Annotated in this window: 55 protein-coding genes and 1 pseudogene (2 of these 56 running past the window's edge); 17 read left to right on the top strand and 39 right to left on the bottom strand. The window is 72.2% G+C overall.

Annotated elements, in window-relative coordinates; translation table 11 throughout:
* Both hsaD and hsaA read right to left on the bottom strand, forming a co-directional pair.
* A protein-coding gene (hsaD, locus tag EV385_RS27950; RefSeq protein ID WP_130512153.1) for a 4,5:9,10-diseco-3-hydroxy-5,9,17-trioxoandrosta-1(10),2-diene-4-oate hydrolase crosses the window boundary here: on the bottom strand, positions 1-239 show its start. The gene continues 619 nt to the left of window position 1, outside the view; only the first 239 of its 858 coding nucleotides appear in the window; its start codon is at positions 237-239; the stop codon falls past the left edge of the window.
* 7 nt (positions 240-246) lie between these two features.
* Complete coding sequence (hsaA, locus tag EV385_RS27945) at positions 247-1,428, bottom strand: 3-hydroxy-9,10-secoandrosta-1,3,5(10)-triene-9,17-dione monooxygenase oxygenase subunit (protein WP_130512152.1); 1,182 nt, start codon at positions 1,426-1,428, stop codon at positions 247-249.
* Positions 1,429-1,570: 142 nt separating this feature from the next.
* Here hsaA and EV385_RS27940 point away from each other — a divergent pair, with 142 nt between their 5' ends.
* From EV385_RS27940 to EV385_RS27930, 3 genes are read left to right on the top strand one after another with little or no spacing between them, the layout of a single operon-like run.
* Positions 1,571-2,710 carry a 3-ketosteroid-9-alpha-monooxygenase, oxygenase component gene (locus EV385_RS27940; protein ID WP_130512151.1) on the top strand — a complete coding sequence of 380 codons (1,140 nt, stop codon included), beginning with the start codon at positions 1,571-1,573 and terminating at the stop codon, positions 2,708-2,710.
* Complete coding sequence (locus EV385_RS27935; protein ID WP_130512150.1) at positions 2,707-3,000, top strand: hypothetical protein; 294 nt, start codon at positions 2,707-2,709, stop codon at positions 2,998-3,000. The genes EV385_RS27940 and EV385_RS27935 overlap by 4 nt, the downstream gene beginning before the upstream one ends.
* Positions 3,000-4,016, top strand: a complete 1,017-nt coding sequence (locus EV385_RS27930) for a ferredoxin--NADP reductase (protein WP_130512149.1) — start codon at positions 3,000-3,002, stop codon at positions 4,014-4,016. Before EV385_RS27935 ends, EV385_RS27930 begins: the two co-directional genes overlap by 1 nt.
* Here the strand turns inward: EV385_RS27930 and dmpG are convergent.
* Genes dmpG through EV385_RS27910 form a run of 4 tightly spaced genes read right to left on the bottom strand, consistent with a single transcriptional unit; the run spans position 4,007 to position 8,416 of the window.
* Positions 4,007-5,041 carry a 4-hydroxy-2-oxovalerate aldolase gene (dmpG, locus tag EV385_RS27925; RefSeq protein ID WP_130512148.1) on the bottom strand — a complete coding sequence of 345 codons (1,035 nt, stop codon included), beginning with the start codon at positions 5,039-5,041 and terminating at the stop codon, positions 4,007-4,009. The genes EV385_RS27930 and dmpG overlap by 10 nt on opposite strands.
* A gap of 15 nt (positions 5,042-5,056) precedes the next feature.
* Positions 5,057-5,953 carry an acetaldehyde dehydrogenase (acetylating) gene (locus EV385_RS27920; RefSeq protein WP_130512147.1) on the bottom strand — a complete coding sequence of 299 codons (897 nt, stop codon included), beginning with the start codon at positions 5,951-5,953 and terminating at the stop codon, positions 5,057-5,059.
* Entirely contained in the window at positions 5,950-6,756 is an 807-nt protein-coding gene (locus tag EV385_RS27915) for a 2-keto-4-pentenoate hydratase (RefSeq protein WP_130512146.1), read from the bottom strand. Before EV385_RS27915 ends, EV385_RS27920 begins: the two co-directional genes overlap by 4 nt.
* The gene (locus EV385_RS27910) at positions 6,740-8,416 is read right to left on the bottom strand and encodes an FAD-binding protein (RefSeq protein WP_130512145.1); all 1,677 of its coding nucleotides are present in this window, start codon (positions 8,414-8,416) and stop codon (positions 6,740-6,742) included. Before EV385_RS27910 ends, EV385_RS27915 begins: the two co-directional genes overlap by 17 nt.
* An 87-nt stretch (positions 8,417-8,503) precedes the next feature.
* Here EV385_RS27910 and kstD (EV385_RS27905) point away from each other — a divergent pair, with 87 nt between their 5' ends.
* Positions 8,504-10,141 carry a 3-oxosteroid 1-dehydrogenase gene (gene kstD, locus EV385_RS27905; protein ID WP_130512144.1) on the top strand — a complete coding sequence of 546 codons (1,638 nt, stop codon included), beginning with the start codon at positions 8,504-8,506 and terminating at the stop codon, positions 10,139-10,141.
* An 8-nt stretch (positions 10,142-10,149) separates the two neighbouring features.
* Here kstD (EV385_RS27905) and EV385_RS27900 read toward each other — a convergent pair whose 3' ends face one another.
* The 5 genes and pseudogenes from EV385_RS27900 to EV385_RS27885 all read right to left on the bottom strand — a co-directional run bounded on the left by EV385_RS27900 (position 10,150) and on the right by EV385_RS27885 (position 14,940).
* Complete coding sequence (locus EV385_RS27900) at positions 10,150-11,325, bottom strand: lipid-transfer protein (RefSeq protein ID WP_130512143.1); 1,176 nt, start codon at positions 11,323-11,325, stop codon at positions 10,150-10,152.
* Positions 11,322-11,720, bottom strand: a complete 399-nt coding sequence (locus tag EV385_RS35380) for a hotdog family protein (protein ID WP_242625363.1) — start codon at positions 11,718-11,720, stop codon at positions 11,322-11,324. The genes EV385_RS27900 and EV385_RS35380 overlap by 4 nt, the downstream gene beginning before the upstream one ends.
* A pseudogene (locus EV385_RS35375) lies at positions 11,706-12,581 on the bottom strand (bifunctional MaoC family dehydratase N-terminal/OB-fold nucleic acid binding domain-containing protein); the annotation flags it as partial. The pseudogene EV385_RS35375 and the gene EV385_RS35380, both read right to left, overlap by 15 nt.
* Positions 12,582-12,743: 162 nt before the next feature.
* Positions 12,744-13,892, bottom strand: a complete 1,149-nt coding sequence (locus EV385_RS27890) for an acyl-CoA dehydrogenase family protein (protein WP_130512141.1) — start codon at positions 13,890-13,892, stop codon at positions 12,744-12,746.
* Positions 13,873-14,940, bottom strand: coding sequence for an acyl-CoA dehydrogenase family protein (locus tag EV385_RS27885; protein ID WP_130512140.1), 1,068 nt, complete (start codon positions 14,938-14,940; stop codon positions 13,873-13,875). Before EV385_RS27885 ends, EV385_RS27890 begins: the two co-directional genes overlap by 20 nt.
* Before the next feature lie 140 nt (positions 14,941-15,080).
* Between EV385_RS27885 and kstR the strand changes: the two genes are divergently transcribed.
* Entirely contained in the window at positions 15,081-15,707 is a 627-nt protein-coding gene (gene kstR / locus EV385_RS27880) for a cholesterol catabolism transcriptional regulator KstR (protein WP_130512139.1), read from the top strand.
* Between the two features lie 48 nt (positions 15,708-15,755).
* Here the strand turns inward: kstR and EV385_RS27875 are convergent, their stop codons facing one another.
* The 6 genes from EV385_RS27875 to EV385_RS27850 all read right to left on the bottom strand — a co-directional run bounded on the left by EV385_RS27875 (position 15,756) and on the right by EV385_RS27850 (position 23,243).
* Positions 15,756-16,187 carry a type II toxin-antitoxin system Rv0910 family toxin gene (locus EV385_RS27875; RefSeq protein WP_130512138.1) on the bottom strand — a complete coding sequence of 144 codons (432 nt, stop codon included), beginning with the start codon at positions 16,185-16,187 and terminating at the stop codon, positions 15,756-15,758.
* A 35-nt stretch (positions 16,188-16,222) separates the two neighbouring features.
* Complete coding sequence (locus EV385_RS27870) at positions 16,223-17,860, bottom strand: GMC oxidoreductase (RefSeq protein ID WP_130512137.1); 1,638 nt, start codon at positions 17,858-17,860, stop codon at positions 16,223-16,225.
* 34 nt (positions 17,861-17,894) lie between these two features.
* Positions 17,895-19,649, bottom strand: coding sequence for a 3-oxosteroid 1-dehydrogenase (kstD, locus tag EV385_RS27865; RefSeq protein ID WP_130512136.1), 1,755 nt, complete (start codon positions 19,647-19,649; stop codon positions 17,895-17,897).
* 137 nt (positions 19,650-19,786) lie between these two features.
* Positions 19,787-20,134 carry a hypothetical protein gene (locus EV385_RS27860; protein ID WP_130512135.1) on the bottom strand — a complete coding sequence of 116 codons (348 nt, stop codon included), beginning with the start codon at positions 20,132-20,134 and terminating at the stop codon, positions 19,787-19,789.
* Between the two features lie 198 nt (positions 20,135-20,332).
* On the bottom strand, positions 20,333-21,520 hold the full coding sequence (locus tag EV385_RS27855; RefSeq protein WP_130512134.1) for a methyl-accepting chemotaxis protein: 1,188 nt from the start codon (positions 21,518-21,520) through the stop codon (positions 20,333-20,335).
* 742 nt (positions 21,521-22,262) lie between these two features.
* Positions 22,263-23,243: a helix-turn-helix transcriptional regulator gene (locus EV385_RS27850; protein WP_165449637.1), complete on the bottom strand. Its 981-nt coding sequence runs from the start codon at positions 23,241-23,243 to the stop codon at positions 22,263-22,265.
* Between the two features lie 336 nt (positions 23,244-23,579).
* On the opposite strand from EV385_RS27850, the gene EV385_RS27845 reads away from it, so the two are divergent.
* A complete protein-coding gene (locus EV385_RS27845) occupies positions 23,580-24,221 on the top strand; it encodes a carbonic anhydrase (RefSeq protein WP_130512132.1) in 642 nt (213 codons plus the stop codon).
* Between the two features lie 26 nt (positions 24,222-24,247).
* On the opposite strand, the gene EV385_RS27840 is transcribed toward EV385_RS27845, so the two are convergent.
* The 3 genes from EV385_RS27840 to EV385_RS27830 form a co-directional block, all read right to left on the bottom strand.
* Positions 24,248-24,919, bottom strand: a complete 672-nt coding sequence (locus EV385_RS27840; RefSeq protein ID WP_130512131.1) for a DUF6766 family protein — start codon at positions 24,917-24,919, stop codon at positions 24,248-24,250.
* A gap of 97 nt (positions 24,920-25,016) precedes the next feature.
* Positions 25,017-25,421, bottom strand: a complete 405-nt coding sequence (locus EV385_RS27835) for a hypothetical protein (RefSeq protein WP_130512130.1) — start codon at positions 25,419-25,421, stop codon at positions 25,017-25,019.
* Positions 25,422-25,618: 197 nt separating this feature from the next.
* The gene (locus tag EV385_RS27830; RefSeq protein ID WP_130512129.1) at positions 25,619-26,005 is read right to left on the bottom strand and encodes a CBS domain-containing protein; all 387 of its coding nucleotides are present in this window, start codon (positions 26,003-26,005) and stop codon (positions 25,619-25,621) included.
* Positions 26,006-26,188: 183 nt separating this feature from the next.
* Between EV385_RS27830 and EV385_RS27825 the strand changes: the two genes are divergently transcribed.
* Positions 26,189-26,638 carry a DUF4383 domain-containing protein gene (locus tag EV385_RS27825; RefSeq protein WP_130512128.1) on the top strand — a complete coding sequence of 150 codons (450 nt, stop codon included), beginning with the start codon at positions 26,189-26,191 and terminating at the stop codon, positions 26,636-26,638.
* 356 nt (positions 26,639-26,994) lie between these two features.
* Here EV385_RS27825 and EV385_RS27820 read toward each other — a convergent pair whose 3' ends face one another.
* Together EV385_RS27820 and EV385_RS27815 are read right to left on the bottom strand one after the other, a co-directional pair.
* Positions 26,995-27,588 carry a hemerythrin domain-containing protein gene (locus tag EV385_RS27820; RefSeq protein WP_130512127.1) on the bottom strand — a complete coding sequence of 198 codons (594 nt, stop codon included), beginning with the start codon at positions 27,586-27,588 and terminating at the stop codon, positions 26,995-26,997.
* Positions 27,581-28,798 carry a hypothetical protein gene (locus EV385_RS27815; protein WP_207229982.1) on the bottom strand — a complete coding sequence of 406 codons (1,218 nt, stop codon included), beginning with the start codon at positions 28,796-28,798 and terminating at the stop codon, positions 27,581-27,583. Before EV385_RS27815 ends, EV385_RS27820 begins: the two co-directional genes overlap by 8 nt.
* 341 nt (positions 28,799-29,139) lie before the next feature.
* On the opposite strand from EV385_RS27815, the gene EV385_RS27810 reads away from it, so the two are divergent.
* Positions 29,140-29,472, top strand: coding sequence for an STAS domain-containing protein (locus EV385_RS27810; protein ID WP_165449636.1), 333 nt, complete (start codon positions 29,140-29,142; stop codon positions 29,470-29,472).
* 12 nt (positions 29,473-29,484) lie between these two features.
* Here EV385_RS27810 and EV385_RS27805 read toward each other — a convergent pair whose 3' ends face one another.
* Positions 29,485-30,294, bottom strand: coding sequence for an STAS domain-containing protein (locus EV385_RS27805; RefSeq protein WP_130512125.1), 810 nt, complete (start codon positions 30,292-30,294; stop codon positions 29,485-29,487).
* Positions 30,295-30,412: 118 nt separating this feature from the next.
* On the opposite strand from EV385_RS27805, the gene EV385_RS27800 reads away from it, so the two are divergent.
* Both EV385_RS27800 and EV385_RS27795 read left to right on the top strand, forming a co-directional pair.
* On the top strand, positions 30,413-30,724 hold the full coding sequence (locus tag EV385_RS27800) for a hypothetical protein (protein ID WP_130512124.1): 312 nt from the start codon (positions 30,413-30,415) through the stop codon (positions 30,722-30,724).
* A 38-nt stretch (positions 30,725-30,762) separates the two neighbouring features.
* Positions 30,763-32,364, top strand: coding sequence for a GGDEF domain-containing protein (locus EV385_RS27795; RefSeq protein WP_242625111.1), 1,602 nt, complete (start codon positions 30,763-30,765; stop codon positions 32,362-32,364).
* A gap of 104 nt (positions 32,365-32,468) precedes the next feature.
* Here the strand turns inward: EV385_RS27795 and EV385_RS27790 are convergent, their stop codons facing one another.
* Both EV385_RS27790 and EV385_RS27785 read right to left on the bottom strand, forming a co-directional pair.
* Positions 32,469-33,029: a hypothetical protein gene (locus EV385_RS27790; RefSeq protein ID WP_130511346.1), complete on the bottom strand. Its 561-nt coding sequence runs from the start codon at positions 33,027-33,029 to the stop codon at positions 32,469-32,471.
* A gap of 251 nt (positions 33,030-33,280) precedes the next feature.
* The gene (locus EV385_RS27785) at positions 33,281-35,380 is read right to left on the bottom strand and encodes a transglycosylase domain-containing protein (protein ID WP_242625110.1); all 2,100 of its coding nucleotides are present in this window, start codon (positions 35,378-35,380) and stop codon (positions 33,281-33,283) included.
* A gap of 154 nt (positions 35,381-35,534) precedes the next feature.
* On the opposite strand from EV385_RS27785, the gene EV385_RS27780 reads away from it, so the two are divergent.
* Entirely contained in the window at positions 35,535-36,128 is a 594-nt protein-coding gene (locus EV385_RS27780; RefSeq protein ID WP_130512123.1) for a TetR/AcrR family transcriptional regulator, read from the top strand.
* A gap of 132 nt (positions 36,129-36,260) precedes the next feature.
* Positions 36,261-37,079: an alpha/beta fold hydrolase gene (locus tag EV385_RS27775; RefSeq protein WP_165449635.1), complete on the top strand. Its 819-nt coding sequence runs from the start codon at positions 36,261-36,263 to the stop codon at positions 37,077-37,079.
* Between the two features lie 284 nt (positions 37,080-37,363).
* On the opposite strand, the gene EV385_RS27765 is transcribed toward EV385_RS27775, so the two are convergent.
* The 7 genes from EV385_RS27765 to EV385_RS27735 all read right to left on the bottom strand — a co-directional run bounded on the left by EV385_RS27765 (position 37,364) and on the right by EV385_RS27735 (position 44,366).
* Positions 37,364-38,110 carry an anti-sigma factor gene (locus EV385_RS27765; protein WP_130512121.1) on the bottom strand — a complete coding sequence of 249 codons (747 nt, stop codon included), beginning with the start codon at positions 38,108-38,110 and terminating at the stop codon, positions 37,364-37,366.
* Entirely contained in the window at positions 38,107-38,724 is a 618-nt protein-coding gene (gene sigK, locus EV385_RS27760; RefSeq protein ID WP_130512120.1) for an ECF RNA polymerase sigma factor SigK, read from the bottom strand. The genes EV385_RS27765 and sigK overlap by 4 nt, the downstream gene beginning before the upstream one ends.
* Positions 38,725-38,836: 112 nt before the next feature.
* Positions 38,837-39,769, bottom strand: a complete 933-nt coding sequence (locus EV385_RS27755; RefSeq protein WP_130512119.1) for a metal ABC transporter permease — start codon at positions 39,767-39,769, stop codon at positions 38,837-38,839.
* Positions 39,770-39,772: 3 nt separating this feature from the next.
* On the bottom strand, positions 39,773-40,513 hold the full coding sequence (locus tag EV385_RS27750; RefSeq protein ID WP_207229981.1) for a metal ABC transporter ATP-binding protein: 741 nt from the start codon (positions 40,511-40,513) through the stop codon (positions 39,773-39,775).
* Positions 40,514-40,548: 35 nt separating this feature from the next.
* A complete protein-coding gene (locus EV385_RS27745; protein ID WP_130512118.1) occupies positions 40,549-41,562 on the bottom strand; it encodes a metal ABC transporter substrate-binding protein in 1,014 nt (337 codons plus the stop codon).
* A gap of 33 nt (positions 41,563-41,595) precedes the next feature.
* Positions 41,596-43,074, bottom strand: a complete 1,479-nt coding sequence (locus EV385_RS27740; protein WP_130512117.1) for a HoxN/HupN/NixA family nickel/cobalt transporter — start codon at positions 43,072-43,074, stop codon at positions 41,596-41,598.
* Positions 43,071-44,366, bottom strand: coding sequence for a tetratricopeptide repeat protein (locus tag EV385_RS27735; RefSeq protein WP_130512116.1), 1,296 nt, complete (start codon positions 44,364-44,366; stop codon positions 43,071-43,073). Before EV385_RS27735 ends, EV385_RS27740 begins: the two co-directional genes overlap by 4 nt.
* Before the next feature lie 261 nt (positions 44,367-44,627).
* On the opposite strand from EV385_RS27735, the gene EV385_RS27730 reads away from it, so the two are divergent.
* On the top strand, positions 44,628-46,013 hold the full coding sequence (locus tag EV385_RS27730) for a DUF4331 domain-containing protein (RefSeq protein ID WP_242625109.1): 1,386 nt from the start codon (positions 44,628-44,630) through the stop codon (positions 46,011-46,013).
* Positions 46,014-46,088: 75 nt separating this feature from the next.
* Entirely contained in the window at positions 46,089-46,508 is a 420-nt protein-coding gene (locus EV385_RS27725) for a hypothetical protein (protein ID WP_130512114.1), read from the top strand.
* 97 nt (positions 46,509-46,605) lie between these two features.
* Here the strand turns inward: EV385_RS27725 and EV385_RS27720 are convergent, their stop codons facing one another.
* The 7 genes from EV385_RS27720 to EV385_RS27690 are packed head-to-tail and all read right to left on the bottom strand — an operon-like array spanning position 46,606 to position 52,163.
* The gene (locus EV385_RS27720; protein WP_423203136.1) at positions 46,606-47,613 is read right to left on the bottom strand and encodes a sensor histidine kinase; all 1,008 of its coding nucleotides are present in this window, start codon (positions 47,611-47,613) and stop codon (positions 46,606-46,608) included.
* Positions 47,614-47,618: 5 nt separating this feature from the next.
* Entirely contained in the window at positions 47,619-48,350 is a 732-nt protein-coding gene (locus tag EV385_RS27715) for a response regulator transcription factor (protein ID WP_130512112.1), read from the bottom strand.
* Entirely contained in the window at positions 48,343-48,807 is a 465-nt protein-coding gene (locus EV385_RS27710; protein WP_130512111.1) for a hypothetical protein, read from the bottom strand. The genes EV385_RS27715 and EV385_RS27710 overlap by 8 nt, the downstream gene beginning before the upstream one ends.
* Positions 48,804-50,129 (bottom strand): molybdopterin-dependent oxidoreductase, encoded by a 1,326-nt coding sequence (locus tag EV385_RS27705; RefSeq protein WP_130512110.1) that lies wholly within the window; start codon positions 50,127-50,129, stop codon positions 48,804-48,806. The genes EV385_RS27710 and EV385_RS27705 overlap by 4 nt, the downstream gene beginning before the upstream one ends.
* Positions 50,102-50,737, bottom strand: a complete 636-nt coding sequence (locus tag EV385_RS27700; RefSeq protein WP_130512109.1) for a class I SAM-dependent methyltransferase — start codon at positions 50,735-50,737, stop codon at positions 50,102-50,104. Before EV385_RS27700 ends, EV385_RS27705 begins: the two co-directional genes overlap by 28 nt.
* Entirely contained in the window at positions 50,734-51,507 is a 774-nt protein-coding gene (locus tag EV385_RS27695; protein ID WP_130512108.1) for a TIGR04282 family arsenosugar biosynthesis glycosyltransferase, read from the bottom strand. Before EV385_RS27695 ends, EV385_RS27700 begins: the two co-directional genes overlap by 4 nt.
* Entirely contained in the window at positions 51,504-52,163 is a 660-nt protein-coding gene (locus tag EV385_RS27690; protein ID WP_130512107.1) for a glycosyltransferase family 2 protein, read from the bottom strand. Before EV385_RS27690 ends, EV385_RS27695 begins: the two co-directional genes overlap by 4 nt.
* A 153-nt stretch (positions 52,164-52,316) precedes the next feature.
* On the opposite strand from EV385_RS27690, the gene EV385_RS27685 reads away from it, so the two are divergent.
* The 3 genes from EV385_RS27685 to EV385_RS27675 form a co-directional block, all read left to right on the top strand.
* Positions 52,317-53,366: an NAD-dependent epimerase/dehydratase family protein gene (locus EV385_RS27685; protein ID WP_207229980.1), complete on the top strand. Its 1,050-nt coding sequence runs from the start codon at positions 52,317-52,319 to the stop codon at positions 53,364-53,366.
* Entirely contained in the window at positions 53,363-54,763 is a 1,401-nt protein-coding gene (locus EV385_RS27680) for a hypothetical protein (RefSeq protein ID WP_130512106.1), read from the top strand. The genes EV385_RS27685 and EV385_RS27680 overlap by 4 nt, the downstream gene beginning before the upstream one ends.
* Positions 54,764-54,905: 142 nt before the next feature.
* Positions 54,906-55,064, top strand: partial view of a DUF1996 domain-containing protein gene (locus tag EV385_RS27675; protein ID WP_242625108.1) — the 5' end (the start) only. 1,599 nt of this gene lie beyond the right edge of the window; 159 of the gene's 1,758 nt are visible here — the first part of the coding sequence; the start codon lies at positions 54,906-54,908; its stop codon lies off the right edge, out of view.

The following is a 55,064-nucleotide window of genomic DNA, read 5'->3' as shown; positions in this document are numbered from 1 at the left end:
GTGAAGTACTGCCCGGCGATCGGCCCGGTGGCGGAGCCGCCGTAGCCGGGCTGGTCGACGGCGATCGTGTCGAATGCCCGCGCGAAGACCGGCACGGTACGCCCGAAGTTGCTCCACGCGGAGGCGCCGGGACCGCCGCCGTGCAGGAGCACCACCGGGTGCCCTCCGTCCGGTCCGGCGCGGTGGTAATGCAGGCCGGCGGCGTATGAGCCCGGAGCGGGAATGCTGGTCGTGGTCATCTCGTCCTCACACCATCGCGTCGCTGATCGGCAGGCCGAACTCGCCGCGGCCGAACATGGACAGTGCCCGCTCGGGGTCGTTGATCGCGTGTACGCGGCCCGCGTGCGCGTCGCGCCAGAACCGCTGGATGGGGGTCCCGGTCTGCAGCGCCCGTCCCCCGGAGTTCTCGAACAACCGGTCGACCGCACCGATCGCCAGCTCGGTGCCGCGCACCTGGTCGCGGCGGACCCGCAGGCGCAGCCGCATCGGCAGGCGCTGGCCCGCGGCGGCCAGCTCCATCAGCTCGCCCATGTCGGATTCCAGGGCCAGCCATGCCGCGTCCAGGTCACCGGCCGCGGTGGCGGCGCGCACCTGCGAGTGCGGGTCCTCGGCCGCGCGCACCCCGACGTACGAGGCGCGGACCCGTTCCTTCAGGTAGCTCACGTGTGCCTCGTAGGCGCCCATGGCCATGCCGATGATCGGCGTGGTGATCGCCCAGGAGAAGATCGACGCGTACGGGATCCGGTAGAGCGGCGCGGTGTTGAGCTCCTGCCCGGGGCAGACGCAGCGCGCCGTGTCGTTGAAGCTCAGTGACCGGTGCACCGGGACGAACGCGTCGGACACGACGATGTCGTTGCTGCCGGTGCCGCGCAGCCCGACGGTGTGCCACACGTCCTCGATGGTGTAGTCGGCGGCGGGCAGCAGGAACGTACGGAAGTCGGCCGGGGTGCCGTCGTCGCCGGGCGGGACGATCCCGCCGAGCAGCACCCAGTCGGCGTGGTCGCAGCCGGAGGAGAAGCTCCACCTGCCGTCGACCCGGTATCCCCCGTCGACGGCCCGGATGGTGCCGGTGGGCGCGTAGGACGACGACATCCGGGTGCCCGGGTCGTCGGCCCACACGTCCTGCTGCGCCTGGTCGGGAAAGAGTGCGAGCTGCCAGTTGTGCACCCCGATCACCGAGGCCACCCAGCCGGTGGAGCCGCATGCGCTGGCCAGTTCCCGCACGCCGCGCAGGAAGGTCAGCGGATGGGCCTCGAATCCGCCGAACCGGGCGGGCTGCAGCAGCCGGAAGAAGCCGGTCTCGGCCAGTGACTTGACGGTCTCGGCGGACAGTGCCCGGCGGTCCTCGGTCTCCTGCGCACGCTCCCGCAGGACCGGTAGCAGGTCGCGCACTCCGGTCAGGACCGCGACGCCACCGCTTGCCTCCATGAGATCCCCCCAACCAGGTTGGCCGGTGAACTCGACGGCCCTATACTAGAACACGTTCTACTCTATGGGCCACACGGGATCGGGCGGCGCCCTAATCGCGGGAGCGGGGGCGTGGAACGCGTTCCATGGGACTGGGGGCGACATGAGCAACGGCGAGGCGGCACGGACGATCGACACCGGCGATCCGCCCGCGCGGTTCGCCCGGGGCTGGCACTGCCTGGGACTGGCCGATTCGTTCCGCGACGGCCGCCCGCATGCCGTCGAGGCGTTCGGGACCAAGCTGGTGGTGTTCGCCGACACCGGCGGCGCGCTGCACGTGCTCGACGGATACTGCCGGCACATGGGCGGAGACCTCACCATGGGTACGGTCAAGGGCGACACCGTCGCCTGCCCGTTCCACGACTGGCGCTGGCGCGGTGACGGCCGGTGCGTTTCGGTGCCGTACGCGCACCGGGTGCCGATGCGGGCCCGCACCCGCTCGTGGATCACGTGTGAGCAGAACCGCCAGCTCTTCGTCTGGCACGACCCGCAGGGCAACCCGCCCCCGCCGGAGATCACCATCCCGCGCATCGAGGGTGCCTTCTCCCCCGAGTGGAGCTCCTGGACCTGGGACTCGATCCGGATCGACGGCGCCAACTGCCGCGAAGTCATCGACAACGTGGTCGACATGGCCCACTTCTTCTACATCCACTTCGCCTTCCCCACGTTCTTCAAGAACGTGCTCGAAGGCCACGTGGCCGCGCAGTTCCTGCACACCCGGCCACGGCCGGACGTGCCGCTGACCGCGAGCCAGTCCGGCGACGCCACCCTGCGCTCCGAGGCCGCCTACTACGGACCCTCGTACATGATCGACTACCTGCACCACGACTATCACGGCACCGACGTGGAATCCGTACTGATCAACTGCCACTATCCGGTCACGCCCGACTCGTTCGTGCTCCAATGGGGTGTGATCGTCAAGCGGTTGCCCGGCCTCACCGCCGCGCAGGCGGACAAGGCGGCGGCCCGGTTCGCCAGAAGCATCGGCGTGGGTTTTCAGCAGGACGTGGAGATCTGGAAACACAAGAGCCGCATCGACAATCCGCTGCTGTGCGCCGAGGACGGCCCGGTCTACCAGCTCCGCCGCTGGTACGAGCAGTTCTATGTGGACGTCGCGGACATCACCGAGGACATGGTGGCGCGCTACGAGTTCGAGGTCGACACCACCCGCGCCAACCAGACCTGGGAGGCCGAGGTCGCCGACAACCTCCAGCGCCAGGCGCCCGCGGCACCGCCGTCATGACCCGGGCGGACACGCTGGCCGAGCGGCATGCGTACCTGGAGGGCGGGCTCGCCGAGGTCCGCTGCGGCCGCTGCGGCGCCGACGTCCGGGCGCGGAAACTGAGCCCGAGACACACCAGCGTGCAGTGGAGCACCCGGGCCGAACGCGCCTGCGCCGTGCTCGCCGCGGCGGCCGCCGCCGGTGGCGTCACCGCGCTGGTGCCGACCTGCCCGGACCTGCGCGACAGCATCGATCGCGCGGTCTGCGAGGGCCGTCTCGCGGTGTCCGAGGGCCACCTCGGGGCGGCCTGATGGCCGGCACCCGGATCACCGGCGCCATCGCCCCGTATCACCGGCTCCGCGTAGCCGACGTCATCGCCGAGACGGCCGACGCGCACTCGCTGGTGCTTCCGGTGCCACCGGCGCTGACCGCCGCGTTCACCTACCGGCCCGGGCAGTACCTGACGGTCCGGACGCCGGACGGCACCCTCGCCCGGTGCTACTCGCTGTCCAGTTCACCGCACACCGACACGGACCTGAAGATCACGGTGAAGCGGGTGCCCGGCGGGCGGGCGTCGAACTGGATCTGCGACCACGTCCGGGCCGGCACCACACTGGAGTTCACGCCGCCGGCCGGTACGTTCACCCCGGCCTCGCTCGACGACGACCTGCTGCTGCTCGCCGGTGGCAGCGGCATCACCCCGGTGATCGCCATCGTCAAGTCCGTGCTCGCCCGCGGATCCGGGCGCCTCGCCCTCGTGTACGCGAACCGCGACGCCCGGTCGGTCATCTTCGCCACGGAGCTGGCCGCGCTGGGCGAGCGCCACGGCGGGCGGCTCTCGGTGACGCACTGGCTGGACAGCGAGCGCGGGGCGCCCACCGGGGACGCCCTGGCACCGCTGCTGTGCGCGTACGCAAATCGCGAAGCGTTCGTCTGTGGGCCCGACCCGTTCGTCGGGGTCGCCCGGCAGGCGCTGCAGCGCACCGGCGTCCCGGCGGACCGGGTGCGCGTGGAGAGCTTCGACTCCGACACGACAGTGCCCGCAGTGGCCCGGGACGCGACAGCCGAGGTCACGCTGGACGGGCAGACCCACCACCTGCCGTGGCCCGCCGGTTCGCGCCTGCTAGATGTGATCATCTCGGCGGGGCTGAATCCACCGTTCTCCTGCCGGCAGGGCAACTGCGGCACGTGCGCCTGCCGGTTGGTCAGCGGCCAGGTCGAGCTCGTACGCAACGAGGTGCTGGAGGAGGAGGACTTCGCCGAGGGGTACATCCTCGCCTGCCAGGCGGTCGCCCGCAGCGACACGGTCGCGGTCACCTACGAGTGAGCCTCCTCGCGGAGTTGCACGGCGATGTCGATGAGCTGATCCTCCTGGCCGCCGACCAGGCGCCGCTGCCCGGCCCGGACCAGGATCTCGGCGCCGGACACGTCGTAGCGGCGGGCCAGCGTGTACGCGTGGGTGAGGAAGCTGGAGTACACCCCCGCGTACCCCATGATCAGGGCGAGCCGGTCCAGCCGGCACTCGTCCGGCATGGCCGGGCGGACCACCTCCTCGGCCGCGTCCACGATGGCGAAGAAGTCGACACCGGTACGGATGCCGAGCCTGTCGCAGACCCCCACGAACGCCTCGACCGGCGTGTTCCCGGCGCCCGCCCCGAACCGCCGGGTGCTGCCGTCGATCTGGGTGGCGCCCGCCCGCACCGCCAGCACGGAGTTCGCCACGCCCAGGGCCAGGTTCTCGTGCCCGTGGAAGCCCACCTGCGCGTCGTCGCCCAGCTCCGCCACGAGCGCGGCGACCCGCTCGCCCGTCTGGTCGAGGACCAGCGCACCGGCCGAATCCACCACGTACACGCACTGGCAGCCCGCGTCGGCCATGATGCGGGCCTGCCGGGCCAGCGCCTCGGGCGGCTGGGAGTGGGCCATCATCAGGAAGCCGACCGTCTCCAGCCCGCGTTCGCGGGCCAGCCCGAAGTGCTGCACCGCGATGTCCGCCTCGGTGCAGTGGGTGGCGATCCGGCAGACGCTCGCGCCGTTGTCCGCCGCGGCCCGGATGTCGTCGATCACGCCGACCCCGGGCAGCATCAGGAACGCGATCCGCGCCCGGGTCGCGGTGCGCACCGCCACCGTGATGAGTTCCTGCTCCGGCGTGCGGCTCAGCCCGTACGTGAAGGATGAGCCGCCCAGGCCGTCGCCGTGCGTCACCTCGATCACCGGAACGCCCGCCGCGTCCAGCGCGGCGACCACCGCGGCCACCTCGGCGGCGGTGAACTGGTGGCGCTTGGCGTGCGAGCCGTCGCGCAGCGAGGAGTCGGTGATGCGCACGTCGAGGTCGGCGGAGAAGCGGTTCGGCATGCGGTCCTCCCACGGTCAGGCGGGCACCGTGGAGCGGGCGAGTTCCTCGCCCACCCGCGTCGCCGCGGCGGTCATGATGTCCAGGTTTCCGGCGTAGTGGGGCAGGAAGTCACCGGCACCGGCGATCTCCACGAAGATCGCCACCCGGGCACGCCCGCCGGTCGCCGCCGACGGCGGGTCGAACTGCGGCTCGTTGAGCAGCCGGTAGCCGGGCACGTACCGGGCGACCTCGGCGGCCATCGCCGCGATGGACGCGGTCACTGCGGCGGGGTCGGCCTCGGGGTCGATCGCGCAGAACACCGTGTCCCGCATGACCAGCGGCGGCTCGGCCGGGTTCAGCACGATGATCGCCTTGCCCCGTGCCGCTCCGCCGACCAGTTCGAGCGCCCGGCTGGTGGTACGGGTGAACTCGTCGATGTTGGCCCGGGTGCCCGGCCCGGCCGAGCGGGACGCCACGGTCGCCACGATCTCGGCGTAGCTCACCGGGGTCACCCGGGACACCGCGTACACCATCGGGATGGTGGCCTGCCCGCCGCAGGTGATCAGGTTGAGGTTCGGCGCGTCCAGGTGTGCGCGCAGATTGACCTCCGGCACCACCAGCGGCCCGACCGCCGCCGGGGTGAGGTCGACCGCGCGGATGCCGGCCTGCGCGTAGCGGGGCGCGTTGGTCCGGTGCACGGCCGCCGACGTGGCCTCGAAAACCACGTCTGGCAACGGATCCTGGGCCAGCAGCCAGTCGGCGCCGCCCGCGCTGGTGGACACGCCCAGCTCGGCGGCACGGCGCAGGCCCGGGCTGTCCGGATCGACACCGGCCACCCAGCGCGGCTCGATCAGCGGCGAACGAAGCAGCTTGCAGAGCAGATCCGTGCCGATGTTGCCGGACCCGACGATCGCGGCGGTCAGTCTCGTCATCGGCGGCACTCCCCCGTGTCTGATGCGGGCTGGAAGGACAGGCCGACCTCGCCGAGGCCGGTGAACACCGCCCGGAACGTCTCGCCCGGGTGGACGTCGACCGCCCGGGCGCACGCGCCCGGCAGCACCAGGTGCCCCGCGCGCAGCCGCACCCCGAAGCCGGCGACCGTACGGGCCAGCCACGCCACCGCGGTCGCCGGGTTGCCGAGTACCGCATCGGAGCGGCCTTGGGCCACCGGCTCGTCGCCCCGGTACAGCACCGCGTCGATGGCGCGCGGGTCCAGCTTGTCCGGCGCCACCCGGGCCGCGCCGACCACGAAGCCCGCCGAGGAGGCGTTGTCGGCGATCGTGTCGGCCAGGCTGATCCGCCAGTCCACGATGCGGCTGTCGATGAGCTCGATGGCCGGGGCCAGCGCCTCGGTGGCGGCCAGCACGTCGGACTCGGTGCAACCGTGGCCGGGCAGGTCCGCACCGAGCAGGAACGCGACCTCGATCTCGACGCGCGGGAAGCAGTAGCGTGCGGCGTCCGCCGGTGCCGTCTCGGACAGGCGCATGTCGGCCAGCAGGTGACCGTAGTCCGGCTCGTCGACGCCCATCATCTGCTGCATCGCGGCCGACGACAGCCCGACCTTGTGGCCCACCACCGCCTGCCCGCGGCGGCGCACATTGTGGAGCTGGATTTCGTACGCGTCGGCCGCGCTCAGGTCCGGGTGTCGCAGCACCAGGGGTGGGACCGGCGCACGGTCGCGCTCCGCGACGTACAGCCGGTCGGCCAGTGTCCGGCGCTCAGCATCGGTCAGCATGGGTCCCTCCCCGCTCTGCATCTGACGGGCTGGGATCCAACCCGCCGGGATCCGGCGCGCCGGGCAGCGCTGGCCCGATCCCGATCGCGGCGCTGCGGCCCGCACGCCGGCCGGAGAAGACGCAGTCGGCCAACGACAGACCGCTGACGTAGCTGCGCGAGCAGATGCCGACCGCGGTGCGGCCCGCCGCGTACAGGCCCGGCACCCCGCGACCGTCCGCGCGAAGCACCTGCCCGGTCTCCTCGTCGACCCGCAGGCCGCCGAGCGTGAGCACGGGCGCCGGCGCGGCGGGCCGCGCCCGTACCGAAAAGTCGATCAACGAGTACGGCGGCCGGGTCAGCGGCCGCACCAGTCCGGCGGGCTTTCCCGCCGGATCCGGCCGGCCGGCCGCGGCCGCATCGTGGTACGCCGCCACGGTGGCGGCCAGGCCCACCGGATCCACCCCGGCCCGCCGCGCGACCCGCCGCAGCGTCGGCGCACCGACCCGGTCGATGTGCAGCAGCCACCGCGCCTGGATCCGCTGGAACCACAGCGTCTGATCGCGGAGCTGGCGGCGTGCCTCGGCGAGCACGGCCGCGTCGACGAGCAGCCACGCCCGCCGCTGCGGGCGGCGCAGGACAGCGTCGCCGATCGCCGCGCCGTAGCGGGACTCGTCGCAGACGCGCCGCCCGTCGCGGTCCACCAGCAGCCCGCCGAGCAGCGCGGACGGCGGGGCGAGGAAGCGCCACACGCTGACCCGGTCCAGGTGAGAAGTCGCGGCGCCGGCGTCGGTGCCCATCCGGATGCCCGAGCCGTCGTCGCCCGCCGTGCCCAGAGGCAGCGTGCCCCGGCAGTCGGGGGCGTGGCGGCGCAGCATCTCGGCGTCGAGGACGAACCCACCGGCGGCGAGGACGACGCCGCTGCGGGCACCGATCCGCACCGGGCGGGAGTACCGGCGCTCCAGCCAGGCCACGGGCCGGTGCAGTGCGCGACCGAGCGCGGGAAGGTACATGCCGGGCTTGACCGACCACCGGTGCAGGACGCGGTGGCCGAACCGGACCCAGGCCGGTGCGCCGCGCAGGGTCCGGCAGGCGACGCCGGTCACCCGGCCGTCCGCTGCGGTGATGAGCTGGTGGGCGCGGGTCTGGAGCAGGATGCCGGCGCCGGCCGCGCGGGCGGCCCCGGCAAGCGGGGCGTACAGCGCCCGGCCGGAGGTCCCGCGAGCGTACGCCCGGTGCCCGCGCGGCGCGGGCGCGGCGACGTGGGCGAAGCTGCGCTCGCTGCCGGAGTAGTACAGGTAGTGCCGGTTCGTGGGGTAGCTCGTCTCGTACGGGCACAGCCGCGCGTCGAACGGCACCCCGCGCCCCTCCAGCCAGGTCAGCATGTCGGCGCTCTGCGCGCAGAAGCGGCGCAGGGTCTGCGGCGTCACGGCGTCGCCCACCTCCTGGCTCAGGTAGTCGACCATCGCCTGTGTGCTGTCCTCGACGCCGGCCTCGCGTTGCTGCCGGGTGCCGCCGCCCGCGTAGACGACGCCGCCCGAGACCGCGGTGGCGCCGCCGCCGGCGAAGCGGTCCAGCACGAGCACGCGGGCGCTGGGGGCCGCCTCGAGCGCCGCGCAGGCGCCGGCCGCGCCGAAACCCACCACCACGACGTCGGCTGACTCGTCCCACGCCTCGGTCACGATGCCTCCGAATCTGCAACACGTAGCAGAACGGTTTCCGGGACCACGATGGCGCCGGAACGGCACTAACTATAACCTGTTCTAGTGATGACGGACGATGGCGAGTTCGACATCGTCGTGGTCGGCAGCGGCGCCGCCGGGATGACCGCGGCGCTCACCGCGGCGCACCACGGCCTGCGCGCCGTGCTGGTGGAGAAGGCAGACGTGTACGGCGGCTCCACCGCCCGTTCCGGCGGCGGCCTCTGGCTGCCCGGCAACGACGTGCTCCGGCAGGCCGGGGTCACCGACGACACCGCGTCCGCCCGCACCTACCTGGCCCACGTCGCCGGATCCGAGGTCCCGGCGGCACGCCGGGAGGCGTTCCTCGCGGCCGGTCCGGCCATGCTCGCGTTCGTCCGGGCGCACACGCCGCTCGACTTCGCGTGGGTGCCCGGGTACCCGGACTACCACCCGGAGGCACCCGGCGGGCTGCCCGGCGGCCGCAGCGTCGAGCCGCGACCGCTCGGCGCCCGCCTGATCGGGCCGGACCTGGGCACCCTCGCCCCGCCGTACCGGGCCGCGCCGGACGGCGTCGCGGTGACCGCGGCGGACTACCGGTGGCTGTCGCTGGGCATCCGCCACCCCCGGGCGCTGGCCACCGCGGCCCGGCTCGTTGCGAGCGGGCTGGCCGCCCGGCTGCGGCACCGGCGACGGCTCACCATGGGGCAGGCGCTCGCCGCCGGGCTGCGCGCCGGGCTGCGCGCGGCCGGGGTCGAGGTCCGGCTGGGCACACCCATGGCCGGTCTGCTCGTCGAGGGCGACCGGGTCACCGGGATCCGCGCCGGAACCGGCGGGCGGCTGCGCGCCCGCCACGGTGTTCTGCTGGCCAGCGGCGGATTCGAGCACAACGAGCAGATGCGGCGCCGGTACCAGCCGGTCGGTGCCGCGTGGACGGTCGGCGCGCCCGGCAACACCGGCGACGGCATCGAGGCGGGCCGGCGTCTGGGCGCCGCGCTGGATCTGATGGACGAGGCGTGGTGGGGCCCGGTGCTCCCGCTCACCGGCGGGCCGTACTTCTGCCTCGCCGAACGCAACCTGCCCGGCTGCCTGATCGTGGACGCGGCGGGCCGGCGCTTCGTCAACGAGTCGGCGCCGTACGTCGAGGCCGTGCACGCCATGCTCGCCGTGCCGGGGCGGGTGCCGGCCTGGCTGGTGACCGACCAGCGGTACCGGGACCGCTACCTGTTCGCCGGGCACGCCCCGCGCACGCGGCTGCCGCGCCGCTGGTTCGACGCCGGGGTGGCATGCCGCGCGGACACCCTGGACGGGCTGGCCGGGCAGATCGGCGTCGCCGCCGAACGGTTGCGGGCGAGTGTCGAACGGTTCAACGCGTTCGCCGCACACGGCCACGACGACGACCTGTTGCGCGGCGACTCCGTTTACGACCGCTACTACGGCGACCCGCGCAACCGGCCGAACCCGTGCCTGGGCCCGGTCACCAAGCCACCGTTCTACGCGTTCCAGGTGGTCCCCGGCGACCTGGGCACCAAGGGTGGGCTGCGCACCGACGAACGGGCCCGGGTGCTGCGCGGCGACGGCACACCCATCCCCGGCCTGTACGCGGCGGGCAACGCCAGCGCCTCGGTGATGGGACGCGGCTACGCCGGGGCCGGCGCGACGCTGGGCCCCGCCATGACGTTCGGTCATCTCGCCGCGCTGGACCTGGCCGGGGTCGCAACGGGCTGACGCGGCCGTCACCCTGCGCTGACCGGCGGGCCGAGGATCAACCCGCTGGTCGGTACGCCGGTGCCCGCCGTGACCAGCACCGGGCCGTCCCCGGGCACCTGGTTGACCGCGGTGCCGCGCACCTGACGGACCGCCTCGGCGATGCCGTTCATGCCGTGGATGTACGCCTCCCCGAGCTGCCCACCGTGCGGGTTGACCGGCAGCCGCCCGCCGAGTTCGATGCCGCCGTCGGCGATCAGGTGCCGCGCCTCCCCCCGGCCGCAGAAGCCCAGCTCCTCGAGCTGCATCAACACGTACGGGGTGAAGTGGTCGTACAGCACCGCGGTACGCACGTCGGACGGCGTGTACCCGGACTGCCGCCAGAGCTGGCGGGCCACCACACCCATCTCCGGCAACGCGCCCATCCGCGGGCGGTAGTAGCTGGTCATCACGTACTGGTCGGGGCCGCTGCCCTGGGCGGTCGCGCACACCACCGCGGGTGGCTGCCGCAGGTCACGGGCCCGGCGCGCCGACGTCACCACCAGCGCGACCGCCCCGTCGCTCTCCTGGCAGCAGTCCAGCAGCCGCAACGGCTCCGCGATCGGTTTCGACGTACGGTGATCGTCGAGGGTGATCGGGCGGCCGTGGAACCAGGCGTGCGGGTTGGTGGCGGCGTGCCGGCGCGCCGCCACCGCGACCCGGCCGAAGTCGTCGGTGGTGGCGCCGGTGTCGTGCAGGTAGCGCCGGGCCACCATGGCGACCATCGCGGCCGGGGTGGCCAGCCCCATCGGATGGTGCCAGCTCGCGTCGACGCCCGCCGAGGTGGGCGCCAGCAGTTCGGCCGTCACCTGCCCGAAGCGGCGGCCGGAGCGTTCGTTGAGGGCCCGGTAGCAGACCACCACCTCGGCCAGCCCGGCCGCCACGGCGAGCACGGCCTGCTGCACGACCGCGCACGCCGCTCCCCCGCCGTATGCGATCCGGCTGAGGAACGACAGCTCGCCGATCCCCAGCTCCCGGGCCAGCGCGACCTCGGCGGTGTGGTCCATCGTGAACGTCGCCAGGCCCTGGACGTCGGAGGGGGCCAGGCCGGCGTCGTCGAGCGCCGCGCGGACCGCCTCGACCGCGAGCCGCAGTTCGCTGCGGCCGGAGTTCTTGGAGAACTCGGTGGCTCCGATCCCGGCGACGGCCGCGGTCCCCGCGATCATGACGTCACCCGGACCGTGGCGGCGACGTGCTCGCCCCGCGCGGTGCGGCCGCTCACGGTCACCACCCGTTCGCCGCCGGTGTCCGGCGCCGCCCGCCCGGTGAAGGTGAGTGTGTCGTTGGCGTAGCACGGTGTGCCGAGGCGGACCGCGACGCCGCGAACGAGCGCCCCGGGACCGGCCCAGTCGGTGACGTAGCGCTGCACCAGGCCCGTGGTGGCGAGGATGTTGAGGAAGATGTCCCGGCCGCCGCGCCGGACGGCGGCGTCGCGGTCGTGGTGGACGTCCTGGAAGTCGCGGGTGGCGAGGGCGGTGCTGATCACCACGGTGGGGGTCACCTCCAGCTCCCACGGCGGCAGGACGTTCCCGGGCCGGTCGGCGGGGCGCCACGCCGGCAGGGTCAGCTCGTCGTCGACGCGGACGAACTCGACCCGCACCGGCATGCCGATGTGTACGTCGTCCGGGTCCACGTCGCGTAGCTCGCCGGTCATGCGTACCCCCTCGTCCAGGTCGATGAGCGCCACGACGACGGGCAGCCGGCGGCCCGGTAGCGGCGGGTGGCGGTGCACGACGAAACTGTGGACGCGGCCGGTGCCGGTGGCGAGCACGTACCCGGGCCTGGTGGCGCCGCAGGATGGGCAGGCCGGGCCGGGCGGGTGGCGCAGCGCGCCACACTCGCCGCAGCGCTGGATCCGCAGCTCGCCCGCGACGGTCCCGGCCCAGAAGTACGCGGTGTCCGCGCTGATCACCGGCCGCAGCGCGGCGGCCGCCCCTGCTTCCGGGGCGGGTGCGGTGCCGGGCTGGAACTTCAGGACGCGGAACCGCATGGTCGCGACCGGTTCGGCGCCCACGCACCAGGTGCTCTCGGTCGTGATGAACCAGCCCTCCCCGAGCGCGGTCCGTTTCGGCCCGGTCACCTCGGTGAGGCGGCTGCGCACGGACACCTGCTCCCCGACGCGCAGGTACCGGAGGTACGTCTGGATGCTGTCCGTCGCCACCACGGAGGTGAACCCGGCCTCGTCGAGCACCGCCGACATGGCCCGCAGCGGGTCGGCCACCTCCGGTGCGGCCGGGCGAAGCCCCGGCATCGTCCACACCTGCGCCATCGCGGGCGGGGCCAGCCCGTCGCGCTCGTAGACCGGACTGCTGTCGCCCACCGCCCCCAGCCAGTCGCGGATCGCCGGGAGGTTGACCGGGTCCCGGGCCGGTCGGGCCGGTGACTCCCCCGCCGCGCGGATACGCCGCGCGGCCGCCGTGATCGCCTCACCCGCCGTGGCGCCGCCCCCTACCGCCGGCGTCGCGGTACCCCGGGCGGCGGCCTCGGCGGCCTCCGTGCTCGGCTTGTCCATTCGGCACGCTCCTGTCCTGCCGTTGCGCGGTCGCGCGGCACGCTCCGGCTGACCTGCCGGCTGTGGCCGCTGCTATCTGGGCACGCGGGGCAGGCCCAGGCCCGCGGACGCGATCAGTTCCCGCTGGATCTCGTTGACGCCGCCGCCGAACGTCAGCACCAGGTTGCGTTTGGCCTGCAGGTCCAGCCAGGACAGCAGGTCGGCGGTCGCGGGGTCGGTGGGATCGCCGTACCGGCCGACGAGCTCCTCGAGGTCCTGGCCGAGCCGCAGCAGCCGTTCCGAGGCGAAGACCTTGGTCGCCGACGCGTCCGCCACCGAGGGCGGGTCGGTGCCGGCCACCTGCCAGTTGAGCAGCTCGTTGACGCGCAGGCAGGCGTGGGTGCGGGCGAGCGTGCGGCGCACGTCGGGGTGCTCCGGCAGCGGCGGGTTCGCGGACACCCAGGTCCGCACCCGGTCGTACAGGGCGCCGAGACGCCCGGCCGGTCCCAGCATCACCCGCTCGTGGTTGAGCTGGGTGGTCAGCAGCCGCCAGCCGCCGTTCTCCGGGCCGACCCGCATCGACACCGGTACGCGCACGCCGGTGAGGTAGACCGCGTTGACGTGGTGCGCGCCGTCGCAGGTGATGATCGGGGTCCACGCGTACCCGGGGTCTCGGGTGTCCACGATGAGAATGGACAGGCCGTGGTGGCGGGAGGCGTCCGGGTCGGTCCGGGCGGCGAGCCACAGGTAGTCGGCGTCGTGCGCGCCGGTGGTGAACGTCTTCTGGCCGTCGACCACGTACGTGTCGCCGTCGCGCACGGCACGGGTGCGCAGCGCGGCAAGGTCCGTGCCGGCCTCAGGCTCGGTGTAGCCGATGGCGAAGTGGAGAACGCCTGCCAGGATGCGTGGGAGGAAGAAGTCCCGCTGTTGCGGGGTGCCGTGCGCGAGCAGGGTCGGCGCCACGGTCTGCAGGGTGACCGACGGCAGCGGGACGTCGGCGCGGGCCGCCTCGTTCACGAAGATCTGCTGTTCCATGGGGCCGAGCCCGCCGCCGCCGTACCGGGTGGGGAAGCCGAGGCCGAGCCAGCCGTCGCGGCCCAGCCGCGCGACCACCTCGCGGTGGGCCGGGCCGTGCCGCTCGTGCCGCAGCGCGGCCCGCTGCTGCGGCGAGATCAGATCGCTCAGGTACGCCCGCAGCCGCTGCCGCAGCGCGTGCTGCTCGTCAGTCAGGTCGATGAGCAAGGCAACCTCCCAGCCGGTGCAGGCAGTACTCGCTGCCGCCGAGGTGGCGGACCAGGTCGCGCAGCTGCGCGCCGTACCGGTGAAGTGGATAGTCGGCGGCCAGGCCGAGCCCGCCGTGCAGGTGGTGGCAGGTGCGCAGGGCCGGTGGTGCCTCGCTGGTCAGCCAGTGCGCGGCCACCCACAGGTCGTCGTCCGCCGGCCGGCCGGCGCCCAGCCGCCAGAGCGCGGCGAGCGCGGACAGGCGCAGCGTGCGCGCGGTGACGTAGATGTCGGCGATCTGCTGGGCGACGGCCTGGAACGCGGCGAGCGGGCGGCCGAACTGGTGCCGGGTACGGACGTGGTCGGCGGTCAGCCGCAGCGCCCCGGCCAGCAGCCCGTCGGCGAGCGCGCACGCACCGGCGACCGCGAACCGGTGCAGGTCGGCGACGCAGCGGCCGTCGGTGTCGTCGCCGAGCGGCTCCGCGACCACCCCGTCCAGCATGACGGTGTACTCCGGGGTGCCCGCCGACGTGGGCGTGCGCCGCAGCGAGACGCCGGGGGCTGCCGGGTCGACGACGGTGACCGCGACCCCACCGCCCGGCACGCTCACCGGGACGAGGATCCGGTACGCCTGCTCGGCGTCGAGCACGCCGGTCGCCGTGCCGTCGAGCGTCCAGCCGGCGGTGGCCGTGGTACGCGGCCGGTCCGGGAACGGTTCGCCCGGCTCGCCCAGCGCCGCGGTGAGGCCCCTGCCCTGCCGCACCGCGTCCAGCAGGTCGCGTTGCTGTCCCGGGCCGCCCCACCGGGTCACCGGCAGCACGCCGAGGGCCAGGGTGGACAGCGCGGGGACTCCGGCCGCCCGGCGTCCGATCTCGGTGAGCACCAGCGCGGTTTCCAGTACGCCCAGCCCGGCGCCGCCGAGCCGGGCAGGGACCGCGAGGGTGAGCAGGCCCGCCTGCCCGAGCGCCTTCCACGCTCGCTCCGGGGCGTCCGCGTTGTCGTCCAGCACATCACCGGCGAGGCGGACGATGGCCCGCTGCGCCTCGTCCAGTTCGAAGTCCATCGCCACCCTCCGAACGAAATGAGAACACGTTTCAGTTTACTGGGGCGTTCGGCGGCTGTCACGGGCGCGCCATGCGACGTTGCTACCCTTGAGGAGAGCGAATGACCTGGTCGCCGACCGTGGTCGAACCGTCGCGAGGGGCAACGATGGCAGCGAGAACGAATACCAGAATTGGCACCGGGCGCCGGGTGCTCGCCGGCACGGACGCCGAGCACGGCTCCGCCGCCCAGCGGGACCGGCACCGCCGGATCCTGGAGGCCACGCTGCGCCTGGCCGCGAAGGGTGGCTACGAGGCGGTACAGATGCGCGCCGTCGCCGAACTGGCCGAGGTCGCGCTGGGCACGCTGTACCGGTACTTCCCCTCCAAGATCCATCTCCTGGTGTCGGCACTGGCGCTGGAGCTGGAGCGGATCCAGGAGAAGCTGAACCGCAGGCCCGTGCCCGGCGACACCCCGTACGAGCGGGTGCAGTTCGTGCTCGACCGGGTGACCCGGGCGATGCAGCGCGAGCCGCTGGTCACCGAGGCCATGACCCGTGCGTTCATGTTCGCCGACCCGTCCGCCAGCGCCGAGGTCAACGCGGTGGCGCGGCTGATGGAGGAGATCTTCACGCACGCGATGCACGACGGCGAGCCGGACGCCGACGACCGGGCAAAGGCCAGGGTGATCGGGGACGTGTGGCTGTCCAATCTGGTGGCATGGGTGACGCGCCGCGCCTCGGCCGACGACGTGATCAACCACCTGGAGCTGGCCAGCCGCCTGCTGCTGCGCTGACTACGCGGCGACGCCACCGTGCCACCGGCGGCGCCGCCGCGTACGGGTTCAGCCGAGCAGCGCCGCCAGCCTGGTGAGTGACTCCTGAGTCGCCGCGCCCGCCTGCTTCTCCAGCATCCCGGCCATCGGGCCGGCCAGCGCCGGGCCGGTGAACTCCATCTCGTACGTGATCTGTGAGCCGTCGCCGGACGGCTCGATCACGAGACGGCTCTTGGCCTTGACGCCCATCGGACCGTCACCGGACTGTTCGAGACGCTGCGCCGCTACCGCGTCGGTCACCCGCCAGGCCATCTCCGCGGGCATCCCCATCAGCTTCACCCGCTGCCGGTACGTCGCACCGGCGCCGAGGCTCGCCGGTACCTCACCGGTGAAGCCCTCGTGCATCGTGTTCCACTCGGCGACTCGGGACAGGTCCACGACCAGCTGCCAGACCCGCTGCGGTTCGGCCGTAGCATCCGTCGAGACGCTGACCTTTGGCATCGCGTTCCTCCTTGGGCTGAACGGTCCGACCTGACCTACGGCAGATCGGTGCTGATGATCTTTTCGATGTTGCGTTCCGCCAGGGCGGTGATCGTGACGAACGGGTTGACACCGGTGCTGCCGGGAATCAACGAACCGTCCATGACGTACAGGCCGGGATGCCCGGGCAGCCGGCCGTAGTTGTCGGTCGCCTGGTCGAGGACGCAGCCGCCGAGCGGGTGGTACGTGAGGTCGTCGCCCCAGACCTTGCACACGCCGAACAGGTCGCTGCGGTAGATGGTGGCCTGTCGCCGGTTGATGGTGTCGAAGACCCGGCTGGCCGCGTCGATCGACGGCTGGTTCTGTTCCGTACGCCAGGTCAGATCGACCGCACCGGTACCGGCGTTGTAGACGAACCTGGCGCGGTGGGGGTTCTTGGTGATCGCCAGGTACAGGCTGATCCACGTCTCGTTGCCGGAGGGGAACGGCGCGATCTCCGCGAACACCGGCCCGGCCGGATCGGCCCAGTTGTCGATGCCCACGGCCGGCATGGCCGACTGCAGCGAGCCGGTCGGCTGCCAGACGTGGTTGGCGCGGGCGACCATGACGTTGCCGTTGTTGCCCCATCCGTGCCCCACCGCGTCGCCCAGGCCGGGCAGCTTACCCGTTGCCTTCATCGCGACGAGCAGCTTGCTGGTGCCGACGCTGCCGGCCGCGAGGAAGACCCGGTCGGCCCGCACGGTCTTCGTGTTCACCGCGTCGCCCGTGGTACCGAGCTGGGTCAGGGTCACGACGTACCCGCCGCCGTTGGCCGGCGCCACGGCCGTGACGACGTGCTGGGTCGTGACGGTCAGCCGGCCGGTCGCCGCGGCGGCTGCCAGGTACGTCTTGTCCAGTGACCGCTTGCCGTGGTTGTTGCCGTAGATGACCTCGCTGCCCAGCGCGGAACGCGCAACGGCGTTCGCCTGCTCCTGCGCCATGTACGCGAAGTCGTACACGCTGGGGATGAACGTGGTCCGGTAGCCGGAGGCATGGGCCTCGTCGCGGCTGAGGCGGGCGTACCGGTAACACGCCGCGGACTCGAACCAGGCCGGGTCGACATTGTTCACACCGAGCGCGGCCATGGCGCGCGGGAAATACGTACGGTACATCGCATCCGCGTCGACCGACGGCAGGATCTCCTCGAAGTACTCACGCTTGGGCAGCACGGCCATGGCGCCGTTGACGAGCGATCCGCCGCCGAGACCCCGGCCCTGGTAGACGCGGATGCCGGAGAAGGCCTCGGAGTCCAGCACGCCCGTGTACCGGCCGATCGGCTTGTTGACCGGGATGCCGAGGAAGTAGCCGAGCGGCTGGTCGGTCCTGGTCCGCAGCCAGAACGAGCGCTGGTCCGGCTTGATCATGTCGCAGAAGACGTTGCCGTCCGGGCCGGGGGTGTTCCAGGCCATCCCCATCTCGACGACGCTGGTCGCGATCCCGGCCTGGGTCAGCCGCAGCGCGGTGACCGCGCCGCCGTAGCCGCTGCCGACGACGAGGGCGGGCACGTGGTCGCCGTCGGACAGCACGGCGCTCGCCGCGGACGCCCGGGCCAGCAGGGCGCCCGCCGACGCGCCGAACGCGGCCGCGGCGGCGCCCGCGCGGAGCAGCCCTCGGCGGGAGATTTCCGGTGACGGGGGTCGGGGATGACTGGGCATGGGGCGGCCCTTCGAGCGTCTCGGGCAGGTGCGGTCAGGGGTGATCGGCGATGTCGTTGGCGGCGATGTATCCGAACGTCATCGCCGGGCCGATGGTGGCGCCCGCACCGGCGTAGCTGTGCCCCATCACGGCGGCACTCGAATTGCCTGCCGCGTAGAGGCCGGCAACGACCGTGCCGTCGGTGCGCAGTACCCGGGAGCGGGCGTCGGTACGCAACCCGCCCTTGGTGCCGAGGTCACCCGGCACGATCTTGCAGGCGTAGAAGGGCGGCAGCCAGAGCGGGGCCAGGCACGAGTTCGGGCGGACCGCGGGGTCCGTGTAGTAGTGGTCGTACGCGCTGTCGCCGCGGTGGAAGTCGGGATCGGAGCCGGCCAGTGCGTACCGGTTGAACCGGGCGACCGTCGCGCACAACGCGTCCGCGGGGACACCGATCTCGCGGGCGAGGCCACCGAGGGTCGGGTTCCGGAACACGGCCCCGGCGTCGTACCAGGAGTCGGGGAACGGCAGCAGCGGCGGGACGTCCCGGAACAGGTAGCGGTTGCGGTAGTTCTGGTCGAACACGAGCCAGGCCGGGATGTCCGGTGTGGCACCGTTCTTGTCGTACATGACGTGCACGACGTCGCCGTACGGCGCCGCCTCGTTGACGAACCGCGATCCGGCGCTGTTGACCAGGATGCAGCCGGGCAGCGTGCGCTCGGCCAGGCAGAAGTACGGCTCGCCGGGCAGTGGGATGGCCGGTCCCCACCACGCGTCGTCCAGGAAGTCCGTGGCCGCGCCCGCGCGCAGTCCGGCCTGGATACCGTCGCCCGTGTTCGCGGCGGCGCCCACGGTCCAGTCGGTGCCGATCGGCTTGCGCTGATACGCCAGCCGCATCGCGAGGTTGTGTTCGAAACCGCCCGCGGCCACGATGACGCCGCGCCTGGCCTGGATGACGGTCGGCGATCCGTCGCGGCTGACGACGACACCGGTGACCCGTCCCTGCGCGTCGAACTGGAAGTCCTGGAACGGTGTGTTCAGCCAGACCGGGACACCGGCCGTGGCCAGCCCCGCGCGCAGCGCGCCCGCCAGTGCCTGCCCCATGGTCAACGGGGTCTGTCCGCGCAGGACAGCGGCGGCGTACCGGGCGGCGCACTCCGCCGCGACGGCCGTGCCGTGCAGATTGACCAGAGCGAGGGTCAGCCACTTGTAGTCGGTGGTGAACACCGTCAGTCCCGGAGGGGTCGGCATGTACGCCGGGTTCAGGTTGGCCAGCTCCGGGCCGAGCAGTTTGCCGTCGAACAGGTCCGGCTCGATCGAGCGGCCCTGCGGCATGCCGCCGGGCAGTTCCGGGTAGTAGTCGGGATAGTCCGCCATGTACCTGAAGCGAAGCGGGCTGTTCGCCTGCACGAACGAGATCATCCGCGGGCCGTTGTCCAGGAACGCCTGCTGCTTGGCGGTGGGCACGTCGCCGTCGACCACCGCGGCCAGGTAGGCCGCCGCCGACGCCGGAGTGTCGGGCACCCCTGCGGCGAGGATGACGTCGTTGTTCGGAATCCAGATCCCGGCACCGGAGCGGGCCGCGGAACCGCCGAACGTCGGCGCCTTCTCCACCACGAGGACGCTGACACCGCGCCTGGCCAGGCGCAGGGCCGCGGTCATCCCGGCGGCGCCGCACCCGATGACGACCGCGTCGAACTGCTGCTCGGCGGCGAGAGCCGCGCGACCGGGCGAGGCCGACCCGACCGCCAGGCCCGCGCCGATGGCTGCGGCACCCGCGAGGACCGTACGTCGGCTGAGGGTTGGGGGCATCGGAGCTCCTTAGGGCAGGGAGCGGTACGTGCCTGGGGGGTCGCTGCGGGCGCCTTCGCAACGACTGTAACGTGTTCTACTATTGGCGAGATGAGCCCGGCTGTCAAAGGTGCGGCTTGCAGCGGGACCGTCCATCCCTACGGAGTGATGTTCAGTGAAACCGTGGTGGGGCCGTTGTTGGTGTTGGCCCTGCCGCACAGCGTGTAGCGGCCGGCGCCGTTGTAGAAGGTCCGGCTGATGCCGAAGCTGCTGGGCGCGTCGAAGATCAGTCCACCCTGGAAGTAGACCCGGAACCGGGCCGGATTAGGGCTGGCCCACGTGGTGACACTGGCGTAGTAGGACTGGTTCTGACTGACGCAGACCTCCTGCCCCGGGCTGAGGTTCTGGGTGATGCCGACCGCGGCGTGCGCGGCCGCCGGTGCGGCCAGCAGTGCGGTACCCACGGCGGCGGCGACGACCGTTCCGCGGCTGATCAGCTTGTGCATGGCTCCTCCTGGTGACTTCGCTGTGCCCGAGGACGAGCCGCTGGTTCGGACGGCTTCCTCGGTTCGGACGTCGTCACCGTAGGCGTGCCGGCTGGCCAGAATGAAGCCCATTCGGTGCTCACATTCCGCCCATTTGCCGCTCACCCTGAGGCGCTCACCGGATCCGCCGCCGTGGCCACCGGACGTTTCGCGATCGCTTCAGTTCCGGAAGACCGAGGCCATCTCGCTGAGGCGGCTGGCGGTACGGCTCAGGCCCTCGACGGCCTCGCGGCTGTCGACCGCCGCCCCACGGACCTCGTAGGCCGCAGAGCCGACGGCGTCGATCGCCCGGCTGATCTGCTCGGCGCTGACACTCACCGTGCCGGCGCCGGCCACCATCGCGGCCGTCGTCGCGGTCTGCTCCTCGACCGCCGAGGCGATCGTGATCTGCCGCTCGGCGATCGAGCTGATCACCTCGGAGAAGCCGGTGACCACGGTGACCGCCTCGTCGGTGTCGCGCTGGATGCCCTCCACCCGCCGGGCGATCTCCTCGGTCGCGGTGGCGGTCGCCTGCGCCAGTTCCTTGACCTCGCCGGCCACGATCGCGAAGCCGCGGCCGGCCTCGCCGGCCCGGGCCGCCTCGATGGTGGCATTGAGGGCGAGCAGGTTGGTCTGGGCCGCGATGGCGTTGATCGTCCGAACCACGTCGCCGATCAGCTGGCTCGACTCGTGCAGCCGGGTCACGTTCGCGGTGGCCTGATCGATGCCGGCCACGGCGGTGTCGGCGGCGCGGGAGGCGGCCGACGTGTTGCTGCTGATCTCCTCGATCGCCACCCGCATCTGCTCGGTCCCCGTGGCGATCGACTCGACCTCGTCGCTGGTGCGGCGCGCCTCGCCGGCGACCGACTCCAACTCGGTGGCGGTGGCCCCGGCGGCCTCGGTCATCGTGGCGCTCGCCCGTTCCAGCGTGCCGGAGTGGGCGGCGAGCTCCTCGACCGCCTGGCGGATGCCCACGACGGTGGTGCCGAGCTGGCCCATCATCGTGTTGAAGCTCGTTGCCAACAGGGCCAGCTCGTCCTTGCCGAAGACGATCATCCGTGGGCTGAGGTCGCCGCTCGCCGCTGTCGTGATCATCTGAGCGCAGTGCTTGAGCGCCCGGACCAGGGTCATCCAGGACGACATCTGCAACAGCACACCGAGCGGCGCGAGCACGAGTGGCAGCCACAGGGCGAGGCTTGCCACCGACTCCAGTTCCGCCCGGCCGGCCGAGCCGGCCGGCAGCCGCTCGGCGACCGCGCCGACGGTGAAATGCGTGTACAGGCCGAGGCCGAGCGAGCCTCCCACCAGGCAGAGCAGTGCGGCGGTCGTGCGCGGCTTCACCGGCACCTGGTCAAGCAGTCGGAACATGGATTTCCCCTCGCCTTCCGGAGAGCCATCGGCCGGTAGGCCCGGTCAGTTGAGGAAACGCGCCGAATCGAGCCTCAGGCGTTGGCGCCGGATGTTGCCGCTGTCCCCGGGAAACGGCAGCATCTCGTATGCGGCGACGGAGCGGTCCGCGCGGCGTCGACGACCGGCCGGCGCGTCTCTCTCTTTCCCCGGCCCCACCGTGTCGAACACGCCGGGTCAAGATCTTGGCGGGATGGGCGGCGGCCCGGCTGGTCGATCACCCGATACGTCCGGTCCTACATCGGGCACCAGAGGATCGTTGCCTCGATCTTCAAGAGCCGGGCCGACGCCGCCGCTGGGGAGTACCCGCTGGAAAGGCAGATCCCACCCGGTGAAGAGCTCACATGGATGGGACACCCATGCCCGTCACGAGCGTGACGGGCGCGTCGCATTGCTCCCGGCTGGACGCCGGTTCGTGGGCCTGCGCCCGTTCGGCGCGCGGTCCACCCCGTGCAGCCATTGATGGCCGTAATGAGCGGCGCTACCCCGGAGGCAGTTGAGAGGGGCGGCTCGTAACGGTCCATCCTGCGGCTATCAGCAGCGGCTGACACCACCAACAATCGCCGGCCGAGCTCAACCCCACCTCAAGCCGGCCTCTGGCTTCAGTACCGATCGCGGTATTGCGCGGAAGCCGGACGTCGGTGGCCAACCGGATCCGCTCGGCGGCTGCGATCGCCGGGTGAGGCTGGTGGGACCACGCCGCCTACCCGCCCCCGGCCAGGTGGCCGGTGTGCGGAGCCTGGCCCGGCGGCCGGCCGTACGTCTGCCGGTAGTAGACGGCGAAGCGGCGCGGGCTCAGGAAACCCCAGCGGGCCGCGACGTCGGCGACGGTGGTCGCGTCGTCGAGCCGGGCGGCGCGCAACTGATCGTGGGCGCGGGCCAGCCGCACCTGGCGCAGATACGTCGCGGGACTGGTGTCGCGGTGGCGGCGGAACGCCTGATGCAGGGTGCGGGGCACGACGCCGGCCGCGGCGGCGATGTCGGTCAGCGTGATCGGTTCCTCGGCGTGCGCGTCGACGAACGCCATCGCCCGGCGTACCACGGCCGGGGTGGCCGGGTCACGGGGCCGGCGCTGCGCGGCGATCGTGGCGGTGTTCGGGAACGTGGCGAGCAGGCTGGCCGCGACTGCCTGCTCGGCCGCGGCAAGGAGCAAGGGTGGCTCCAGGGCGCGGCTGTAGATGCCGCGTCGCACGAAGTCGACCGTGGACAGCCAATGCCGCTGCGCGTCGGCCGAGACCGGCAGCAGCCCGGTGAAGCGGAGGCGGTCCGGCGCCAGCCCGGTCGTCTCCTCGGCCACCCGCCGCACCACACCCAGCGGCATCAGCAGGCCGGCGTACTCGGCGGTGTCGAGCAGCATGGAGAAGTTGTCGGGCGGGATCAGCACGGCGCCTCGTGCGGGCACCCGCACCTCCCGTCCCTTCCAGTTCAGCAGGCAACGGCCCGAGTACACATGCGGGGCCAGGACGTAGGCCACGGGTGGCCACTCGGCGTACGCGGTCGCCGCCAGGTAGCGGGAGCGGATGAAACTCAGGGCACCCAGCGCGCCGGTCTCGGAGAGGAATTCGAACCCGCGGGCCTGCGCCCGGATCCGGCGGTGATGGTCGGCGTACCGGGAGGCCAGCCACGCATAGTGCTCGTCCGGGCTGTCGGTGTGGATCCGGGAGATGTGAGGCGGTAGCGGCATACTGCCACGTACCTCCGCATCGCCGCTCCCGGCTCGCTGACACCAGCCGGCGTCCTGGTCCGACATGGCAACTCCCAACCCGCACGCCCCGCCAACACGGCGACACATGTCAATGCAAAAGCGCGACTTTGTCCACCGTGCCACGCCACGCCCGAACACGACAGGGGTCCGGCCAGCGCGGTACCCGATGGTGCGAGGCGAGCGGGTCCGTCGATGCCGCACGGCTTCCGGCGACGACGTCAGACTGAGAACGGGGAGATCACGCGGAGTAACGACGCTGGGAGCACACGTCCGAGCGCCTCAGCGAGACCGCGGGCCGGCGGCTAGGCTGCGGCCATGGCGGAGATCAAGTCCCCGACGCCCAGGGAAGCCTTCGAGCTGCTGCTCGCCGGTAACCGGCGCTTCGTCGCGGGCACCCCAGAGCACCCGAACCAGGACGCGGCTCGCCGCGCCGAGATCGCACCGGGGCAGCGGCCGTTCGCCGTCCTGTTCGGGTGCTCCGACTCCCGGCTGGCGGCGGAGATCATCTTCGATCGCGGCCTGGGTGACCTGTTCGTGGTGCGCACCGCGGGCCACGTCACGGGCGCTGAGGTGATAGGCACCATCGAGTACGGGGTGGACGTGCTGGACTGCCCGCTGGTGGTGGTTCTCGGCCATGACTCGTGCGGGGCGGTGAACGCCGCGTGCGCCGCGCTGGAGGACGGGATGGCGCCGGCCGGGTACGTCCGCGACGTCATCGAGCGGGTGACGCCCAGCCTGCTCGCGGCTCGGGCCGCCGGTCGCGTGGAGGCCGACGAGATCCTGGCGGAGCACATCAGGCACACGGTTGACCTGCTGTTGGACCGCTCCCGGGTACTCGCTGAACGGGTCGGCGCCGGCCGGGCCGCCGTCGTGGGTCTGAGCTACCGACTGGCCGACGGCAGCGCCGAGATGATCGCCGCCCGAGGCCTCGACATCACCACCGACACCGCATCGTGAACCGGCGAAGGGGTGCTATGCCCTTGTTACCCTTCGACGCCGGTCACGCCGTGTGCCGTGCCGACCGGTTTCGACTCCGGTGAGCCACGCTGGCGCAGGTAGATCGACAGGATGACCATGGATGCCACGGCCAGCAGCTCCGACTGCCAGTTCTGCAACGTCCGGTTCCAGAAGTCCGGCTCGAGCAGGTACGCCGCCCACGACACCGGATCCTGCAGCTGACTGAGCTGCCGCTCGTTGTACGCCGCGACACCCGCCACCGACTGCGCGAGCCAGGCCAGCACGAAGACCACTCCCATGACGATGCCCAGGGAGTTCGAATAGACGCCGAGGCGCCAACCCGGCGCCTTCGCCCAGGCGGGGGACGCCGCCGAGGCGTGCTGCCCGACGTGCTGGTCCCGGTCGGACTCCAGCCCGGCCTTGTCCAGCGGCTTCGACTCAGGTGACCCCTTCTGCACCAGCCACACCGTCAGGATGATGAACAGGAAGAACTGCAGGTACTCGGACTGCCAGTTCTCAGCGACGTCGACGGCGAAGCTGGCCGAGGTCAGGTACCGGCCCAGCGAGACTGGCGGCAGCCCGTTGGTGAGCTGCTGAGCGTTGAAGTCGGCGTGCCCGGCGAATGCCTGACCGACCAGGGCCAGCAGGAACAACAGCCCGAACACCGAGCCGAGCGAGTGGTCGCGTAACCGCCGCATCAGTAGCCGCCTCACCGCTGCAACACGCCGATGACGACGAAGTACGCCAGGCCCACCGCGATGGCCACCAGGCAGGACACGAACAGCGTACGCATGATCAACCCCCCTGGACGCGGCAGTCGTACGGGCGCTCGCCCTGGGATCGGCAGCCCGCGGCCACGACCTTCCAGCCCGAGCCGAAGGCCGCCAGGAACACGGTGTCGTGATCCGTGACCACGCGCGCCCACTGCCCGTACACGGCGACGCTGTGCACGGCGCCCAGCGGCGTCAGACCCGCATCGATGATCGCCTCCGGGCAGCTCACACCGGCGGACTCCGTGACGGCGGCCCGGGTCTCGGGAGCGAGGACCTCGCACGCGGCGGCGCCGTCGCCGGCGGTCACCGCCGCGCTCAGATACTGCACGGCGGTTGCGGCACCGTCACGCTCGGCGCAACCGGCACAGCCGACCATCGCGGCGGCGGCCAATGTCGCGCCCGCGAGCGTCCGGTGGAAAGCCAGCATGGCTCCGTGTTGCCCCGTCTCGGCTTTCCTTACGCTTGTCCTCGGCGGTGAGCTGGCGGTGGACGCCCAGCCAGATGTTGGGCCGGTCGAAGCCACCGATCACCCGGGCCGGCTCGCGCATGAGCGGCTCACCGTGCTCTTCGACGCGGAGGGCTACCGGACGCTCTCACTGCCGGCCGTACGTGACAAGGATCTGCTCAGGCCGCAGCCGGGTGACGCGGGTCCGGACTGAGGTCACTTAACGCCACGACCCCCACCACCCGGTCGCCGTCGACGACCGGCAGTCGCCAGACCGCTGTTTCGCGCATGAGCTGCGCTGCCCGCTCCACCGGAGCGTCCGGCCCGACGGTGGCGAGGTCGTTGGTGCAGATGTCACCGACGGTGGTGGCGTCCGGGGACCGGTGATCGGCGATGCCATGGATCACGATGTCCCGGTCGGTCACGATGCCGTGTGGCCGTCCGCCGTCGGCGATGACCAGGTTGCCGATGTCGGCGTCGCGCATCAGCTCGGCCGCCTCGCTCAGCGTGGTGTCGGCCGGAACGGTGATTGGCACGGCCATCAGCTCACGTACCTGCTCTGGCATGGCCTACCTCCGGTGTGGGGTGGGTGCTGACCCTCACGGGCTTCCCGGAGGGCAGGCACCGAAACTCCCGCCAATGAGGTTTATCGGCGTCGATGAGGGAATCCCGGGGTCAGGCACTACGCCGCCGCAGGGGCCGGGAACGGCGCCTTCGACACCCGATCTTCGACAGGAGACCAAGCAATCATGGTGACTTCACGAACCAGGGCCACCTCCGGTGCCCTTGTCAGCCGGCTCGCGTTGATCGTCGGCGTGGTGTTCCTGGTGGTGGGCATCGCCGGGTTCATCCCCGGACTCACCAGCAACTACGACCAGATGACCTTCGCCGGTCACCACTCCGACGCTCTACTACTGGGTGTCTTCCAGGTGTCGGTGCTGCACAACATCGTGCACCTGCTGTTCGGTATCGCGGGCATCGCGATGGCCCGCCGGGTCGACACCGCGCGGCTCTACCTCATCGGAGGCGGTGCCATCTACCTGCTCCTGTGGCTGTACGGGCTGATCATCAATGAGAGCAGCGGCGCCAACTTCCTCCCGATCAACAACGCCGACGACTGGCTGCATTTCGTCCTCGGCCTCGGCATGATCGGGCTCGGCCTGCTCGCCAGCCGACGTGCTGACACAGCCCGGCAGTGAATGACCGGCGCAACCGCTGGTCTGCCGCAAGCCGGGACACTGCGGGCTGCACGGCCGGGACCCGACCTCGATCGGGGCGACGACCTGGCCGAAGGGCATCTGAGCAAAGACGCCGACCGGTGCGGCCGGGCCGTCTGGATCGCATGGCCGAGGGCCCGGCTCGCGGAGCACACCAAACCGCGACGGACGCCTGCGACGCGGCGCCCCTTGCGCCACCGTGTGTCCCTGGGCGGGATTCTGCTCCGTCGTCTGCGCAGACCGAAGCTGGGCCCAAATGCGTTGCTTGGCGATGCGGTCTTATCGGTCCTGGGCGAGGGAGCTCGCGTGGAAGTCGGGAGCCGGGGGTGCCGGCCGGCTCACGACCCGGGCCTGGTGGCGCTGCGGATGGCGTCGCGGACGCGGTCGATGATCGCGAGGGGTGGCCCCAGTACGAGGTTGGCCGTGGCCGACTCCGTGCCAGGGTGCGGGCGGGTCGGGGCGAGCGCCTCGGCGGCCCGGACGGCGGTGGCCAGGGCGCGCAACTGGTCGGCGGGCACTTTCGCGCGCAGTGCGGGGAACTCGTAGCGTTCCTCGTGGCGGGCGTGCGACAACACGGCGTGGCGCAGCAGCAGGAGTGCGTCGTCGAAGCCGGCGTCGTCGGCTCCGGCGTCGAGCATTTGTTTGAGCATGTCTTTGGCCTGGTGTTCCTCGGCGAGGCGGTCGTCGATGAGCGGGTCGCCGTCGTCGAGGAGGCTGCGGCTGAGCGGGTGGACGACTTCCTCCTCGGCGGTTTCATGCACCGCGAGGAGCCGGACGAGGTCGTCGAATGTTTCCTGTCTGGCGTCGCCGGTGGCGGCGGCGACCAGCAGGAACTGCTCCTCGATCCGGGCGTGCTGGGTCAGCAGCAGGTCCACGACATCGACGTCGGGACCGGTCGGGACCGCCGTGTCGGCAGTCGTCGGCTCAGGCACGACGGTCCCCCTCCCTGGCGCGCAGCGACTCGACCGGGTGCGGGCCTTCGGTTTCGATCCGGTACTCGTCGCCGAACCGTTCCCGATGCAGGTCGATGACCTGCTCGCTGGGCGGCTGCTGCCCGCCGTGGATCTGTTCCTGCATCTGTTCGAACCGCTCGTGGGCCTCGCGGACGTACCCGGCGCCCAGCGTGGTCAGGTCGATCTGGGTGGCCAGCAGATGGCGCAGGTAGTCCTTGTTCGGCTCGAACGACAACGGCTCCGGTAGCCCGGAGGTGCCGACGATCTGTTCCGGTTCCCGGCCGTCGAAGCGGCGTAGCAGTTCACACGCCTGCTGCAGGTGGGCCAGTTCCATCTGCAGGTGCAGCTCCCAGATCGCCTTGATGCGGCGGTCGCTCTCCTGGCGGTGGAACGAGTAGTACAGCCAGCATTCGTTGTACTCGTGCAGCACCAGCCGTTCCCACCACGTCTCCCGCGGGTCGAGCAGCGACTCGTAGTGGGTGACGTGTTCCTGCTCGATCAGGCTGATCTCCTGATAGAGCTGCCGGGCGATCGGCTCCATGTACTGCGGCCCGACGTTCATGTAGTAGATCATCACCTGTTGCTCAGCCGACAGGATCGTCAACGCGTGCAGCTTCGAGCGGGGGTCGGCTGCGTCCTTCTGGTACGGGTCGCGGACGTTGTCGTACGGGTGCCGGAACTCGGCCACGGTCGGGCGTCCGGGCATCACCTCGGTCAGCTCGTCGACGATCTTCTCGGCCTTGCGCCGCTCCACCATCTCGTACAGGTTCGCGTACCGGTACAGGTGATCGAAGTCCTCCAGCACCCCGAACTCGTACGCCTGCTTCAGGTACGGATCGGATTCGTGCCGGGCCACCCACGCGGTCAGGTCCACCGCCACCTGCTCGTACCCGAGCGTGGTCTCCAGCACCGACGCGAGACCGGGCAGCAGCCAGTTCACTACCCGCTGCTGCTGACTCTCCACGAACCGGGTGTACGCGAGCTGGCGGCGCACCTCGTCGTCGGGACAGTTACGGGCGAACTGGTGCTGGAACAGGATCGCCTCCACCTCGATCCCGTTCATCGTGATGATCCGGCACCGGGTGTACGGGTCCACCGCTTCCGGGTCGATCGGTTCCACATTGAGCTCACGCCAGTTGCGGATCTGCTGATCAAGGGGGATGCCCTTGTGATCCAGCGGGTTGAACATGATCGCTCCCGGAAGCCGCCTGAACATGTCCGCTTCGGATACCCGCACCCCTCACTCCAAACCGGCGGGAATTGCGTGTAGTGCACGTTCCGGCATCCGTTCGGCGAGCCCGCAGCGTCGATCCGGCGGGCCGGATGCTCGGGAATCCGGCCCGTAGGCTCGGCCCGCACGCGGTGCACACCACCGCCACCGCACGGGGATCGACGCCCACGCCGCATTGACAAGATCGTACGGGCCACCCTGACCGCCCGCCCGCGGCCGTCCGCAGACCCACCGGTTGACTCCCGCCGGTGTTTGATAGGGGGTGAATGTGGCACGGGGCCGGCCGAGGCGGGTACGTGATGACGGAGCAGTGTTCCTGGGAAACACACCACGAGGATCCGGGAGGGGCGATCCGGATCGTGGTGCGTGGGGACGTGGACGCCAGCGTGGACGAGGCGCTGGCCGCCGTCATCGTCGCTACGGTTGAGCAGTGCCAGGTGGCCGTGCTGGTCATCGACTTGGCGCAGGTGTCGTTCCTGGGCGCGGCCGGGATTCGGGCGCTGTTGCGGGGCCGGGACGCGGCGGCGGAGCGCGGATACCGGTACCGGGTAGTCGGCGCGCACGGCATCGCGCAGTACGTGCTGCGCGTGTCCGGGGTGGCGGAGCTGCTGGCCAGCCTGGCTGGCGACTGACCTCGCCCCCGGCTACGCGGGTCCCCCGTTCGGCCGGTCGTCTGGGACAGGTCGCGTGCGCAGGGTGGCCCACACGACCTTGCCGCCCTCCACGGGGAGGCTCCCCCATCGGTGCGCGGTGGCGTCGACCAGCAGCATGCCCCGCCCGGTTTCAGCGTCGGACAGCGGCGCCCAGCTCGGAGACGGTACGTCCGTCGAGCCGTCCCGTACGCTGATCATGAGGTATCGGTGGCCGACCGTGAATCGGATATCGACCAGGGTGCGGGCGTGCTCGACGGCGTTGGCGACCAGTTCGCTGGCGATCAAGCCGGCGAAGCCGATCAGATGCGGCAGCCGCCAGCGGGTACACGCCTCGGCGGCCAGTTCCCGGGCGTGGTGCGCCGCGCTGGGCACGGGCAGCAGCGTGTCGGCGAGCATGGTCAGCCGGGGCTGCGGTGCGGTGGCCAGCGCCTGCTGCGCCGTCGGGAACACCGGCAGCCGCAGGGCGCGCAGCAGCTTGGTGGTGGGCGGGTCGGCGGTGCACAGCAGCAGTGGGATACCGGGCCAGCGGGCGGCCTGCCGGGCCGCCGCCTTGAACACCGTCACCGCCGCGGACTGCCGCACGACGAGCCCGGCAAGGTCCACCACCACCGCGTCGGGGTGATCGGCCAGCGCTTTCACCAGTACGGCCCGCACCCGGGGGGCGCTGGCCGTCGACAACTCACCGGACAGGCGCACCAGCAGCCGCGTGTCCACCTGCTCCACCACCCAGCGCAGTGGGGGCGGCCCGTAGCCGTCGTGCGGGTCCGGGCCGGTAGGGGGCCGATCCTGTGCCGGGTCCATACCGTCCATGGTGCCTCAGTACGGAACCCCGCCCGGCGCAGCTTACTTTCGGTTGCGGGACCGTGCGCCGGCCCCGCGGCTATCCGTCCCGCTTCCAGCGGTCCTGTTCGCGGCGTTCATGGGCGACGAACTGCTCCGCGTCGACCGACGAGGCGGCGTACGTCCTGGACCGGATCGTGCCGTTGTTCGCGATAGTGCCGGCCCGGTGTCGGGGCTACTCGCCTTGGGCACCGTCCGGCTGTACCGCCGCGGAGCGCCGGAAGGCGGTCTGGTCGGGGCCGCGATCGACGGATTGCGTCGGGTGCTGACCGATGCCGTCGCGTTCGCCAACGCATGGCCCGTTTCGGGCGCCACCAACTCGCCCGCAGCACCGCGTGCGTGGGACAACGTATCGTTAATCCTCGTGATTGGGTCGATTACCGGACAATAGGCTGGCGACCGATCGGCGACGGTGGAGGCCGGGTGGTGATGGACGATCATGCGATGGGCGTCGAGGAGCTGTCGGCCGCCCTGCTCGAAATCGAGGAACAGGTCATCACTGACTCCGAGGCCGGCTACTCCACCGCGGCCGGCCTCGAACAGCGGGCCGCGGCACTGGGCGACGAGGGCCTTCTCATGCGCGCCCGGTTGTGCCGGACCGCTCTCGCCCTGGCGACCGGCAGGCTCGCCGGGATCGCCTGGCAACTTCAGGACATTCAGGCGTGGGCGCAACGCCACGAGGACCGGCTGCTGCAGGCCCGCACCCACCTCATCAGCTCGATGATCGAGCGCATGGCCGGTGACGGGGCCAAGGCCCTGGAGCACGCGCTGAGCGCGGTGGAACTGCTCGACGACACCGCCACCACCTTCACCCAGATCAAACACCGGACCAAGCTGGCCGACGCGCTGGCCCAGATCGGCGCGATGGACGCGGCACGCGTGCGCTACCGCCAGGCCGAGGAGCTGGCGCAGGCCGCGCACCAGTGGCAGCGGCTGATCATCCTGCTCAACAACTGGGCCTTCCTCGAGCATGAGGCTGGTGAGTTCTCCCGCGCCCAGCACGTCGCAGCCCGGATGGTCGAGTACGCCGAGGCCCACGCCGTCGACCTCGACCAGTCGGCCCTGCACACGCTCGCCGACATCCAGGTCGCGAACGGCGAGTACCAGCAGGCCGCGACGACGATGCGTACGTGCATCGCCCAACATGAGGCCGGACATGTCGACCAGGCCGACGATCTGGCCTATTTCCTGCTCACTCTGGCCCGCGCCCAGCGCGGGCTCGGCGACACTACCGCGGCCCAGCACAGCCTGGACGCCTGTCGCGCGCTATGCGACGAGAGCGGGCTGAACGGGCCGCTGGTTCAGGCGTACGGGGAGCAGGCCGAACTGCACGCGGCGCGCGGCGACTACGCGGCGGCGTTCACCGCGCAGAAGGAGTTCGTCGCCGCCCAGGAGCGACTGCGCTCAAAGGAACGGGAAGCCGAGGCGCAGATCCGGCACGCGATCTTCGAAACCACCGAGGCCCGGGAGGACGCCAGGCGCTTCCGCGAGCAGGCCCTGCGTGACCCCCTGACCGGCCTGCACAACCGTCGTTTCGTCGACGAGGAACTCTCCGCCCTGATCGCGGTGGATCCCGCTCTCAGCGTGGCGCTGGTCGACATCGACCACTTCAAGCGCATCAACGACACGCTGTCGCACGACACCGGCGACCAGGTGCTCGTACAGGTCGCGAAGCTGCTGGAAACCGGCCTGGCCGCCGTCACCCCCGACGGTTTCGTCGCCCGCATTGGCGGCGAGGAGTTCCTTGCCGTGCTGCCGGCGACTCCCGTCGCCGAGGCGGCCGCCAAGCTCGACACCATCCGGCAGGCCATCGCCGACCACGTCTGCGACGGGCTCCCCGACGGCTGGTCGGTCACGGTCAGCATCGGCGTCGCCGCGGCCGACGAGACCTCGCCACCAGCCCAGTCCAGCGCCCTGGCCGACGCCGACCGCAACCTGTACGCCGCCAAGCACCAGGGCCGCAATCGGGTGGTCACCGGGACGCCCCGGGATCGCCGCGTGCGCGCCTACCGCGACCGCGAGGGCACCTGACGCGCAAGGACGTGTCGCAACGTCGACGGTGGGTCGCGAGAATCACGGCGTGTGGGAGCAGTTGCCGTCAGCGATTGTCACTATCGGACGGCCAGTGGTCATGGTCAGCTCGCCGCCTGCCAGTTGAACGTCGCGCTCGCGGTGGCGCCCTGCTGGGCGTCGGGCGTGGTGGCGTTCAGGGTGTACGTGATGCGGTAGGTGCGGACCTGCCCGGCGCCGGTGGGGGCGAAGGTGCCCACGCCCGAGGTGAAGTCGGTCTTGGTGCTGCCGAAGTTCGCGAGCGTGCCGGTGTAGGTGGGCCCGCCTGCGGGGGTGAAGCCGGTGCAGCTGCTGAAGTCGCCGCCGGTGCCCTCTTCGACCTGCAGGTCCAGGTAAGGGCCGAGGGCGCCGGACACGGCGGAGCTGTACAGCTTGACGGTGCCGGAGAGGCTGCCGTTGTAGGTCAGCTTGATGCACTTCTGGGCCGTCGAGCCGGGCCGCAGGCCGCTGGCGGTGAACATCGCGGAGCTGCTGTCGTCGTCGTTGAGGGCGACGGTGCCGGCGTTCCAGGAGTTGGCGGCGTTGTTGGTCGACGCCGTGAAAGCGGCGCTGGACGCCTGCCACATCACGCCGGTGCTGAGCGCGATGCCACCAACGACCGTCGCGGCCGCCGCGATCATGCTCATTCCGCCACGCTGCATCAGAAGTTCCTTCCCTCGACCGGGAGCTCTGAGTGCCAACCGGTGCTGTCGACATCCAAGGTCGGCGACCAGGGTCAACTCAGCCTCAATCGGGCTTCAAGGAACCGGCAAGGATCAGCGGTACCCCCCAAAGCGCGCGACGCACGTACGCACAGCGCCGAGCTCTTGATCGCGACCGAAAGCTACTTCTGTGACGATTTGGGCGGATTACCCGAAAGTTCGCTTGGCAAGCACGATTACTGTGCAGTTCGCGGTTGCTTCGTGACTCCCGCGTCCTGTCTTCCGAGATCCGCCTTCCGGCGGGCGTCCGGCACCAACTGCTCCGGACGGGGTCGGGTCTCCTTCGGAGGAACCTCACCGGGCACGGTTTCGGCTGTGGGCGGCTTGATGTCGAAGGGGGCGGGCCGGCCGACATTCGCCGGTCCCGGCAGCGGCGTCACCGGGCGGCCGCGCAGTGCCTCCCGGATGAAGGCGGTCCAGAGCTGAGCCGGCAGGGTCTCCCCCTCGATGGCCTTGCCTCGTTTGTCGCGGATCGGCCCGGGGTCCGCCTTACCGATCCACACCGCGCAGGCCAGTTCGGGTGTGTAGCCGGCCATCCAGGCGTCCTGGTTGTCGGAGGTGTTGGCCCACTGCTGGGTACCGGTCTTGCCGGCGGCCGGCCGGTCAGGTGTCATGGCGTGCTTGTCCACGACCGCGGCGAGCACGGAGGTGACGTCGGCGGCGGCGGCTTGATCCAGCACATGCCGGGTCCGCGGCCGGGTTTCCCAGATGCGGCGCCCACCGGGGCTGGTGACCGATTCCACGAAATGCCGGTCGTGCCTGACACCGGCGCCGGCGAAGGTGCCGTAGACGGTGGCAAGGTCGGCGGGCGTGACCGCGTAGCGGCCGATCGCGATGTCAGGGCGGGTCCGGCCGGGCTTCGGGTCGCCCTTTCCGTCCACCAGTGCGGGGGTGCCCCCGTAGGCGGTGGGAATGCCCAGACTGTGGGCCATCTTGCGGACGCTGTCCGCGCCCAGCTTCTCCGTCACCGCGTAGAAGGGAGTGTTCAGTGACCCGATCATTGACTCTTCCAGCGTGCAGACCGGGCACTGCAGGTCGTCGTGGTTGTACAACGGCACGCCGAGCCGGCCCGGGAACAGCCGGGGCGAACTGCCGTCCCACAGAGACTGCGCGCTGATCCCGGCCTCCAGCGCGGTGGCCAGCACGATCGGTTTGAACGTCGAGGCGGCCGGGTGAGCGGCCGAGGCGTCGTCGAAATAGCCGCGCTGCTTGCCACCGTAGTAGGCGAGGACCCCGCCGCTGCGCGGATCCACCGCGACCAGCGCCACCCGCAGATCCTTCGGCTGCCCGGCCAGGTGCTTGGCGACCTGGGCGATGCCGGCCGCCTGCGCCTTCGCGTCCAGTGTGGTGACGATGGACAGGCCCTGCGTGTGCAACATCCTCGAGGTCACGCCGTGGGCGGCCAGTTCCTGCTCCACCCGGTCGATCACGATGCCGCTCGGCCCGGCAGCCGCCGCCGACGGCTGGGACACCTTCGGATACTCCAGAACGCCGCCGAGCCAGCCCTTCTCTTGCGCCGCGTCGACGACCCATGCCCAGCGTTGCTGGGCCGCGGCCGCATCGTTGGCCGGGTCGTACCGGAACGGATCCTTGATCACGGCTGCGAGCACGGCGCCCTGCGCCGCGGTCAGCCGGTCGGTGGTGACGCCGAAGTAGGCGTGCGCCGCCGCGGCGATCCCGTACGCGTTCCGGCCGTAATAGATCGTGTTGAGGTAGCGTTCCAGGATCTCGTCCTTGGTCAGCTTGCGCTCGAGCTTGATGGCGAGCGCAAGCTCCTTGGCCTTGCGGTCCAGGGACACGTCCTGGGTCAGGAACGCATTGCGCACATACTGCTGGGTGACCGTGGACGCGCCCTGGCGCTTACCGCGGAGGTTCGCCACCACGGCGCGCAGTATGCCGCGCACCGAATACCCTGAGTGGTCGTAGAAATCGCGGTCCTCGGCGGCCAGGACCGCCCTCTGTACTTCCTCGGGCACCGCGGACAGCGCGACATCACTGTGGTTCTGCGTACCGACCCGAGCCAGGATCGTCCTGCCGTCGCGGTAGTAGAGCGTCGACGCCTGCACCTCGACCGGGTCAGCTGGTAGCTGCACGGAATGTACGTAGCCCACCACTGTGATGCCGGCTCCGACCGTCAAGACGGTGGCCACCACAGTGGCACGCTTCAGGAGCCGACGCATCCGGCTCGGACGCCGGTGACGCGGCCCCGGCTCTTTGTGCTCGCTTGATAGATCCGCCACAACCCCCAGACGATGCAGCGACCCGGAGGGTGGCAATTCCGCTGAACTACTTTGCGTCAGGATCGGTTAACGCCCTCCCGACACGGCGTGACCTGCGTGTTTGCAGAGGTTCAAGGAATTCGAGTGGAGTTTGTCTCTATCACTCATCCGGCGCCTTGCATTTCCCGCACGGTCGTGCTTTTGTTGGCGGGTGAGTAAGGGCGAGGAAACCAGGGCGGCGGTGCTCGACCAGGCCGTGGACGTCGCGCGCCGGGTCGGGTTGAGCGGCCTGACCATCGGCTCGCTGGCCGAGCAGGCCGCGCTGTCCAAGAGCGGCCTGTTCGGGCACTTCCGGTCCAAGGAGGCGTTGCAGCTCCAGGTGCTGGAGCATGCCCGGGCGGGTTTCGAGGAGGCCGTGGCCCGGCCGGCGCTGCGCGCGCCGCGCGGCGAACCCCGGCTCCGTGAGCTGTTCGACCGGTGGCTGAACTGGGACGCGTTGCCCGGTGGCTGCCCGTTCGTGGCCGCCGCGACGGAGTTCGACGACCGACCCGGCGCGGTGCGCGACCGGCTGGTCCGCGACGAGCGCGACATGTTCGAGACGATCGGCACGGTGTTCCGGTCCGGCATCGCCGAGGGGCAGTTCCGGGGCGACGCCGACCCCGACCAGTTCGCCCAGGACTTCTACGGCGTGATCCTCGCCCGCCACCACACGATGCGGCTGCTCGGCGACGAGCGCGCCGACAGCCGCGCCCGCCGCGCCTTCGAGGCGCTGCTCGCCGCCGCCCGCACCACCCCGTCCGACTGACGCCACCGCTTCAACGGGGACTGGAAGCACCTCCCCGTTTCGACCGAGAGAAGGACAACCGCAATGACCGCCGTCGCCGATTCGCGCGTACAAAAAAGCACGACCGTTCGTTTCTTTACGGTTCCAGCCCCGATGCGGGCGGCGTTCGCGGTGCTGAACCGCGCCGCCCCCGCGCTCGCCGCCCGCTGGGCCGAACACATCTGGTTCACCCTGCCGGGATCCGCCACCCAGGCCCGGCCGATTCCGGTGCCGGGTGGTCAGCCCTTCACCGTCCGCGCCGAGGGGCACGACGTCGCCGGCCAGGTGTGGGGCAACGGTCCGACTGTGTTCCTGATGCACGGCTGGGGTGGCTACGCCGGCCAGCTCGCCTCGTTCGTCACGCCGCTGGTGGACCGCGGACAGCGCGTTGTGGCGTTCGACGCGCCCAGCCACGGCCGGTCCGCCCCCGGCGCGTACGGGCCTCGGTCGTCGTCCATCCCCGAGTTCGCGGCCGCCCTCACGGCGGTCGTCGCCGAGTTCGGCCCGGCCCGCGCCGTGATCGCCCACTCGATGGGCGGCACCGCCACCGCGGTGGCCCTGTGCGACGGCCTGCCCGCGGGCCGGATCGCGCTGCTGGCCCCGATGGCCAGCCCGGCGTCGCACGCCCGCCAGCTCACGGACGTGCTCGGCTTCGGTGAGCCCACCTACCAGCGGCTGATCGCGCGCGTCGAACGCCGCGTCGGCGTCCCGATGCACCACTTCGACGTGCCGGAACTCGGTCGCGCGGTCGCGATGCCGCCCACCCTGGTCGTGCACGACCGCGACGACAGGCACACCCCGGTCGGCGGCGGCGCGGCGATCGCGGCGGCCTGGCCCGCGGCGCGGCTGCATGTCACCGAGGGGCTCGGGCACCGGCGGCTGTTGCACGACCCGGACGTCGTGGCCAAGGTCGTCGATTTCGTCACCGCCTGATGCGTGCCGTTCCGGGATCGGTCCGCGGTGGCGGTCGCGCCATCGCGGACTCCTGGGCGGTCCATTCCTCATCCCAGTCCCGCGGCCCGGGCCGAACATGTTCCGCCCATCACATACGCGCCCCGTGGGCGCATCAGCCACTCGTTCGCGACCTTGTCGGCATCGTTGGCTCGCGGGTCGCCGCGGTGCCAGCCGTGCAGCTGCCGCCCCCGCTTGCCCAGCGGGTCCGCACGGCTCTGATCCGGCCCGGCACGGGCCATGCGCTTGTCCGGCAAGGAGGGAGGTCAAGCCATGGAAACCACGGCGAGGATCGGCTCGGTGGGGGTGGTCGAGCCACCGGCAGGCTCCAGGGACACGCCGAGCGCGTCGTACCCGACCAGGCCATCCACCACCCGAAGGGACGCCGCCTGTCCCGGCGGCAGGACGCCCGCGTTGGTCGGGGTCGCGCCCTTGATCAGCCACAGCTGCAGCGCCTGGTTCGGCGCCGGCGCTGTACTCGCCGTCAACACCACGACACCCGCGTTGTAGCTGGCCGACGCCGCCACCACGACCCGGCCGCCACCGCGCACGGCCGACGTGCGGATCTGCACGTCCGGGGCAGCCAGGATCGCCTGCACCCGGGCCGCCCCGGCCCGCGCCGCGTCCGCCACGGCCTGCTGCTCGCGGACCCGCTGCTCCTGAACAGCCCAGGTTGCCGCGCCCGCGCCGGCGGCCAGGATGCCCGCCGCGGCGGCGGCCACCGTGTACCGGCGCCACCGGGACAGCGCGGCACCCGCACCGCGTTCCCGCCGCGCCGGTCCGGGCGGTAGCTGCCGCGTGCGACCGACGGCGGCCAGCACCTCGTCGCGCAGCCCGGGCGGCGGCACGGACCAGGTGCCCTCGGCCAGCCGGGCGGTCGCCTCCCGGAACCCGGCGACTTCGGCCGCGCACGACGCGCAGCCGGCCAGGTGCCGTTCGAACGCGGCCCGTTCGATGTCGTCCACCGCGTCCAGCGCGTACGCACCGGCCAGGGCGTGGATGTCGGTGCTCACGACGCCACCTCCACACCCAGGCAGTCCCGCAGGCGGATCAGCCCGTCCCGCATCCGCGTCTTGATCGTCGGCAACGCGCTGCCAAGCAGTTCGGCGACCTGCCGGTACGAATGGCCACCGTAGTAGGCCAGCGTGATGGCCTCGCGCTGCACGTCGGTCAGGCTCTGCAGGCAACGGCGAACCTGCTGGCGTTCCAGCCGGCCGGTGACCGCGTCCACGACCTCGTCGTACGGTGTCTGGCCGGTGCCGGCCGCGTACCGGCTCGCCCGTTCCGCGCTGGCCTGCTCGGCGCGGACCCGGTCGACGGCGCGGCGGTGCGCGATGGTGAACACCCAGCCGGTGGCCGAGCCGCGCGAGGCGTCGAACCGAGCCGCCGTGCGCCACACCTCGATCAGCACTTCCTGGGTTACCTCCTCCGCCTGCGCCGGATCCCGCAGCACCCGCCGTACCAGGCCGAACACCCGCGGCGCGACCAGGTCGTACAGGCGGGCGAACGCCGCGTCGTCGCCGCGGGCGACGGACCGCAGCAACGCCTCGGCGTCCTGCACCGGTGCGTGGCCGGTCACCGCCGCCGGAGGCTCCGGCCGGTTCACACCCTCACCAGCGTCGCTCATGGCCCTCCCTCTTCCCAGCAGCGCGGTCAGCGGGTCCGACGCGGCACCCGGGATTCGTAGCACGGCGGCGAGCGGATTGGACCCGGAATGATTTCGGATCATCTCCCGGTAGCTACCACCGCGACGGTGACGAATGCGGCCTCGACGGCGAACGAGTCGGTGGGTTCGCGAACCGCCCCGCCTGGCGGCGGGTCCTGGTGGGCGCGGCCCCGACCGGGCGGGGTCGCCTTCGTCGGGTCGCGGCCGCGACGAGGAAACCCGCGGCTCCGACAAGGACGATCATGGTGCCGGAGGGCACCCCGGCGTGATAGCTCAGGTACATGCCGACCAGGCCGTACGCCGCCCCCGCCAGCGTGGAGAGCAACAGGATCCGGGCGAACGAGTCGCTGAGCATGCGCGCGGTGACCGGTGGGATGACGAGCATCGCCGCGACCAGCGTGACCCCGACAACGGTGAGTGTGGTGAGCAGGCTCAACGACAGCGTGGTCAGCAGCAGAACATCCGTTGCCACGACGTTCACGCCGCTGACCTGCGCAACGTCCGGGTCGAAGGTGGCGAACAGCAACGCCCGGTAGCGGAGGAAGACGACAGCCACGGTCAGCGCGGCGACCAGGCACAGGGCGATGAGCTGCCCGCGTGAGATGCCCAGGATGCTGCCGAAGAGCGCGTTCTCGAAGCTGGGCCCGGTGGTGCCGAAGCGGGTGAGCAGAGCGACCCCCAAGGCGAACGACGCCGTCGTGACCACACCGATGGCGGCGTCGGCGCCGATGCGGCGGCGACGGGTGACGGCCAGGATGCTGACGGCGGACAGGACGCCCCAGACCCCGGCCCCCCACAGGTAGTACCTGGCGCTGATGAGCTGGCTCGCCGCGAAGCCGCCGAAGATCGAGTGCGACAGCCCGTGCCCGATGTAGCTCATGCCGCGCAGGGTGATGTACACGCCGATGAAACCCAGCAGAGCGCCGGACAGTACGGCCACGCCCAGCCCCTTCTGGAAGAAGGCGTACCGCAGCGGATCGATGACCGCCTCGACGATCGGGTTCATGCGTCAGCCCGCCTTCCGGAGGGTCGCCCACCGCGCCGGGGACTCCACCACCTGGGGGAGCCCGAGGTGGCGCAGCACCTCCATCCGCGCGCCGTACGTCTGCTCCAGCACCAACGGCATGATGACCTCGTCGGGGTCGCCCGCCGCGATGATCCGTCGATTGACGCAGACCAGTCGGGGCAGATGCGCCGCCATCCCGTTCAAGTCGTGCGTGCTGAGCACGATCGCGATACCCCCGGCGTGCAGGTCGGCGAGCAGGTGCAGGATCTCGTGCCGGGTGGTCGCGTCCACCCCGGACGTCGGCTCGTCCAGGACGAGCAGCTCCGGGTCCTGCATGAGCGCGCGGGCCAGGAACATGCGCTGCTGCTGTCCGCCGGACAGTTCGCGGATGTGCCGCCGGTGCAGCGAGCCGATCCCCAGCCGGTCGAGCAGAGCACCGACGGCGGCGCGCTCCGCCCGGCTCGGCCACGGCACCACGCGGTGGCGTGTGATGCCGGTGAGGACGCACTCGGACACGGTCAGTGGAAAGTCCCAGTTGACCGTCTCCAACTGCGGGACATAGGACGTCCGCAGGGCGGGCCGGCGCTCGACGCGGCCGGCGACCGGACGCAGCGTGCCCAGCAGCACCCGCAGCAGGGTCGTCTTGCCGCCGCCGGACGGACCGACGATCGCCGTGAAGTCGGTCCGGCACACGTCGACCGTGATGTCGGACAGCACGAGCGGACCGTCGTAGCCGACTGCCACGTCATGCAACCCGATGAGGAGGTCCCGGCGCGGTTTCACTGCGGATACACCGCCTCGTCGACGACATCGGTCTGGGCCGTCGCCACCGCGTCCACGTTCGTCGCTGTTCCGCCCAGACCGCGGATCATGGTGCCGAGGTTGTACCGCATCAGGCCCAGCCAGGAATGCTCCGGCTGACCGGGCGACCCGGGCAGATCATCGTCGCGCAGGGTGTCCTCGTACCGGGCGCCGGTGGCCCGCCCGATCTCCGCCAGTACCTTCGAGGGGAACACCTCGGACCCGAAGATGGTCGGCACCCTCGCCGCCCGGATCTGGTCGATCAGATCGGCCAACTCGCGGGGCGTGGGATCCGAGAAGTCGCGTGGTTGCACGGCGCCGACGATCGTCCATTGGAACGACCTTCCGAAGTAGGCGTAGGCGTCGTGGTACGTCAGCAGCCTGCGCCGGTCCACCGGGACGGTTTCCTGGTCGGTGCGCAGGGCCACGATCAGCCGGTCGACCGATGCGACGAAACGGTCCGCGTTGCTCCGGAAGTAGGTCGCGTCGGCGGGGCTTCGCGCGCCGAGCGTGTCGGCGATGAACCGGGCGTACCTGATGACGTAGGTCGGGTCGGTCCAGAGATGGGGATTGGGCTTGCCGTCCTCTTTCGGGAACGAGGAGTCGAAGATCCATTGATCCTCGGGCAGGACGCCGGTGCCCAGCTCCACGATCTTCGCCGCGGGCTTCCTGTTCTTCTCGGCGAGTCGCGCCGTCGGCTCCTCCAGGCCCAGCCCGTTCAGGAACACGACGTCGGCCTGGCTGAGCAGCTTGGCGACGCTCGGCGCGGGTTCGAACGTGTGACTGTTCGTGCCTTCCGGCACGATGCCCTCGACCCGGCCGCGATCGCCGACGACGGCGGACACGATGCTGGTCAACGGGGCGACCGTCACCGCGATCACCAGCCGGCCCGTACCGTCGGCCGCGGACACGGCAGCGCAGCCGGCCGTCGGTAGGAGCGACAGGGCGAGTACGCCGCCGAGGAGTCTGGCGCCTATCGATGATCGGCTCATGTCCCGGTCCCTTCAGTCGAACGGTGATCAAGGTCAGAGTGCGAACAGCGACCGGAGCGCCATCCCGCAGCCGAGCACGACGATCAGCGTCGAGGTCAGCGACGGCAGGACACGCCCGAGGCGGGCCATCCGGGCCCCGCGGCCGAGACGGCGGGACAGCACCGCACTCCAGCGGCTGAGCGCGAGTCCGATGCCGACCAGGGCGGCCGCCATGCCGATGCCGTACGCGAGCACCAGCAGGACGCCGTACCAGGGTCGGCCGAACGCCACCGCGCCCAGCAGGACGACAACGGCTGACGGAGTCGGCACGAGGCCGCCCGCGAAGCCCATCGCGATCAGCCCGCGCAGGCTCATTCCGCCGCCCATCGGGCCGTGGCTGTGGCTGTGCGGGTGGTGGCTGTGCGGGTGGTGGCCGTGCGCGTGTCCGTGGTCGTGCCCATCGTCGTGGCTGTGGGCGGGATCGGCCGACTGTCGGCGGCGCTGGACGGCCCGGCGTAGCAGGCCGGTGCCGACCGCGGCGATCAGCAACCCGCTGACGACCCCCAGCCAGCCGTAGAGCCGTTCCGGCGCGAACGTCAGCGAGGTGGCGAGGACGACGCCGAGCACGAGCACGCTCGTCGTGTGAGTCGCGGTGACCGTGAGGGCCACGACACCGGCCTGGCGTACGGTCCCGCGTTCGCCGATGAGCATCGCGGCCATCACCGTCTTGCCGTGGCCGGGGGCGAGCGCGTGGCCCGCGCCCAGCATGGCGGCCAGGGCCAAGGCGAGGACGGCCAGCCCGACACCGAGGTGCCGCCGCCCGATGAGCCCGGTGAACGCGGCGGTGAGCCGGTCGACGTCCGGGCCAGCCGCCCGCGTCCCCCCGGCGTCCGGCGTCGAGAAACCGGGGTCGGCGCCGGGGCGTGCCCGCATCGACGCCGTCCGCTCGTCCAACGCGGCGGCGCCCTCGGGATAGGCGCGCAACCGGTCGCTGCGACTGGCGGCCGGGACACTGGAGTCGAGCAGTTGCACCCCCTGGCCGACAGCGGTCACCTCCCGCCATCCCGGCCGGTCCGCAAAGGCGTCATTGCGGTACGCGATCTCCGCCTCCCGTTCCACCACCACCGCCGCCCGCAGGACGCACTCCAGCCGCAGCGTGGCCAGCCCGGCAGCGCCGGGCGGGAAGTCGATCCGGGTCGTGACGACGGACAGCGGTGCGCGCCGGCCGGCCACCTCCAGCCGGGCGTCGGCGGCCCGCGCGGCGCACGCGGCGACGGCGTACCGTTCGCCCTCGACGGTGGAGACCGCGCCGTTACGGTCGGCGTCCACCTGCTCCGTACGGGTCTGGTAGGCGGGCAGTTCGGCCAGGTCCACGACGTAGTCGACGGTGACCGCGTCCCGGCTGACGGTCAGGCCGGCGTACTGGTTGACGGTGAAGTTGCCCAGCGGGTGCGCCGCGGCCGGTGCGGCCGGCAGCACCGCCGCCACGGCTCCGGCGGCCGCCGCCACCCAGGCCAGCAGGCGGGCCTTCATCGTGGCCCGCCCAGTGACGCGAGGGTGCGCCGGGCGATCGGCGCGTGCCGTACGGAGAAGTGCGGGTTCATCCGCAACGCGGCCTCGAGGTCGGCGCGTGCCGCGTCCACCCGCCCGGCCGCCGCGAGGACCATGCCACGGTGGTAGCGCAGCACCGCGCTGCGGGTGCCGAGTCGCAGCGCCTGGTCGGCGTACTTGACGGCCTCCGCCGACCGCCCGCTGGCGTGCAACGCCCAGGCCAGGGCGTCGGCGGCGGCGATGCTCGGCTGCCGGTCGTAAATCTGCCGGGCGGCGGTCAACGCCCGCCCGGGTTGTCGGTGATCGGCATCGAACAGGGCGATTTCCACGTCGGGGGCGACCCCGGCCGCGGCCTGCACCTCGCGGGTGACCCGGACCAGCCCGTACTGCTGCTCGGCGGCGCGCTCGTCGCCGGCGGCGGCGAGCAGGTCGCCCAGCTCGGCCGCGTACCCCGGCAGCGGTGCCACCGCCAGCACCGCGCGGTAGCCGGCCTCGGCACCGGCCCGGTCGCCGCGCGCCGCACGCACCTTCGCCTGCCCGACCCGCAGCGGCAGGTAGGCCGGATCCCGGCGCAGTCCCGCGTCGAAATGCTGCGCCGCGGTCGCCAGGTCGCCCGAGCCGAACGCCAGCTCGCCGAGCTGATACAGCGCGAACGCGGCATCCGACGGTGACGCCGCGGCCTCCAGCGCCCGGCCCATCGTCGCCCGCGCGCGGCCGAGGTCGCCGCGCAACTCCCAGGTGTACGAGGCGCGGGCGTAGGAGGCGGTGTCGGGCCGCAGGTCCACCATCTTCTGGACCGCCTGGAACGCCTCGTCGTAGCGGCCCAGCTCGACCAGCGCGTCGGCCACCACGCCGTACGCGCTCGCCCGGTAGGGATCTGCGGTCAGCGCGTCCCGGCCGTGGCGCAGCGCGGCGGTGAAGTCGTGCCGGGCGGCGGCGAGCGCACCGAGCCCGGTCAGCGCCGGCACGTTGCCCGCCGGCCGGATCTCCAGCGATCGGCGCAGCGCCCGCTCCGCGCTCGCGTAGTGGGACGGGTCCGCGGTGGTCCGCGCCCGCTGTACATAGGCGGCGCCGAGCTCGGCCCAGGCGTTCCAGTCGCCGGGTAGCCGGCGCACCCGCTGTTCGAGCCGGGCGGTCGCGTCGCCGCCCGCCCCGGCGCTCGCCGGTTCCACCGCGGCGACCCGGCCGCCGCGCTCCGGCAGCAGTGCGCCGCCGGCCACGACAAGCGCGACGGCGAGCACTCCGCCACTGATGATGATCGCACTGCGGCGCATGTGGTCGCCTCCTCAACGGGTTGTGCCGCACCGCCTCATCGCAGGCCTCGTCGCGTGTTCCGGTGCGTCCATCGCGTGCTTCGGAGCCGGTGACGGTTCGGATGGCCGTCCGTCGCCTTGCCGACACCCGACCCATCCACCCCGGCCCGGGGTGCGAACTCCCACCGACATTTCCGCGGCGGCCCGTGGGGAGCAGACCCGGTTCGCCGCTCATATCCGAGGAGGCACGACATGCACCACAGTCGACCTACGCGCCGAGCGTTGACCGCCACGGTGGCGGTCGCGGCGGTAGCAGCAGCGGGGCTCGCGTCACTCGCGCCGACCGCCGGTGTGGCGTCCAGTCACCGGGAAGCGCCGCTGATCGCCGGCGAGCCGAAGCTCGACAACACGGACGTGTACGCGTTCGTCAGCCCGGACGCGCCGGACACGGTGACGATCATCTCCAACTGGATTCCGTTCCAGGAACCCAACGGTGGCCCGAACTTCTACCCGTTCGCCACGAAGACCGCGTACGACATCCACATCGACTCCGACGGCAACGCGAAGCCCGACCTGACGTACCGGTGGACGTTCACCGACAACTACCGCGACCGTGGGACGTTCCTCTACAACACCGGGGTCGTCACGTCGCTCAACGACCCGGATCTGAACTTCTTCCAGACGTACCGCCTGGAGGCCATCACGCCGAAGGGCTCCACCGTCCTCGTCCGCAACGGCCGGGTGGCGCCGTCGCGGGTCGGCAACGGGTCCATGCCCGACTACGGCACGCTCGCCGATACCGCGATCACCGGGCTGCCCGGCGGCGGCAAGACGTTCGCCGGCCAGGCTGACGACGGCTTCTTCCTGGACCTGCGGGTGTTCGACCGGTTCTACGGCGGTGACTTCTCCGAGATCGGGCAGGACACGGTCGCCGGTTACAACGTCAACACCCTGGCGATCCAGGTGCCGAAGAACGTTCTCGCCCGCAACGGCAACGCGACCCGCAACCCGGTGATCGGGATCTGGAGCACCACGTCGCGGCAGCGCGCCGAGGTCGTACGGGCCGACAACAGCCGCAAGCTGTTCGGCGGCTACCAGCAGGTGTCCCGACTCGGCATGCCACTGGTCAACGAGGTCGTCATCCCGCTCGGTCGCAAGGACGAGTTCAACGCGACCAAGCCGCAGGACGACGCCAAGTTCGCGCGGTTCGTCACGAACCCCGAGGTGCCACGACGCATCCAGGACCTGTACCGGATTCCGGCCCCGGCGACCCCGCGTAACGACCTGGCGGAGGTGTTCCTCAGCGGACTGTGCAAGGCCTGCGGCCCCGTCGCCGTGGACCTGAACTCGCAGCGGTTGAACAAGGACGTCGACCCGGCGAAGTTCAAGCTCAGCGAACAGCTGCGGCTGAACATGTCGATCCCGCCCACCGCCCAGCCCAAACGGCTCGGCGTGCTCGGCGGCGATCTCGCCGGCTTCCCCAACGGCCGCCGGCTCACCGACGACGTCCTGGACATCACGCTGCAGGCCGCCGAGGGTGTGCTGCTGCCCGGGCATCCGGCCGCGGTGGACGGCCTCGGGGACGCCGTCGACGCCAACGACGTGCCGTTCCGGGCCCGGTTCCCGTACCTGGCGCTGCCCAACGTGGCCGCGGTGAACCGGAACTGATCCCGCTCCGGCCGGGCGTCGCGTCCCGTTTCGCGGCGCCCGGCCGGCTCCAACTCGCAACCCGTGGGAGCGACCATGAAGAACGCCGCCATCGCCACCGCCGTGACCCTCTCCCTCGCCCTCGCCGGCGTGGTCGGCTGGCACACCCTGGGCCCCCGGAACGACCCGGCCCCCGAGCTGCCGCCGCCGGGAGCGTTCCGCCCGGGCACCTGCCGGACCGTCGCCGAGCCGGTGCTGTCGCTGGCCCGTCTCGCGTACCGCGCCAAGGACCGCCCGACCGTCCCGGCACCCGACCGGGCAGAGCTGGCCAGGGTGCAGACCGTGTTGGTGTCGGCCCGGTCCGGTGCTCCCGAGGACCTGGCCGATGCGCTCGACGGCGTTGTGGTGGCCATCGGGTACGCCCGGCTGCGCGTGGACTCCGGGACGTTCCAACCGTCGTACCTGCGTGACCTGGACACCGCCCGGCAACGCCTGCAGGCGGCCTGCGTCGCCTGACGGTCCTCAACGCGCGGGGCACGGGTGGATGCCTGGACATGGTTCGGCCTGCACCGGCTGCGCTGGATTTCGACCAGGCGGACGACTGAGCCCTTCATCATCGCCGTGGCAGGCGCACTTCGAACCGGCATCCGCGGTCGGTGTTGCGTACGCCAACATTGCCGCCGTGTGCCTCCACCAGGCCACGGACGATCGCCAGGCCGAGCCCTCCCCCACCGCCGGAGTCGACCGCGCCGGGCGTACGCGAGCGTTCGCCGCGGAACGCGACGTCGAAGACCCGGTCCAGGTCGTTGTCGGGGATGCCGCCGCAGGTGTCGGAGACGGCCAGCCACACGTCGTCGCGTTCGTGCCCGGCGGTGATCTGCACGGTGCCGTCCTCCGGGGTGTACCGGACGGAGTTCATCAAGAGGTTGCTGACGACGCGGGCCAGTTCGCGTTCGCCGCCACGGACCAGGGGCCAGCCGCTGTCCGCCGCGACCACATTGACCTTGCGGCGGGCGGCCAGCGGGGCCACGCCCGCGATCGCGTCGGACACCACGTCACGCAGCGGCACCGTGGTGGGGTTGAGCCGCAACGCACCGGCATTGATCCGGGACAGCTCGAACAGGTCGTCGACGAGCCGGGTCATGCGGTCGGTCTCCACCCGGATCCGCCGATGGTACTCGTCGACCGTTGCCCGGTCGTCGATGACGCGGTCCTCCAGGGCCTCGGCCATCGCCCGCAACCCGGCCAGCGGCGTGCGCAGGTCGTGGGACACCCAGGCGACGAGTTCGCGTCGCCCGGCCTCCAGCCGTCGCTCCCGGTCCCGGGCCGCCTGCGCCCACACGGCGGAGGCCGCGAGCCGGCGGCCGAAGACCGCCCCCACGGCGAGGCTGATCACGGCGGCGGCGCTGACCGTCACGAGCACGACATTGAGGTCGTGGCCGGACAGGAACATGGCCCGCGCCACCGTGGCCACACCGGCGACCACTGCCAGCACGGTGACGGCCAGCAACACCAGGATGTGTACGAGGATCGAGCGCCCGCGCAGCAGCCGCAGCGCCCCCGCTCCGGCCAGCCCGACGACACCTGCGGCAGCGAGCGCGTAGAGCCCGATGAGCAGCATGTCGTTCACCGGCCGTCCCCCTCGTCGAGCGGGTCGTACCGATAGCCGACGCCCCAGACGGTGCGGATGCGGCGCGGTTCGGCCGGATCCTGCTCGATCTTCTCGCGCAACCGGCGGACGTGGACGGTGACCGTGGACTGGTCGCCGAACCGCCAGCCCCAGACCTGGTCCAGCAGCTCGGCCCGCGACCACGCGTGCCCGGGGTGGCCCATGAGGAACGCCAGCAGATCGAACTCCCGGGTGGTCAGCGCGAGCGGCGCGCCGCCCAGCTCGGCGATGCGGCGCGCGGTGTCGACGCCCAGGTCCGCGTCGGACAGCCGCGCGGGGACGGCGGGTCCGGCCGCCGGCTGCCCGGCGGCGCGGCGCAGCACCGACCGGATCCGCAACACGAGTTCGCGCGGGGAGAACGGTTTGGTCACGTAGTCGTCGGCGCCGACCTCGAGCCCGAGGATGCGGTCGGCTTCCTCGCCCAGCGCGGTGAGCATGACCACGGGCAGATCGGGCAGCTGCCGCCGGACCCGGCGGCACACCTCCAGGCCGTCGATGCCGGGCATCATCAGGTCGAGTACGACGAGGTCGGGGCGCTCGGCGGCGATCGCGGCGAGGCCGTCGGCGCCGTCGGCGGCGAGCCGGACCTCGCAGCCGGCCTGTTCCAGGTAGCGCCGGACGACGTCGCTGACCGTCGGATCGTCGTCGACCACCAGTACCCGATGTCCCACCCTGGCCACGCTACCCATGCGCGGACCCCGGGCCGCTCTCGCCTGGTCTTTCGGAATTCTTACGGCCTGCCGCCGGTCGGCCGGCCCGGGCCCGCCGCAGGCAAGCCGGCAGCGTCGCGCAGGCGACCAGGAGCAGCACGACGAGCAGATTCCGACCGTACGGCAGGGGCAGCACCGAGGGGTTGTCCGCCGCCTTCCCGGCGCCGATGACCAGGGGGAACGCCACCAGCGTGAGGGCGGCGGCGCTGATCGCGGCGACGTGTGCCACGGGCCGGTACCGGGGTGGGACCAGACGCGCCAGAGCGGCACCGGCGGCCAGCACGGCCAGCATCCAGACGGCGTCGTGGGCGATCAGCACCCCGGCCATGAAGAGCAGCACGCCGAACACGTTCAGGCCGGGTTCGGCGAGGGCACCGGCCGCCGCGTACGTCATGACCAGGAGCCCGGCGGCGACCAGCACGGCCCGGGTCCTCATCGCGGCCCGCCCACGGTGATCCGGCCGATCCACTTGGTCTGCAGCACGCCGGGCCGGTTCGGGGCGATCAGCCGCGCCGGGTAGCCGTGGTCGACGTGCAGGGGTTCGCCGCCCAGGCGCAGCGCGATCAGCGTCGACGGGTCACCGGTCAGCTGCGGCGCGACCGTCGAGGCGCGGTAGCGGCCCGCCGCCTGCAACGACTCCACCAGCACCGTGGCCCGGCCGGGGTCGGCGCCCACCAGCGCCACCAGGTCACGCAGGCGTACGCCGGTCCAGGTGCCGGTCGCGCTCCAGCCCTCCACGCAGGCGATCGGCAGGTGCGCGGTGTGGTGCGGGAGGGCGTTGAGGGCGGCGAGGTCCAGGCTCAGGCGCCCGCCGGGCCCGGCGACCAGCAGACGGTACGACGGATCCAGCGCGGCGGCGCGTACCCCGGCACCGTCGGCCGTCTTGTTCACCGGGAGGCTCTGTGGTCCGGCGTCGGGGCGTCGCGGGGCGAGTAGCGCGAGACCGGACAGGGGCCGCAGCGTCTGCCCGACCGTCGTCACGGTGATCAGCCCGGCCGCGGCGGCGGTCGCCGTGAGCAGCCCACGCCGGCTCGGCCCGACCGGGCTCGGGGCGGGCGTCGGCACGGCCGGCGGCGGCACGGCCGGCGGCGGCACGGCCGGCGGCGGCACGGCCGGCGGCGGCACGGCCGGCGGCGGATCGGGGGCCGGTCTGCCGAGGGCGCTGGTGACGACCGGCAGTTGCACGCCGATGTGCGCCAGCAGCGCGCCGACGGTGAGCCAGCCGACCCAGTAATGCCCGGTGGTGAAGAAGAACGGCATCGGCGCGTACCACCGGGAGATGTTCAGCACGCCCCCGACCAGCTGGAACAGCGCGGCGGCGACGAGCACGGCGACACTCGCGCGCTCGGCCGCGTGGGCGAGCGACCGGACGGGTGGCCAGGTGAACAGGCGCGGATAGACCGACCACAGCTTGACGCCGAGCAGCGGCACCGAGGCGAGGCCGGTCGCCACGTGGATGCCCTGGGTCAGCTGGTAGATCCACACCGGGTGGGCCGGCCAGACGAACCAGCCCGGCGGGTGCTGGATCAGGTGGCTGAGCAGCCCGGTGAGGAAGCACACGCCGAACGCCACGCCCAGCGCGACACCGAGCTGGCTCGTCAGCCGCGCCGAGCGCAGCGGCGAGGAGAACGCGCCCGGGCGCAGCGGTCCCCGGCGCAGCGTCGCCGGTGGTGCCGGCAGCGGCGCCAGCCACCATCGGGCGAGTCGGCGCAACACGGTGCGGGAGGAGTTCAGCGCTGGGTCAGGGTGGCGAACCATCGTCCTTGCTCCGTCCAGGTGTCGAGGATGCGCAGCGCGGTTGCCGCGGCCAGCACGGCAAGCTCGTCGACGGGGACGCAGGCCCAGTTCAGGGCGCTGCCGGCCCCGGCCGGTTCGCGCACCATGGCCGTGCCGGACCAGGCCGGCGTGCCGGGTGGCGACAGTTCCGCGTGCAGCTGTCCGCCGGGGGTGAGCAGGCGGCGGCAGCGGTGCAGCAGCCGGTACGGGTCGCCGCCGATGCCGATGTTGCCGTCGGCCAGCAGCAGGTGCCGCCAGCGGCCCGTGCCCGGCAGCGGGTCGTACACGTCGCGGTGCAGCGCGACGGCGCCGCGGCGGCGGGCGAGGCGGACCGCGGTCGCGCTGATGTCGATGCCGAGGGCGGGTCGTCCCGCCCTGTTGAGGGCGCTGGTGAGCCGGCCGGGACCGCAGCCGATGTCGAGGGTGGGGCCGGTGCAACGCTCGAGCAGTGCCGCGTCTCCGGCGATCGAGTCCCGGCACCAGGCGGCCGGGTCGAACCGGTGTGTCCCACCGCCCGCGTGCCGTGCGGTGAATCCGGCCGGGCGCCCGGCCGCCGCCCGGGCGAGTGCGGCGTCGAAGACGGCGTTCACCGGATACCCGCCGTCCGAGCCGGCATCGTGGCGGCGTTCATCGGGCGCCGGCCCGACCCGCCACGGTGGTGGGCGGCGAGATCTCGTCCGTGAGCCGGGTGCGAGCCGGCCGTAAGCGCCGGCATTTCGGCGGCGACGGCGGCGGCGAACCGGCTGCCGGGCGGGCACAGCGCGGCCACGGCGCGGGCGTCCGCGGCCGTGTCGACGTCCCGTAGCCGGGGCAGCAGGTGCACCCGCAGGCCGTGGTGGCGCAGCGCGGCCAGGGTCCGCCCTCCGGTGTCCGGTGTGGAGGTGGGAATGGTGCGCAGCAGCTCGGCGTGGCCGGGGTCGCGCAGGCCCAGCACCCACCAGCCGCCGTCGACGGCCGGCCCGAACACCGCGTCGGGGCCGTCTGCCGCGCCGAGCGGCGCCAGGGCCGCATCCACCTGACCGGCGCTGAGCTGGGGTGTGTCCATGCCGATCAGGACGGCCGGGGCGTCCAGCGCCCGGGTGTCCGCGAACCCGTTGGCGAGGCGGTCGCCGAGCGGACCGCCCCGCTGGGCGAGCGTCGTCCAGCCGGGCGGGGCCGGGTACCGGCCGTCGACGACGAGGACCCGGGCGCCGGCTCCGGACGCGGTGACCGCGCCGAGTGTGTCGCTCAGGGCGGCGGCGGCGATCCCGGCGGCCTGAGCGGGGGTGCAGGGTGGACACAACCGGGTCTTGACCCGTCCCGGCACCGGCGCCTTCGCCAGCACCAGGATCTGCGGCCGGCGCGGGGCGTACGTGTTCATCGGGCCAGCACCGCGCTCATGTCGCGGACCGCGCGGAGCGTGCCGCGCAGGGTGCCGGTGACCTTCGAGCGGGTGCCTGCCGCGCGCGGGTGGTAGTCGACGTCGACCTCCACCACCGGCCAGCCGGCCCGGCCGGCCGCGATCAGCAGTTCCAGCGGGTAGCCGAAACGGCGGTCGCGCAGCCGCAGCGCCAGCAGGTCATCGCGGCGCACGGCCCGGACCGGCCCGATGTCGTGCACGGGCAGCCCGCTCGTGCGGCGCAGCCGCCAGGCGAGGGCGGCGTTGGCGGCCCGGGCGTGCAACGGCCACACCGCGCGGGCGGCTGGGCGGCGGCGCCCCACCCCCAGCCGCGCCACCCCGGTACGCACGAGGTCGGCGACCCGGGGCAGCTGCGCCGGGTCGAAGCTGCCGTCCGCGTCCATCACGCACACCACCCCGTCGGCGGGGTCCGCCGTCAGGACACCGGCGTGGACGGCGGCGCCGTACCCGGGCTGGGCCACGCTGATCACCTCGGCGCCGTGCGCCCGGGCCACCGCGGCCGAGCCGTCGGTGGAGCCGTTGTCGACCACGATCGGCCGGTACCCGGCGGGCATCCGGGCCAGGAGATCCGGCAGGGCCGCAGCCTCGTTCCGGCAGGGAAGCACAACATCGGTCATGACGCCGGACGCTAACCGCGGTCGGGCCGGGAAGGGCTTACGCGGCGATGACAAGGTCTTACGGAACGGTGACGTGGCCGACGGTTCTTACGAACCCCTGACGGCTGGCCGCAACCGCGGTCCCCGGCCGCGATCCGGGCCTACCGTCACCGGGTGACCCGCATACTCGTGACCGGCGGAGCCGGTTTCATCGGAACCCACGTCGCCGCCGCCCTGCGCGACGCCGGCCATCAGGTGTCCATCGTGGACTGCGGCCATCCCGGCGCCCACCGCACGCCGCTGCCCGACACCGTGGCCGGGGCCCCGCTGCACCGGGCCGACCTGCGGGACCGCGCCGCGGTCGCCGAACTCCTGGCCGGCATCGACGTGGTGGTGCACCAGGCGGCCATGGTCGGGCTCGGCGTCGACCTCGGCGATCTGCCCGAGTACGTCGGCTGCAACGATCTCGGCACCGCCGTGTTGCTGGCCGAGATGGCCCGCGCGGGCATCCACCGGCTCGTGCTCGCCAGCTCCATGGTCGTCTACGGCGAAGGCGCGTACGAGTGCCCCCGCCACGGCCCGGTACGCCCCGCCCCACGCACCATCGCGGACCTGGACACCGGCCGATTCGAGCCCGGCTGCCCCCGCTGCGGATCCGCCCTGGAACCGGGGCTGGTCGACGAGGACGCACCCCTGGAACCGCGCAGTGTGTACGCCGCCACCAAGGTCGCCCAGGAACACCTCACCGCGGCGTGGTCCCGGCAGACCGGCGGCGCCGTGGTGGCGCTGCGCTACCACAACGTGTACGGGCCGGGGATGCCCCGCGACACCCCGTACAGCGGCGTCGCCGCGATCTTCCGGTCCGCGCTGGCGGCCGGGCGGGCACCACGCGTGTTCGAGGACGGCGGCCAGCGCCGCGATTTCGTGCACGTCCTCGACGTGGCGGCGGCCAACCTGGCGGCCGTGACGGCAACCGGTGCGCGCGGCGGCTGGCACGCGTACAACATCGCCTCCGGGCAGCCGGCCACGATCGGCGAGGTGGCCGCCGGGCTGGCGCGGGCCGCCGGTGGCCCGGCGCCGGTGGTCACGGGCGAGTTCCGGCTGGGTGACGTACGGCATGTCGTCGCGTCGCCGGCGCGCGCCGAGGCCGTCCTCGGTTTCCGGGCGCGGGTCGGCCCCGCCGACGGCATCGCGGAGTTCGCCCACGCCACCCTGCGCGGATGACCGCGCCGGTCCGGACACGACACCGGCCGGCGCGGGCCGATCTGATCGCTGCGGGCGCCGCCCTGAGCCTGTTCGCCTCGGCCGCCGCCGTGGGGGCGGTGCTGTACCTGCTGGGTCATCCGGTGCATGCCAGCGCGGCGCCGCTGTTCGCGGCGTGGCTGCCGCATGCCGGCCCCGGCACCCCGCTGGCGGTGGTGCTCGCCGTACTGGTCTGCCGGTGGGGGCCCGCGCTGGCCGCCGCACTGCCGTGGCGGCGCCTGCTGGTCCTCGCCTACGCCACCGCCGCGGCCTGGACGGCGTCGCTGGCCCTCGTCGACGGCTGGCAGCGTGGCATCGCCGGACGGCTGACCACACGGTACGAGTACCTGCACGAGGTCGGCGGCGTCAGCGGCATTCCCGCCATGCTGCGCGGGTTCACCGCGCGGATCCTCGACTTCCAGCCGGACTCGTGGACCACTCACGTGGCCGGTCACCCGCCCGGGGCGCTTCTGGCGTTCGTCTGGCTCGACCGGGCCGGGCTGGGTGGTGGCGCGCCGGCCGGTGCGCTCTGCATCCTGGCGGCGGCATTGGTCGCGGTCGCCGTGCCGTACACGGTGCGGCTGCTCGGCACCGACGACGCGGCGCGCGCCGTCGTGCCGTTCGTGGTGGTGTTCCCCGGGGCGGTCTGGTCTGGCGTGTCCGCCGACGGCATGTTCGCCGGGGTGACCGCCGTGGGTGTCGCGCTGCTGGCCCACGGGGTCACCCGCAGGGTCGCGGGCGCCGCGTTCGCCGGCGGCGTCCTGCTGGCGTTCGGCTGCTACCTGTCCTACGGCCTGGTCCTGATGGCCCCGATCGTCGTGGCGGTGCTGATCCTGTCCGGCCCGCACCGGCGCACCGCGTGGTGGGCCGGTGCCGGTGCGGCGCTGGTCGCGGCCGGGTTCACCGCCGCCGGGTTCCACTGGCTGACCGGCTACCACCTCGTCATCGAGCGCTATTACCAGGGCCTTGCGAGCCGGCGCCCGTACGGCTACTGGGTGTGGGCCGATCTCGCGGTGCTGGCCGTGTCCGCCGGCCCGGCCGCCGCGGTCATTGTGCGCCGTGCGGCCTGCACCGGATGGCAGGCGGGCGGGCTCCGGGCCGGGATCAGCGGGGCCGGGCACGCGGTGGTGGCGAACCTGCGGCGGCCCGGCGCTGGTGCATCTGGTCGCTGGCTGCTGCCGCTTGCCGTCGCGGCGGCCATCGTCGCCGCCGACGTGTCCGGCTACAGCAAGGCCGAAGTCGAACGCATCTGGCTGCCGTTCGCCGGATGGCTGATGGCCGGGGCCGCCCTGATCCCGCCCGGCGACCGCCGGATGTGGCTGGCCGTGCAGGCGGCCGTGGCCCTGACCGTCAATCACCTGCTGCTCACAACCTGGTAAGCCGCGCGTGGCTGCGACGCGACTTCTTACCGAACGGTGACGTACCCGGCTGTCATCGACCGTTCGGCGCATAGCGGCCCGTACCCCGTGGCGCCGGCACACGACCGAGGCCGGTCTCTGACAATCCATGAAGGAGATTCCCATGAGACGCAGGGCGATGCGACCGTTGCTGGTGGAGTCCCGGCCGGCCAGGCTGGCTGTGGCGGCGGCGGTGCTGGCGGCCACGGCGGGGCTGACCGTCACCTTCGTGTCCAGCGGCGGCAAGGGCACCGCGGACGCCGCCACCACCCTCGATGAGTTC

It is taken from the genome of Krasilnikovia cinnamomea (assembly GCF_004217545.1).
GTDB classification, from domain to species: domain Bacteria; phylum Actinomycetota; class Actinomycetes; order Mycobacteriales; family Micromonosporaceae; genus Actinoplanes; species Actinoplanes cinnamomeus.
This window is presented reverse-complemented; position numbering and strand designations above follow the sequence as displayed.

What these genes read in the sequence shown, in the direction of transcription:
- hsaA (WP_130512152.1), bottom strand. Translation starts at nt 1,428, where the DNA reads ATGGAGGCAAGCGGTGGCGTCGCGGTCCTGACCGGAGTGCGCGACCTG.
- EV385_RS27940 (WP_130512151.1), top strand. Translation starts at nt 1,571, where the DNA reads ATGAGCAACGGCGAGGCGGCACGGACGATCGACACCGGCGATCCGCCC.
- EV385_RS27935 (WP_130512150.1), top strand. Translation starts at nt 2,707, where the DNA reads ATGACCCGGGCGGACACGCTGGCCGAGCGGCATGCGTACCTGGAGGGC.
- EV385_RS27930 (WP_130512149.1), top strand. Translation starts at nt 3,000, where the DNA reads ATGGCCGGCACCCGGATCACCGGCGCCATCGCCCCGTATCACCGGCTC.
- dmpG (WP_130512148.1), bottom strand. Translation starts at nt 5,041, where the DNA reads ATGCCGAACCGCTTCTCCGCCGACCTCGACGTGCGCATCACCGACTCC.
- EV385_RS27920 (WP_130512147.1), bottom strand. Translation starts at nt 5,953, where the DNA reads ATGACGAGACTGACCGCCGCGATCGTCGGGTCCGGCAACATCGGCACG.
- EV385_RS27915 (WP_130512146.1), bottom strand. Translation starts at nt 6,756, where the DNA reads ATGCTGACCGATGCTGAGCGCCGGACACTGGCCGACCGGCTGTACGTC.
- kstD (WP_130512144.1), top strand. Translation starts at nt 8,504, where the DNA reads ATGACGGACGATGGCGAGTTCGACATCGTCGTGGTCGGCAGCGGCGCC.
- EV385_RS27900 (WP_130512143.1), bottom strand. Translation starts at nt 11,325, where the DNA reads ATGATCGCGGGGACCGCGGCCGTCGCCGGGATCGGAGCCACCGAGTTC.
- kstR (WP_130512139.1), top strand. Translation starts at nt 15,081, where the DNA reads ATGGCAGCGAGAACGAATACCAGAATTGGCACCGGGCGCCGGGTGCTC.
- EV385_RS27875 (WP_130512138.1), bottom strand. Translation starts at nt 16,187, where the DNA reads ATGCCAAAGGTCAGCGTCTCGACGGATGCTACGGCCGAACCGCAGCGG.
- EV385_RS27870 (WP_130512137.1), bottom strand. Translation starts at nt 17,860, where the DNA reads ATGCCCAGTCATCCCCGACCCCCGTCACCGGAAATCTCCCGCCGAGGG.
- kstD (WP_130512136.1), bottom strand. Translation starts at nt 19,649, where the DNA reads ATGCCCCCAACCCTCAGCCGACGTACGGTCCTCGCGGGTGCCGCAGCC.
- EV385_RS27860 (WP_130512135.1), bottom strand. Translation starts at nt 20,134, where the DNA reads ATGCACAAGCTGATCAGCCGCGGAACGGTCGTCGCCGCCGCCGTGGGT.
- EV385_RS27855 (WP_130512134.1), bottom strand. Translation starts at nt 21,520, where the DNA reads ATGTTCCGACTGCTTGACCAGGTGCCGGTGAAGCCGCGCACGACCGCC.
- EV385_RS27850 (WP_165449637.1), bottom strand. Translation starts at nt 23,243, where the DNA reads ATGCCGCTACCGCCTCACATCTCCCGGATCCACACCGACAGCCCGGAC.
- EV385_RS27845 (WP_130512132.1), top strand. Translation starts at nt 23,580, where the DNA reads ATGGCGGAGATCAAGTCCCCGACGCCCAGGGAAGCCTTCGAGCTGCTG.
- EV385_RS27840 (WP_130512131.1), bottom strand. Translation starts at nt 24,919, where the DNA reads ATGCGGCGGTTACGCGACCACTCGCTCGGCTCGGTGTTCGGGCTGTTG.
- EV385_RS27835 (WP_130512130.1), bottom strand. Translation starts at nt 25,421, where the DNA reads ATGCTGGCTTTCCACCGGACGCTCGCGGGCGCGACATTGGCCGCCGCC.
- EV385_RS27830 (WP_130512129.1), bottom strand. Translation starts at nt 26,005, where the DNA reads ATGCCAGAGCAGGTACGTGAGCTGATGGCCGTGCCAATCACCGTTCCG.
- EV385_RS27825 (WP_130512128.1), top strand. Translation starts at nt 26,189, where the DNA reads ATGGTGACTTCACGAACCAGGGCCACCTCCGGTGCCCTTGTCAGCCGG.
- EV385_RS27815 (WP_207229982.1), bottom strand. Translation starts at nt 28,798, where the DNA reads ATGTTCAACCCGCTGGATCACAAGGGCATCCCCCTTGATCAGCAGATC.
- EV385_RS27810 (WP_165449636.1), top strand. Translation starts at nt 29,140, where the DNA reads ATGACGGAGCAGTGTTCCTGGGAAACACACCACGAGGATCCGGGAGGG.
- EV385_RS27805 (WP_130512125.1), bottom strand. Translation starts at nt 30,294, where the DNA reads ATGGACCCGGCACAGGATCGGCCCCCTACCGGCCCGGACCCGCACGAC.
- EV385_RS27800 (WP_130512124.1), top strand. Translation starts at nt 30,413, where the DNA reads ATGGGCGACGAACTGCTCCGCGTCGACCGACGAGGCGGCGTACGTCCT.
- EV385_RS27795 (WP_242625111.1), top strand. Translation starts at nt 30,763, where the DNA reads ATGGACGATCATGCGATGGGCGTCGAGGAGCTGTCGGCCGCCCTGCTC.
- EV385_RS27790 (WP_130511346.1), bottom strand. Translation starts at nt 33,029, where the DNA reads ATGAGCATGATCGCGGCGGCCGCGACGGTCGTTGGTGGCATCGCGCTC.
- EV385_RS27775 (WP_165449635.1), top strand. Translation starts at nt 36,261, where the DNA reads ATGCGGGCGGCGTTCGCGGTGCTGAACCGCGCCGCCCCCGCGCTCGCC.
- sigK (WP_130512120.1), bottom strand. Translation starts at nt 38,724, where the DNA reads ATGAGCGACGCTGGTGAGGGTGTGAACCGGCCGGAGCCTCCGGCGGCG.
- EV385_RS27755 (WP_130512119.1), bottom strand. Translation starts at nt 39,769, where the DNA reads ATGAACCCGATCGTCGAGGCGGTCATCGATCCGCTGCGGTACGCCTTC.
- EV385_RS27745 (WP_130512118.1), bottom strand. Translation starts at nt 41,562, where the DNA reads ATGAGCCGATCATCGATAGGCGCCAGACTCCTCGGCGGCGTACTCGCC.
- EV385_RS27740 (WP_130512117.1), bottom strand. Translation starts at nt 43,074, where the DNA reads ATGAAGGCCCGCCTGCTGGCCTGGGTGGCGGCGGCCGCCGGAGCCGTG.
- EV385_RS27735 (WP_130512116.1), bottom strand. Translation starts at nt 44,366, where the DNA reads ATGCGCCGCAGTGCGATCATCATCAGTGGCGGAGTGCTCGCCGTCGCG.
- EV385_RS27725 (WP_130512114.1), top strand. Translation starts at nt 46,089, where the DNA reads ATGAAGAACGCCGCCATCGCCACCGCCGTGACCCTCTCCCTCGCCCTC.
- EV385_RS27720 (WP_423203136.1), bottom strand. Translation starts at nt 47,613, where the DNA reads ATGCTGCTCATCGGGCTCTACGCGCTCGCTGCCGCAGGTGTCGTCGGG.
- EV385_RS27715 (WP_130512112.1), bottom strand. Translation starts at nt 48,350, where the DNA reads ATGGGTAGCGTGGCCAGGGTGGGACATCGGGTACTGGTGGTCGACGAC.
- EV385_RS27710 (WP_130512111.1), bottom strand. Translation starts at nt 48,807, where the DNA reads ATGAGGACCCGGGCCGTGCTGGTCGCCGCCGGGCTCCTGGTCATGACG.
- EV385_RS27705 (WP_130512110.1), bottom strand. Translation starts at nt 50,129, where the DNA reads ATGGTTCGCCACCCTGACCCAGCGCTGAACTCCTCCCGCACCGTGTTG.
- EV385_RS27695 (WP_130512108.1), bottom strand. Translation starts at nt 51,507, where the DNA reads ATGAACACGTACGCCCCGCGCCGGCCGCAGATCCTGGTGCTGGCGAAG.
- EV385_RS27690 (WP_130512107.1), bottom strand. Translation starts at nt 52,163, where the DNA reads ATGACCGATGTTGTGCTTCCCTGCCGGAACGAGGCTGCGGCCCTGCCG.
- EV385_RS27680 (WP_130512106.1), top strand. Translation starts at nt 53,363, where the DNA reads ATGACCGCGCCGGTCCGGACACGACACCGGCCGGCGCGGGCCGATCTG.